Annotated in this window: 49 protein-coding genes and 3 pseudogenes; 23 read left to right on the top strand and 29 right to left on the bottom strand. The window is 59.6% G+C overall.

What is annotated here, in order from left to right:
• A partial coding sequence (locus tag L9Z73_RS01200; RefSeq protein ID WP_247395762.1) for an Ldh family oxidoreductase occupies window positions 1-296 on the bottom strand: 296 nt, incomplete at its 3' end.
• 265 nt (window positions 297-561) lie between these two features.
• Between L9Z73_RS01200 and L9Z73_RS01195 the strand changes: the two genes are divergently transcribed.
• From L9Z73_RS01195 to L9Z73_RS01165, 7 genes are all read left to right on the top strand, one after another.
• A complete protein-coding gene (locus tag L9Z73_RS01195) occupies window positions 562-1557 on the top strand; it encodes a FecR family protein (protein WP_247395761.1) in 996 nt (331 codons plus the stop codon).
• A 341-nt stretch (window positions 1558-1898) separates the two neighbouring features.
• A complete protein-coding gene (locus L9Z73_RS01190) occupies window positions 1899-2351 on the top strand; it encodes a hypothetical protein (protein ID WP_247395760.1) in 453 nt (150 codons plus the stop codon).
• Window positions 2351-2902, top strand: coding sequence for an adhesin (locus L9Z73_RS01185; RefSeq protein WP_247395759.1), 552 nt, complete (start codon window positions 2351-2353; stop codon window positions 2900-2902). Before L9Z73_RS01190 ends, L9Z73_RS01185 begins: the two co-directional genes overlap by 1 nt.
• 67 nt (window positions 2903-2969) lie before the next feature.
• Window positions 2970-3731, top strand: coding sequence for a hypothetical protein (locus L9Z73_RS01180; protein WP_247395758.1), 762 nt, complete (start codon window positions 2970-2972; stop codon window positions 3729-3731).
• A 61-nt stretch (window positions 3732-3792) separates the two neighbouring features.
• Entirely contained in the window at window positions 3793-4473 is a 681-nt protein-coding gene (locus tag L9Z73_RS01175) for a C39 family peptidase (protein WP_247395757.1), read from the top strand.
• A 38-nt stretch (window positions 4474-4511) separates the two neighbouring features.
• Window positions 4512-5255, top strand: a complete 744-nt coding sequence (locus L9Z73_RS01170) for a hypothetical protein (RefSeq protein ID WP_247395756.1) — start codon at window positions 4512-4514, stop codon at window positions 5253-5255.
• 50 nt (window positions 5256-5305) lie between these two features.
• Entirely contained in the window at window positions 5306-6607 is a 1302-nt protein-coding gene (locus tag L9Z73_RS01165; protein WP_247395755.1) for a hypothetical protein, read from the top strand.
• Window positions 6608-6671: 64 nt separating this feature from the next.
• On the opposite strand, the gene L9Z73_RS01160 is transcribed toward L9Z73_RS01165, so the two are convergent.
• On the bottom strand, window positions 6672-7997 hold the full coding sequence (locus tag L9Z73_RS01160; protein ID WP_247395753.1) for a sigma-54 dependent transcriptional regulator: 1326 nt from the start codon (window positions 7995-7997) through the stop codon (window positions 6672-6674).
• A 345-nt stretch (window positions 7998-8342) separates the two neighbouring features.
• On the opposite strand from L9Z73_RS01160, the gene L9Z73_RS01155 reads away from it, so the two are divergent.
• Entirely contained in the window at window positions 8343-8603 is a 261-nt protein-coding gene (locus tag L9Z73_RS01155; RefSeq protein WP_247395751.1) for a hypothetical protein, read from the top strand.
• A 74-nt stretch (window positions 8604-8677) separates the two neighbouring features.
• Here the strand turns inward: L9Z73_RS01155 and L9Z73_RS01150 are convergent, their stop codons facing one another.
• The 3 genes from L9Z73_RS01150 to gnd are packed head-to-tail and all read right to left on the bottom strand — an operon-like array spanning window position 8678 to window position 12026.
• The gene (locus L9Z73_RS01150) at window positions 8678-9526 is read right to left on the bottom strand and encodes an HAD family hydrolase (protein WP_247395750.1); all 849 of its coding nucleotides are present in this window, start codon (window positions 9524-9526) and stop codon (window positions 8678-8680) included.
• Entirely contained in the window at window positions 9523-11046 is a 1524-nt protein-coding gene (gene zwf, locus L9Z73_RS01145; RefSeq protein WP_247395748.1) for a glucose-6-phosphate dehydrogenase, read from the bottom strand. Before zwf ends, L9Z73_RS01150 begins: the two co-directional genes overlap by 4 nt.
• Window positions 11043-12026 carry a phosphogluconate dehydrogenase (NAD(+)-dependent, decarboxylating) gene (gnd, locus tag L9Z73_RS01140; RefSeq protein WP_247395746.1) on the bottom strand — a complete coding sequence of 328 codons (984 nt, stop codon included), beginning with the start codon at window positions 12024-12026 and terminating at the stop codon, window positions 11043-11045. Before gnd ends, zwf begins: the two co-directional genes overlap by 4 nt.
• Window positions 12027-12295: 269 nt before the next feature.
• Between gnd and L9Z73_RS01135 the strand changes: the two genes are divergently transcribed.
• The 4 genes from L9Z73_RS01135 to L9Z73_RS01120 all read left to right on the top strand — a co-directional run bounded on the left by L9Z73_RS01135 (window position 12296) and on the right by L9Z73_RS01120 (window position 17097).
• Window positions 12296-12472, top strand: coding sequence for a DUF6026 family protein (locus tag L9Z73_RS01135; RefSeq protein WP_282598482.1), 177 nt, complete (start codon window positions 12296-12298; stop codon window positions 12470-12472).
• A 152-nt stretch (window positions 12473-12624) separates the two neighbouring features.
• Window positions 12625-14367 (top strand): phosphoethanolamine transferase CptA, encoded by a 1743-nt coding sequence (locus tag L9Z73_RS01130; protein ID WP_247395744.1) that lies wholly within the window; start codon window positions 12625-12627, stop codon window positions 14365-14367.
• Between the two features lie 127 nt (window positions 14368-14494).
• Window positions 14495-16732 (top strand): TonB-dependent siderophore receptor, encoded by a 2238-nt coding sequence (locus tag L9Z73_RS01125; protein WP_247395742.1) that lies wholly within the window; start codon window positions 14495-14497, stop codon window positions 16730-16732.
• 143 nt (window positions 16733-16875) lie between these two features.
• Complete coding sequence (locus L9Z73_RS01120; RefSeq protein ID WP_247395740.1) at window positions 16876-17097, top strand: hypothetical protein; 222 nt, start codon at window positions 16876-16878, stop codon at window positions 17095-17097.
• Window positions 17098-17196: 99 nt separating this feature from the next.
• On the opposite strand, the gene L9Z73_RS01115 is transcribed toward L9Z73_RS01120, so the two are convergent.
• The 12 genes and pseudogenes from L9Z73_RS01115 to desA all read right to left on the bottom strand — a co-directional run bounded on the left by L9Z73_RS01115 (window position 17197) and on the right by desA (window position 29050).
• Window positions 17197-17688, bottom strand: coding sequence for a GNAT family N-acetyltransferase (locus L9Z73_RS01115; RefSeq protein WP_247395738.1), 492 nt, complete (start codon window positions 17686-17688; stop codon window positions 17197-17199).
• Window positions 17689-17853: 165 nt separating this feature from the next.
• On the bottom strand, window positions 17854-18960 hold the full coding sequence (gene zapE, locus L9Z73_RS01110; RefSeq protein ID WP_247395763.1) for a cell division protein ZapE: 1107 nt from the start codon (window positions 18958-18960) through the stop codon (window positions 17854-17856).
• A gap of 15 nt (window positions 18961-18975) precedes the next feature.
• Complete coding sequence (locus L9Z73_RS01105) at window positions 18976-19311, bottom strand: nuclear transport factor 2 family protein (RefSeq protein ID WP_247395736.1); 336 nt, start codon at window positions 19309-19311, stop codon at window positions 18976-18978.
• 51 nt (window positions 19312-19362) lie between these two features.
• Entirely contained in the window at window positions 19363-20079 is a 717-nt protein-coding gene (locus L9Z73_RS01100; protein ID WP_247395734.1) for a helix-turn-helix transcriptional regulator, read from the bottom strand.
• Between the two features lie 133 nt (window positions 20080-20212).
• Window positions 20213-22870: an aminopeptidase N gene (gene pepN / locus L9Z73_RS01095; RefSeq protein ID WP_247395732.1), complete on the bottom strand. Its 2658-nt coding sequence runs from the start codon at window positions 22868-22870 to the stop codon at window positions 20213-20215.
• Window positions 22871-22883: 13 nt separating this feature from the next.
• Window positions 22884-23714 carry a DUF2797 domain-containing protein gene (locus L9Z73_RS01090; RefSeq protein ID WP_247395731.1) on the bottom strand — a complete coding sequence of 277 codons (831 nt, stop codon included), beginning with the start codon at window positions 23712-23714 and terminating at the stop codon, window positions 22884-22886.
• The gene (locus L9Z73_RS01085) at window positions 23711-23971 is read right to left on the bottom strand and encodes a YeaC family protein (protein ID WP_247395729.1); all 261 of its coding nucleotides are present in this window, start codon (window positions 23969-23971) and stop codon (window positions 23711-23713) included. Before L9Z73_RS01085 ends, L9Z73_RS01090 begins: the two co-directional genes overlap by 4 nt.
• Before the next feature lie 12 nt (window positions 23972-23983).
• On the bottom strand, window positions 23984-24856 hold the full coding sequence (locus tag L9Z73_RS01080; RefSeq protein WP_247395728.1) for a rhomboid family intramembrane serine protease: 873 nt from the start codon (window positions 24854-24856) through the stop codon (window positions 23984-23986).
• Entirely contained in the window at window positions 24853-25824 is a 972-nt protein-coding gene (locus tag L9Z73_RS01075; protein WP_247395727.1) for a metallophosphoesterase, read from the bottom strand. The genes L9Z73_RS01080 and L9Z73_RS01075 overlap by 4 nt, the downstream gene beginning before the upstream one ends.
• Window positions 25824-26483 (bottom strand): annotated as a pseudogene (locus L9Z73_RS01070) (NAD(+) kinase); the annotation flags it as partial. The pseudogene L9Z73_RS01070 and the gene L9Z73_RS01075, both read right to left, overlap by 1 nt.
• 179 nt (window positions 26484-26662) lie before the next feature.
• Window positions 26663-27664 (bottom strand): GGDEF domain-containing protein, encoded by a 1002-nt coding sequence (locus L9Z73_RS01065; protein WP_247395726.1) that lies wholly within the window; start codon window positions 27662-27664, stop codon window positions 26663-26665.
• A gap of 201 nt (window positions 27665-27865) precedes the next feature.
• Entirely contained in the window at window positions 27866-29050 is a 1185-nt protein-coding gene (gene desA / locus L9Z73_RS01060; protein WP_247395725.1) for a delta-9 fatty acid desaturase DesA, read from the bottom strand.
• A gap of 166 nt (window positions 29051-29216) precedes the next feature.
• Between desA and dibA the strand changes: the two genes are divergently transcribed.
• The 6 genes from dibA to L9Z73_RS01030 all read left to right on the top strand — a co-directional run bounded on the left by dibA (window position 29217) and on the right by L9Z73_RS01030 (window position 35649).
• Window positions 29217-31148 (top strand): phosphodiesterase DibA, encoded by a 1932-nt coding sequence (dibA, locus tag L9Z73_RS01055; RefSeq protein ID WP_247395724.1) that lies wholly within the window; start codon window positions 29217-29219, stop codon window positions 31146-31148.
• Between the two features lie 301 nt (window positions 31149-31449).
• Window positions 31450-31632, top strand: a complete 183-nt coding sequence (oscA, locus tag L9Z73_RS01050; RefSeq protein ID WP_003170956.1) for a sulfur starvation response protein OscA — start codon at window positions 31450-31452, stop codon at window positions 31630-31632.
• Between the two features lie 75 nt (window positions 31633-31707).
• Window positions 31708-32718, top strand: a complete 1011-nt coding sequence (locus L9Z73_RS01045; protein WP_247395723.1) for a sulfate ABC transporter substrate-binding protein — start codon at window positions 31708-31710, stop codon at window positions 32716-32718.
• Between the two features lie 242 nt (window positions 32719-32960).
• On the top strand, window positions 32961-33779 hold the full coding sequence (gene cysT / locus L9Z73_RS01040) for a sulfate ABC transporter permease subunit CysT (RefSeq protein WP_247395722.1): 819 nt from the start codon (window positions 32961-32963) through the stop codon (window positions 33777-33779).
• Window positions 33780-33792: 13 nt separating this feature from the next.
• On the top strand, window positions 33793-34665 hold the full coding sequence (gene cysW / locus L9Z73_RS01035) for a sulfate ABC transporter permease subunit CysW (protein WP_247395721.1): 873 nt from the start codon (window positions 33793-33795) through the stop codon (window positions 34663-34665).
• Between the two features lie 3 nt (window positions 34666-34668).
• Entirely contained in the window at window positions 34669-35649 is a 981-nt protein-coding gene (locus L9Z73_RS01030) for a sulfate/molybdate ABC transporter ATP-binding protein (protein ID WP_247395719.1), read from the top strand.
• Window positions 35650-35696: 47 nt separating this feature from the next.
• Here the strand turns inward: L9Z73_RS01030 and L9Z73_RS01025 are convergent, their stop codons facing one another.
• Window positions 35697-36224: a DUF962 domain-containing protein gene (locus L9Z73_RS01025; protein ID WP_247395717.1), complete on the bottom strand. Its 528-nt coding sequence runs from the start codon at window positions 36222-36224 to the stop codon at window positions 35697-35699.
• Between the two features lie 83 nt (window positions 36225-36307).
• Between L9Z73_RS01025 and L9Z73_RS01020 the strand changes: the two genes are divergently transcribed.
• The 5 genes from L9Z73_RS01020 (at window position 36308) to L9Z73_RS01000 (ending at window position 40094) form a co-directional block, all read left to right on the top strand.
• A complete protein-coding gene (locus L9Z73_RS01020) occupies window positions 36308-36994 on the top strand; it encodes a Crp/Fnr family transcriptional regulator (protein ID WP_247395716.1) in 687 nt (228 codons plus the stop codon).
• Between the two features lie 38 nt (window positions 36995-37032).
• Window positions 37033-37398 carry a response regulator gene (locus L9Z73_RS01015; protein WP_247395715.1) on the top strand — a complete coding sequence of 122 codons (366 nt, stop codon included), beginning with the start codon at window positions 37033-37035 and terminating at the stop codon, window positions 37396-37398.
• A gap of 229 nt (window positions 37399-37627) precedes the next feature.
• Window positions 37628-38209 (top strand): alpha/beta hydrolase, encoded by a 582-nt coding sequence (locus L9Z73_RS01010; protein WP_247395714.1) that lies wholly within the window; start codon window positions 37628-37630, stop codon window positions 38207-38209.
• 49 nt (window positions 38210-38258) lie between these two features.
• Window positions 38259-39185 (top strand): sigma 54-interacting transcriptional regulator, encoded by a 927-nt coding sequence (locus tag L9Z73_RS01005; RefSeq protein ID WP_247395713.1) that lies wholly within the window; start codon window positions 38259-38261, stop codon window positions 39183-39185.
• A gap of 126 nt (window positions 39186-39311) precedes the next feature.
• Complete coding sequence (locus L9Z73_RS01000) at window positions 39312-40094, top strand: MetQ/NlpA family ABC transporter substrate-binding protein (RefSeq protein ID WP_247395712.1); 783 nt, start codon at window positions 39312-39314, stop codon at window positions 40092-40094.
• Between the two features lie 454 nt (window positions 40095-40548).
• Here the strand turns inward: L9Z73_RS01000 and L9Z73_RS00995 are convergent, their stop codons facing one another.
• From L9Z73_RS00995 to L9Z73_RS00945, 11 genes and pseudogenes are all read right to left on the bottom strand, one after another.
• The gene (locus L9Z73_RS00995; protein ID WP_247395711.1) at window positions 40549-40938 is read right to left on the bottom strand and encodes a hypothetical protein; all 390 of its coding nucleotides are present in this window, start codon (window positions 40936-40938) and stop codon (window positions 40549-40551) included.
• Window positions 40935-42350 (bottom strand): PAAR domain-containing protein, encoded by a 1416-nt coding sequence (locus L9Z73_RS00990; RefSeq protein ID WP_247395710.1) that lies wholly within the window; start codon window positions 42348-42350, stop codon window positions 40935-40937. Before L9Z73_RS00990 ends, L9Z73_RS00995 begins: the two co-directional genes overlap by 4 nt.
• A 126-nt stretch (window positions 42351-42476) precedes the next feature.
• Window positions 42477-42956: a hypothetical protein gene (locus tag L9Z73_RS00985; protein ID WP_247395709.1), complete on the bottom strand. Its 480-nt coding sequence runs from the start codon at window positions 42954-42956 to the stop codon at window positions 42477-42479.
• Window positions 42957-43344: 388 nt separating this feature from the next.
• Complete coding sequence (locus L9Z73_RS00980) at window positions 43345-43971, bottom strand: class I SAM-dependent methyltransferase (RefSeq protein ID WP_247395708.1); 627 nt, start codon at window positions 43969-43971, stop codon at window positions 43345-43347.
• 39 nt (window positions 43972-44010) lie between these two features.
• Window positions 44011-44655, bottom strand: a complete 645-nt coding sequence (locus L9Z73_RS00975; protein WP_247395707.1) for a methionine ABC transporter permease — start codon at window positions 44653-44655, stop codon at window positions 44011-44013.
• Entirely contained in the window at window positions 44645-45760 is a 1116-nt protein-coding gene (locus tag L9Z73_RS00970) for a methionine ABC transporter ATP-binding protein (protein WP_247395705.1), read from the bottom strand. The genes L9Z73_RS00975 and L9Z73_RS00970 overlap by 11 nt, the downstream gene beginning before the upstream one ends.
• Window positions 45761-45762: 2 nt before the next feature.
• The gene (locus tag L9Z73_RS00965; RefSeq protein WP_247395703.1) at window positions 45763-46572 is read right to left on the bottom strand and encodes a MetQ/NlpA family ABC transporter substrate-binding protein; all 810 of its coding nucleotides are present in this window, start codon (window positions 46570-46572) and stop codon (window positions 45763-45765) included.
• Window positions 46573-46732: 160 nt separating this feature from the next.
• Entirely contained in the window at window positions 46733-48085 is a 1353-nt protein-coding gene (locus L9Z73_RS00960; RefSeq protein WP_247395701.1) for an LLM class flavin-dependent oxidoreductase, read from the bottom strand.
• Window positions 48086-48889: pseudogene (locus L9Z73_RS00955) on the bottom strand (acyl-CoA dehydrogenase family protein); the annotation flags it as partial.
• Window positions 48871-49068, bottom strand: a pseudogene (locus tag L9Z73_RS00950) (flavin-nucleotide-binding protein); the annotation flags it as partial. The pseudogenes L9Z73_RS00955 and L9Z73_RS00950, both read right to left, overlap by 19 nt.
• A 79-nt stretch (window positions 49069-49147) precedes the next feature.
• Window positions 49148-49812, bottom strand: a 665-nt coding sequence (locus L9Z73_RS00945) for a LysR substrate-binding domain-containing protein (protein WP_247395700.1), incomplete at its 5' end; no start/stop codon positions are given.

Raw genomic sequence — 49812 nt, 5'->3', positions numbered from 1 at the left:
TGGGCGAAGCCGTTCGCGGCATCGACCCGCACAAAGCCGGAAGCGACATCCGTGACCACCGGCGTGGCCTTGCCGTCGACCCAGCCGCTGTCCAGCGTGCTGACATAACCGGGAATCCGAAAGATGCCATGGCTATGAGCGCCGTCGCGCTCGGCGCTGGCGCAATTGTGCGCGAGGATCTGCGCCACTTCCGGCGACGTGCCGTGTTTCACAAACACCGCGTGCAGCAACCCCACCAGCTCGTTAAAACCGATAAACGCTGAAGAACTATCCACTATCGGGGACTGGGCAGACATCTGTAGCTCCGATTTTGTAATTGGAAGAGACAACTAGAATCCAGACCAACGATTAAACAACGCCTCCCGTGCCTGCTGTCAACGGGCGCTTGAGCTATCTGCTGCCTGACGCGCTTCGCCGCCCATTACCGTGGGCCGCGACTCCGTCACCGAGCTGTTTAGGCGTGCCCAACGAGAATAACGCTCAATTGATGTGCAATCGCCATCATCGCTGTTCTCGCCATCTGCCTCGGGAGGTTAGAATGTGGGAAATCAGGATGAATTAATGACCGAAAAGTCTGTTTCAGAAGCCGAATATGACGCCATCACCGATGCCGCCGCGCATTGGTGCATGCGCCTGCATGCGAGTGATTGCACGGCGGACGAACGACAGGCCTTTCAACGGTGGCACGATGCTCATCCGCTGCATGCTTTCGAGTACGCAGCGATGCTGGAAATCTGGGACGTTGCCGGTCATTTGCCACGCCACGCCCCTGCCCCCGTTGTAGTGCCGCTCAAACCGCGCAGCCGGTTGCGTACTTATGCCGTGGCAGCCTCGGTGTGCCTGGCTGCCCTGCCCCTGGCGGCGTTCACCGGCTGGGAAGCGGGGTGGTTGCCAAGTGCCTATGAACGGTTCGAAACCCGCAATGGTTTGCGCCAAGTCACGCTGGACGACGGCAGCCAGCTAGAGCTCAACCTGGGCACCGAACTGGTCTACGCCAATTACAGGGACCAGCGCAGGGTCACGCTGAGCAAGGGCGAGGCGTTTTTCAAGATCAGTCATGACAGCACCCATCCATTTGTCGTCAGGGCCGGTGAGGGACAGGTACGAGTGACCGGCACCCAATTCAACGTGTGGAAATACGAAGACCAGGTACGGGTGATGTTGCTCGAAGGCTCGATGCAGATTTCCAGCGACCCGGCACACAGCAGCGTGCCACTGACCCAGGGCATGCAAGCCAGCTATCAACAGGGCGATACCACCCCGCGTGTGCGCTCGATCAACCTCGGCGACAGCGCCCTCGCCTGGCGCCAGGGTAAATTGGTCCTGGATAACCTGGCCCTGGCCGATGCGTTACCACTGATCAACCGCTACCTGAACAAGCCCGTGATGCTGGCCGATACCGACACCGGGACGATTCGTATCGACGGCACCTACAACATCAGCGAGGTCAACAACCTCGTCCCCTCCTTGCCCAAGGTTTTGCCGGTCTACCTGACCCAGAACCAGGATGGCAATCCCGTCCTCAACTCCATCCCACGTAGAGCGCCCAAGGGCTGAGCCTGTTGCCAGCATCCGTGGGTTTGCTTGCGTCTGCTGTGTCCATTTTTGAAACACCTCCCTGTCCTGAACGACCCGGCCTGCGCGGATTCATCGTTTTGTCACATACAGTGTTACATCACTGATACAGGCGCCCGAACTCACCGCCTGCGGGCCAGGTATATCGGGAATTGCCGGCTGGCGTCGGCAGGTTGTATCAACGCTGAAACAGCGTGGCCATCACTTAGCCTGCTAAGTTTCATAGCTATTTGATTAACAACAATAAATTTAAAGCGGCACGCCTCCTGCTCTATTCCTTACAGCGCTGTTTAGGGTCAGCGCGACGAATAAGGAATGCCGCCGTGATGACACTCACTCAAGGTTCAATGAATGCACTGCTGATCAGCTGTGTACTCAGCGTCGGCGTCAGCGCTCCGAGCTTTGCCGGTGACGGCGTTATCGTGACGGGGCGTGATGTGCAAGGTCACATGTACGGTCGCGCATCCTTCGGTCCTGACCCCTACCCCACCACTGCCAACGCCAATCCCAGCAGAGAAATCACGAGTGCCATCTCGGGTGAACTCAGTGATCTGGATATTGGCGGCATCAGCAGCGGCTCGAGCATCGCCCGCTCCATACAGACCGCTTCAGGCTTGTCTGGCCTGACCTCCACACAAAACAGCATGTCAACACTCGGTACCGGTACTGCGGCCGGCCACGGTGCGGGCAGCAGCATGGGTGGTCAGATCAGCGACTCGATCCAGCGCGGCATGGCGCCGTTGAACAACATCGGCAGCATGATAGGGGGCAAGTGATGAATCGCACACTGCTGATCCTCGCCCTGCTGGGCAGCGCCACTGCATGGGCGGATGACACCGCTGTGATCAACAACAGCGGCAAAGACTACAACGGCAACTTTTCGATCAACCAGTCGGCTGGCAACCAACAGCAAACGGCGAACAACCGTGCCATCGCGCTCGGCGGGCAAGCCACCACCGTCAATATCCAGAACATGAACGGCAAGGTCGATCCCTCGCTGAACGCCAAGGCCGCGATCATGGGCACCTCTTTTACCAATGGCAACGGCATGTTGGGCATCAACCAGACAGCCGGGGCCAATAACCAATCAATCAATGCCGTGCGGATCAGCATCAACCCTGGCCCGCAAAGCATCGACGACAGCGTCCTGTTGCAACAGAACACGACGACGCTGGCAACCGACTCAGGGCTCACCTCCACCACTGGCAGCCGCCAGGTCGTGACCAGCGACCAGGCCTTCACAGGCAGCCGAGGAGTGATTCAGGTGAACCAGAGTGCCGGGGTGGGGAACCGAGTGGCTAACACCCTAGGCATCACTATCAAGTAAACGCTTGGTAGCACTAGTTAGACCGTACCAACACTTAACCAACTAATTAGAAGCAAGGAGATACACCATGAAACCTCAAATGGCTCTGAAACCAATGGTTTTTGCTCTGGCTGCGCTCATGGCTGCTGCTGCACAGGCAAATGGCTGGCACCCTGCGCCTCAACCCACCGGTACTGTTGCCGCTGTCGTTACAGATGTACAAAATAGTGGCGGCAACAAGTTCGACGACACCAAAACCGAAAATAACGCTTCTTCCGATGGCTCGGTAAACAGCAACAGCGGTAACGTCGGGGTTAACGTTCAAGCGGGCAGTGGCAACCAAGCAGACAACTCTGCCGCCATCTCAAGCGCCAAAGGCGACTTTGCAACGGTATTTGGCGTGGTCGATGTGAATCAAAACAGCGCGCTGAACAACTTCGTCAACAAAGGCACGCAAAACAATGCCTCCCTGGACAACTCGCTCAACGGTAACTCCGGCAACTTGGGTTACAACGGCCAGGCCGGTCAAGGCAACCAGGGTAAAAACAACATGGCCATCACGACTGCTGACGGCAAAAACATCGCTGCAGCCGCCAACACCGAGCAAAACTCGCTCGCCAACAGCTACCTGAACGCTGCCGCTACCAGCAACGGGTATGGCGGCCATGGCGGCCATGGCGGCAGCGCTCAGTACGTGTCCAACAACTCGAGCCTCGACAACTCGATTAACCGTAACTCCGGCAACGTAGGCGTAAACCTGCAATCGGGTTCGGGCAACCAAGGCAGCAACAGCCTGTCGATCGGTCAGGGTTGCAGCGTCTGCAGCAGTGGCAGCGGCATGCGCTTCTGATCCAATGGGGCCTTGGCAACAAGGCCCTTTTTTATTCCAGTGTCCAACAGGTCATTCGATCATGCGCCTCGCGACCCTCAGCCTCCTGATGTTGCTCACCGGCCCAACGTGGGCAGGCACCATGGCGATCTCAGCCATGCCCGGCGGTGCAGTCATCTACAAGAAGGTCGAGAGTATCCGTGAACGCCGGTTCGCCAACCTGGTGGAACAAAAAACCGATTTCAGCTGCGGTGCTGCGGCACTCGCCACCATCCTGCGCCAAGCCTACTGGCTGGACGTCGACGAAGAACACATCATCAAAGGCATGCTGGTCAACGCCGACCAGGACCTGGTACGCACCCAGGGCTTTTCCATGCTGGACATGAAGCGCTACCTCGAAAGCATCGGCATGCGTGCCCGGGGCTACAAGATCGGACCAGACACCCTGGTGACCTTGAAAATCCCTGTGGTGGTATTGCTGGAAATTCGGGGCTACAAGCACTTCGTGGTGATGCAGCGCGCGGACAAGGACTGGGTCTATATAGGCGACCCGGTGCTCGGCCATAAACGCTACTCGCGCGACGATTTCGTCAAGGGTTGGAATGGCATCGTATTTGCGGTGCTGGGCGAAGGTTACGACAAGGCCAATGTCTTGCTCGACCCGCCTACCCCGCTCACCGCGAAGAACCAGTTGAATGAGTTCAGACCCGTGGGCGACGCCGAGTTGATGGACTTCGGTTTTATCCAGAGCGACTTCTTCTAAGAAGCGCAATAAGGGGCAGGACGCTCTAGGAGCAAAAGATGAACACTTCCCGTTGGCTGACGGTCTTGTGTCTGGCAGCCTCAATGCCCGCTTATGCTTCATCGGGGTTCAAGCCAATCGAACTGAAAGATTCGGAAATGGCCGAGCTTCGCGGCCGCTATGTGATGCCGGGGCGAATCATCAGCTTCGGCATCGTCATGAGCAGCACCTGGACCAACTCGGTGGGTGACACGATCACCGGCAAGGCCAGCATGCAGATCGACAAATCAACCATCACGCCGCAATTTTACGTGCAGACCACCGGCACCAAAGGTACGGGCACCAACCAGAATACCGGCACCGGCACCGTAGTTGGCGGCGCCGGCCTGGGCAGTGGCCAAGGCGTGACCCAAAGCGTGCGTGCGGCCGGCGATGGCAACACGGCTTACAACAATGTCGGCATCAGCGTCACCGAAAACGGCCTCGCACCGGCCAACAGAGTGGAATCAGGCCAAGTACTGGTTGCAGGGGGGGTGGTCAGGGGTAGCAGCGCGGCCGGCGATGTTGCCATTTCTGCAAAGAACGGTGGGCTGCAAATGGCCATTCAGGCCAGTAACAACCAGGGCAACAGTCTTCAACAGATCGGTGGAGGCAATGTGCTGCAAGGTACGGTACTCACCGGCAACACCAATTTCGTCAACAACATCACCCAACTCAACGTCGTAATGGGTAACAGCCTGAACAATGGCGCCCTGAACTGCAATCTCGACCAACTCAAAGGCCTACGCACTCTGGGTTATTGAACTACGCTGAGCCTCGACACTTTACGCATTAGAAAAGGACGGCTTATTTCATGCATCGATCGTTATCGCTACATGCAGTTGTCTGTTTAAGTACGCTGCTGCCGGCAACCATGCTGTATGCCGCGCCAGACACCGATATCGATACTCTCAAACAGGAGCTCCTGGAACTCAAACAGCGTTATGAAGTGCAGCAAAAAGCCTTGGCTGTGTTGGAACAACGTGTGCGCCAGGTAGAGGATCAGCCGGCGACTCCGGCGCCCAAACGCCTGGCCAAATCCCCGGCAGACTTCAAAAAAGGCGGTACCACTGTCGCCGGCACCGGCGCGGCGGCCGCATCCGGTGGCGCGGGTGGCGGCGGCAGTTCCTATGGACAATCGCTCAAGGATGATTCGGCGCCTGCGCAAAGTGTCAGCAACCTCTACAACGAAGCCAGTGGTTTCTTCGGCAACGGCAAATTCAGCTTTGAAACCGGCGTGACTTATGCGCGCTACGACGCCCGCCAGTTAACCCTCAACGGTTTCCTCGCGCTGGACTCGATCTTCCTTGGCAATATCAACCTTGACCGGATCAAGTCGGATAACTGGACGCTGGACCTGACCGGACGCTACAACGTCGATAACCGCTGGCAGTTCGACGTCAACGTCCCCGTGATTTACCGCGAATCGACCTACCAGTCTGGCGGCGCCGGCAACGATGCGACGGCCACTTCAGAAGGTTCAGTGACCCGCGACCCGACCATTGGTGATGTCAATTTCGGTGTGGCTTACAAGTTTCTCGACGAAACCCCCAACCTACCGGATGCGGTCGTGTCTGTACGGGTCAAGGCGCCTACGGGCAAAGAACCCTTTGGCATCAAACTGGTCCAGCAAACCACCAACGACAACCTCTACGTGCCGGAAAGCCTGCCCACCGGCAATGGCGTCTGGTCGATCACGCCAGGCATTTCCCTGGTCAAGACGTTCGACCCGGCGGTGTTGTTTGGATCGCTCTCCTATACCCATAACTTCGAAGAGTCGTTTGACGACATCAGCAGTGACGTCAATCAGAAGGTCGGCGGCAAAGTCAGCCTCGGCGACAGCTTCCAGCTCGGCGTCGGCGTAGCCTTCGCCCTCAACGAGAAGATGAGTATGTCGTTCTCGGTCTCCGACCTGGTGCAACGCAAGAGCAAGCTCAAGCCAAACGGCGGCGATTGGCAATCGGTGGTCTCCAGCGATGCCAACGCCGGCTATTTCAACGTGGGCATGACCATCGCGGCGTCGGATAACCTGACGATCGTGCCGAACCTGGCCATTGGCATGACGGATGATGCGCCGGACTTCACCTTCAGCCTGAAATTCCCGTACTACTTCTAAACCGCGTTCAAGGAAAAGCCCCGCAACGATAAGGGTCGTTGCGGGGCTTTTCGGTTTACCCGCCCTAGCGGATCTGGTGTTTGTGCAATAACCGGTAGAACGTCGGCCGGGAAATCCCCAGCACACGGGCCGCGACACTCAGGTTGTCGCTGTGCCGGTTGAGCACATCGCACAGCGCCTGGCGTTCGGCGCGGTGTTTGTAATCTTCCAGTGTAGCCATCGGCGACGAAATTGCCTGCTGACCTTGCAAACCCAGATCAACGGCTTCGATTTGCCGCCCCTCGGCCAGTACCAGGCCTCGGCGCACGCGGTTGGCCAGTTCACGCACATTGCCCGGCCAAGGGTGTTGCCCCATTGCCACCAGCGCGTCTTCGCTGAAACTGCGCGGACGGCGCCCGGTTTCCTGGCTGTAGAAACGCGCAAAGTGGTTGGCCAGCATGGCAACGTCGCCGTGGCGCTCGCGCAACGGCGCAGTGACCACTTGCAGTACATTCAAACGGTAATACAAGTCTTCACGAAACGTACCCTTTGCCACGGCGGCTTCCAGGTCGACGTGAGTCGCCGCCAGCACCCGCACATCCACCGGGATGGGCTGGCTGCCGCCGACGCGCTCGATCTGTTTTTCCTGCAGGAATCGCAGCAGGTTGGCCTGCAGCTCCATCGGCAAATCGCCGATCTCATCAAGAAACAGCGTGCCACCATTGGCCGCCTCGATCCGCCCGACCTTACGCTGATGGGCGCCAGTAAATGCGCCCTTTTCGTGACCAAACAGTTCGGATTGGATCAGGTGTTCGGGGATCGCACCGCAGTTGATCGCAACAAATGGCTTGGCATGGCGCTGGGATTGGCGGTGCAGGGTCTTGGCCACCAGCTCTTTGCCGGTGCCGCTGTCGCCGCGGATCAGCACCGTGGACTCGGTGGGCGCCAGCTTGGACAACAACTTGCGCAGCTCGCGGATCGGTCGGCTGTCGCCCAGCAGCTCATGTTCGGGCTCGTCCACTGCGGTGTAGCCCTTGCCCCGCAGCCTTGCCATGCCAAAGGCGCGGCCAAGGGTGACCTGCACCCGGGACACATCAAACGGCAAGGTATGAAAGTCAAAAAACCATTCGCAGACAAAATCCCCGACATTCTGCAGCCGCAACACGTCCTGGGTGAGCACCGCGATCCACTCAGTGCCGCTGCGGCTGATCAGCTCCTTGACGGCTTCGGGCCGCTCCAGGTGATACGGCTGCAAACGCAGCAAACCCACATCGCAGGATCGATCACCCACGGCCGCCAACGTACAGCTGTCCACTTCCCATCCCGCCGCACGCAAGCCTGGCAACAGCTCATGGCAGTCATCACAGGGGTCGACCACGAGCAAGCGGCGTTGCGCAGGTGTACCAATCATGACTATTCCTTGGCGCCAGAATTGCTAAAGTTATTTATAAACAAAGATTTGCGATGTTTGTAAGTTACAGTATCAAAATCTTGACAGTTGCCTTGTATCGTTTTGCTATATGTCTTGGCAAAAAGCCACTCCACCGTCACTTCCCACAAAAAAAGCCGTTCCCGCTGAGTACCGTATTCGGCTTTCAAAACAGCCGCTTACATGATGCTAATCACGGAAAGTTGAAATTTGTTGCTCTAACATGTGACCCGTACCCCGCCATCGCGCATCAGTACAAGTAACTCGCCGCACGGTCAGCCCAACCGACGGCACTCACTTGATTGGGCATTTAGAGAGAAGACCTACATGAACGCCCCGCTCCGCATCAACGAAGCTCTTTTGATCGCAGACCGTGCTTTCCGGCCCTTCCAGTGCGTGGCCTGGCATGATGGCAACGGTGCCCTCAGCCTGAGCGTCATCGACCGCACCAATACCCGTATCGGCACTAAACAGCTGTCATCGAGTACCTATACCGACCCGGCGCAACTAGAAAACTTGTTGTTGCAGGCGCGCGCCGAGCTCGATAAAGATGGCCACCAGTTGCAATCCTGGGCCATGCCGAAGTAATTCGAAGCTGCAACTGGCGAGCACTGCGCTGTAAACGGCAGGGCTCGCCAGTTCAGTATTAAAACGCCGATGCTCTAACTTGGCGTATCGAACACTGCGTGTGGCACTTTGAGAATAAACCGCTCGATCGCTTGCGCCGCACCGTCCTCGAGATTGCTGCCGGTGACGACATCGGCTTGGCGCTTGACGGCTTCTTCAGCCTGGCCCATGGCAATCGACAACCCGGCTACATGAAACATCGCCGGGTCGTTGCCACCATCGCCGATGACCGCCGTCTGTGCCAACGGCACACCGAGGTGCGCGGCCAAGGTTTTCAAGGCCTCGCCTTTGTTGGCCTTCATGGCGGTTACATCCAGGTAGATCGGTTGCGAACGCGACACTTGGGCCAAACCCTGCACCTTGGGCTGCAATTGCGCTTCCAGCTCCACCAGCAATTGCGTGTTGCGACTGGCGGCGACGATCTTGTCGACCCGATCCAGGTAAGGTTCGAAACTCTCCACCACCAACGGCCCATACCCCAGGCCAGCGGTTTCAACCGCGACCATCGGCCCAGGCGGATCGCGCCGCAGCCATTCGCCGTCGGCAAACAGCCAGACCTCCACGTCCGGCTCCCCGGAGAACAGCGCCAATGTCACCAGCGCCGCCTCCGCCGGCAGGCGGTGCGCCACCAGCACAGTTCCGTCAGGGTTGACCAGCGTGCCGCCATTGAAGCCCGCCACTGGCACGTCGATGCCAAACGCTTGGATCATCTGCAACATGGCCTTGGGCGGACGCCCGCTCGCAAGGCTGAACAACACGCCGGCTTCACGCAAAGCGCGAACCGTTGAAAGGGTGCGCTGGGTCGGGGTGTGATCCGGACGCAATAAAGTGCCGTCCATATCACTCAACACAAACCGGATGGGATGATTCGTTGGGTCACTCATCCGAGCGAGTGCCAGGCACGGCCATCGCGGGCCAGCAACGCATCGGCCGCTGCCGGGCCATCTTCACCGGCCTTGTAGGCCTGAATCCCGTCGTCTTCCTTCCACGCATCGAGAAACGGCTGCACCGCACGCCAGCCATTTTCGATGTTGTCGGCGCGCTGGAACAGGGTCTGATCGCCGGTCATGCAGTCGTAGATCAAGGTTTCGTAACCCGTCGACGGCTGCATTTCGAAGAAGTCTTCGTAGGCAAACCCCAACTCAATGTTAGCCATGTCCAAGGTCGGCCCTGGCCTTTTCGCCAGCAGGTCGAACCACATGCCTTCGTTGGGCTGGATCTGGATTTTGAGGAAAGTGGGCTTGAGTTCACTCACCTCAGTGTCGCGGAACTGCGCATAGGGTGCTGGCTTGAAGCAGATCACGATCTCGGTATCGCGAATGCTCATGCGCTTGCCGGTGCGCAGGTAGAACGGCACGCCTACCCAGCGCCAGTTGTCGATCATCACTTTCAGGGCGACGAACGTCTCGGTGCTGCTGTCAGGCGCGACATTGGCTTCTTCGCGGTAGCCGGGCACCTGCTTGCCGCCAATCTCACCGGCGGCGTACTGCCCACGCACCGAATTAGCCCGCGCATCCGCTGCGGACCAGGGGCGCACGGCACCGATCACCTTGGCCTTTTCACCCCGCACTGCGTCGGCGCCAAACGCCGCCGGCGGTTCCATTGCGACCATCGCCAACAGTTGGAACAGGTGGTTTGGCACCATGTCGCGCAGGGTCCCGGTTTTTTCGAAGAAATTGCCCCGGGTTTCCACGCCGACGGTTTCGGCGGCGGTGATTTGTACGTGATCGATGTAATGGTTGTTCCAGAACGCTTCGAACAACACGTTGGAGAAACGGCTGATCAGGATGTTCTGTACCGTTTCCTTGCCCAGATAGTGGTCGATGCGATAGATCTGCTTCTCGCTCATCACCTTGAGCAAACAGGCGTTCAAGGCTTCGGCGGTGGCCAGATCGGAACCGAACGGCTTTTCGATCACCACGCGGCGGAAATGATCATCGGTTTCCGTCAGCAGACCGGCACTGCCCAGGCGCTGCACCACTTCACCGAAGAAGCGCGGCGCGGTAGCCAGGTAGAACACCGCATTGCCGGTGCCGCTGTCGGTGATTTTCTTGGCGATGTCGGCGTAGGTGCCGTCGTCGAGGAAATCACCTTCGACGTAGCTGATACCGTTGGCCAACTGCGCCCACAGCTGTGGGTCCAGTGCGTTGTCGGCATTGCCCTTGACCTTGCTCGCGGCTTCGGTGCGAATGAAGTCCTCGAGTTTCTTGGCAAAGTCGGCATCGCTGATAGCGTTGTGATCAACGCCGACAATGCGCAGGCCATTGCCCAGCAGCCCGTCACGACTCAGGTTATACAGCGCTGGCATGAGCAGGCGCTTGACCAGGTCGCCATGGGCGCCAAACAGAAACAGCGTAGTGGGGGGCGCGGGTTCGGCCTTGGATTTCTTGCCGTTGGCGGTCATTTTTTGGAAGTCTCCACGTGACCGCCGAAGCCAAAGCGCATGGCAGACAACATCTTGTCACCGTAGGTGCTCTGCTGGCGCGAGCGGAAACGCGCAAACAACGACGTGGACAACACCGGCACCGGCACGGCTTGTTCCATGGCAGCTTCGATGGTCCAGCGGCCTTCACCGCTGTCGGCAACCGAGCCGGAGTAGCCGTCGAGTTTAGGGTCGGTGGCCAAGGCGTCGGCGGTCAGGTCCAGCAGCCAGGACGACACCACGCTGCCACGGCGCCAGACTTCGGCGATATCGGCAACATTCAGGTCAAAGCGCTGGTCTTCGGCCAGGTTTTCCGAGTTTTTGGTCTTGAGGATGTCAAAGCCTTCGGCAAACGCCTGCATCATCCCGTACTCGATGCCGTTGTGAATCATCTTTACGAAGTGCCCCGAACCCGCAGGGCCGGCATGAATGTAACCGTGCTCGGCGCGGGGGTCTGCGGCGGCGGAGCGGTCCTTGGTACGCGGGATGGAACCCAGGCCCGGCGCCAGGCTGGCGAAGATCGGGTCAAGGCGTTGCACGGTCTCGGTATCGCCACCGATCATCATGCAGTAGCCACGCTCCAGGCCCCATACGCCACCCGAGGTGCCGACGTCGACATAGTGCAGGCCTTTTTCCGACAGGGCCTTGGCGCGACGCACGTCGTCCTTGTAGTTGGTGTTGCCGCCGTCGATGATCACGTCACCGTCGTCCAACAGCTCGCTCAACTCATTGATAGTGTTTTCGGTGGGGTCGCCTGCCGGCAGCATCACCCACACGGCGCGAGGCTTTTGCAGCCCGGCAACCAGCGCCTTCAAATCGGCGACGCCGGTGGCGCCCTCTTCGCTCAGGCCTTTGACAAATGCTTCGTTACGGTCGTAAACAACGGTGGTATGCCCGTTGAGCATCAGGCGCCGCGCAATATTACCGCCCATGCGGCCTAGTCCAATAATCCCCAGTTGCATGTGCTGATGCTCCTAACTACTAAAAAATGTGTGGCATAGTTTATAGCGCAACGAGGCTAATGAGGGTTAGTCCAGAGCGGATCGGTGTAGTTTCATCACAAAAAAGTAGCCAGCATTTCACCATCACTCCCGCAAAAGTCACACGACCACTAAAAATAAAAAAGTTCCATTGATACTGAAAAGAATTCAGAATTGCTTCCGACTGATGCCGAGAATCTTGAATCATGCGTTCTGGCACCGCGATCTACCGGCTATTTGCGAGGTAAGCAATGAGCACAGCACAGATGACCCGCCCGCCACAGACCCTCTACGTCAGCATCCGTCGTGACGAGTTGCGCCAATTGAAGGCCGAACGCGACCAACTGCAACAGGAAGTCTTGCGCCTGCGCTCACACCTGCAAGGCCAGCTGGATCAGCCTTCCAGCCCACAGCCCGCCCTCTGCTGAGTGACGTTGTAAGGTAATCCTTACAAAAAACTCACGAATTTTTCACATTCCCGTCACGATACTCCCGCCCGAAGGGCCGCCTCACACAAGGGCGGCCTCTGTTGCGTGCTTCCCTGCGCATCAGCTGAAAAATTATCGGGTTGGAGCGCTGGATGGCGATGTTCAAACGCAGCACTACGTCTGCGAAAGGTTTTGATTGGGCCGGCTTGGGTTGGCTGTTCCTGTTTTTCTGGTACTTCTCGGGTATTACCCAACTGCTGATTCAACTGACCGGCACTTCCGGCTTCAGTGGCTTTCGCCAAGCCTTCTTCATGAGCGCGCTGTGGTTGGCGCCTATGTTGCTGTTCGCGCGCCATACACGCCTGCTCGCCGCAGTGATTGGTGTGGTGCTGTGGGCTTGCTCCATGGCCAGCCTGGGTTATTTCTTCATCTATCAGCAGGAATTCTCCCAGAGCGTCATCTTCATCATGTTCGAGTCGAACATTTCTGAAGCGGGCGAATACGCCACCCAATATTTCGCCTGGTGGATCGTGCTGGCTTTCATTGCGCACACCGCCTTCGCCATCTTCCTGTGGACGCGCTTGCGCCCGGTTTACCTGCCTCGCGGTCAGTCGATACTGGCCGCGACAGCCATTGTGCTGGCCGTCGTCGGCTACCCGCTGGTCAAGCAGATCGCCACGAGCGAAACCATGGAACTGGCCATCGACCGCTTCGAAACCCGCATCGAGCCAGCTGTACCGTGGCAGATGATCGTCGCCTACCGCCGCTACACCGAGCAACTGGACAACATGCAAGGCATGCTGACCAGCGCCAGCCAGATCCCGCCGTTGAAAAACCTCAAGGACAGCATGGCCGGCCAGCCTTCGACCCTGGTGCTGGTGATCGGCGAGTCCACCAACCGTCAGCGCATGAGCCTCTATGGCTATCCGCGCAGTACCACGCCGGAACTGGACAAATTGCGTGACCAGTTGGCGGTGTTCGACAACGTCATTACCCCTCGCCCCTACACGATTGAAGCGCTGCAACAGGTACTGACCTTCGCCGACGAAGAGAACCCTGACCTCTACCTCAAGACGCCGTCGATTGTCAGCGTGATGAAGCAGGCCGGTTACAAGACCTTCTGGATCACCAACCAGCAGACCATGACCAAGCGCAACACCATGCTCACGACCTTTTCCGAACAGGCCGACGAGCAGGTCTACCTGAACAACAACCGCAACCAGAACGCCCGCCAATACGACGGTGACGTGCTGGCGCCCTTCGCCAAGGCCCTGGCCGACACCGCCGAGCGCAAGCTCATCGTGGTCCACCTGCTGGGCACGCACATGAGCTACCAGTACCGCTATCCGCCAACCTTCGAGAAGTTCACCGATCGCCAGGGCGTTCCGGACGCTATCAGCGATGCGCAGTTGCCGATCTACAACAGCTATGACAACGCGGTGCTGTACAACGACTTCGTGGTATCAAGCCTGATCAAGGACTACGCCAAGACCGACCCCAACGGTTTCCTGCTGTACCTGTCGGACCATGGTGAAGACGTGTTCGACTCCGCAGGCCACAGCACCCTGGGCCGTAACGAAGGCAAGCCGACAGCGCCGATGTACACCATCCCATTCATGGCCTACGCCTCACCGAAATGGCGCGAAAGCCACGACTGGAAATTTGCCGGCGACCTGCAACGGCCCTACAGCAGCTCGCAGCTGATCCACACCTGGGCTGACTTGGCCGGTCTGAGTTTCGATGAGCTGGACCACAGCAAAAGCCTGGTCAGCGACAGCTTCAAACCGCGCCCGTTGTTGATCGGCAACCCCTACGAGCGCCAGCAGAAAGCCCTGATCGACTTCAGCCTGATCAAACCGAAGACGGCCGACACTGCCAACGTGGTGCTCAAGTAAACAGGCTTCGCAACAGAAAGATAACAATCGTTCTCGTTTAAACCTAAAGTTCCGCGCCTCCTTTCGTCTTTGAGCCAAGGCCTTCTCTTACTGAGAAGGCCGCAAAGACGACAAGGAGTCTTCCGCGATGTTCGCGCCCTTTACCCGCTCCATGACCTTTACCCTCAGCCTGTTCAGCCTGGCGCTGAGCCCGGGCCTGCTGGCTGAAACCGACCCCGAACAGATACCGACCCCCACGCTGGAGCTAGGCAGCACCAACATCACCGCCGAAGTCCTGGGTGCCAATACCGAGCACACCGGGGCCTACACGACCGGCTCGATGAGCACCGCTACCCGGCTGAACCTGTCGATCAAGGAAACCCCTCAATCCATTTCGGTGGTCACCCGCCAGCAGATGGACGATTTCAATCTCAATACCCTGACCGACGCCTTGCGCCAGACCACCGGCGTGACGGTTCAGCATCTGGATTCGGACCGGGCCAGTTATTCCTCCAGGGGTTATTCGATCAATAACTTCCAGGTGGATGGCATGCTCAATACGTTCGGGCGCATGAAGTCCGACTCGGACACCATCATCTACGACCGTATCGAAGTAGTACGCGGCGCCACCGGGCTAACGACCGGTGCCGGCGATCCCTCCGCCACCGTCAACATGATCCGCAAACGCCCGACCGCGCAGTGGCAAGCCAAGACCGGCGTCAGCGGCGCAAGCCATGACAACTACTACAGCTACCTGGATGTGGGCGGCCCACTGGCCTTTGACGGACGGCTGCGCGGGCGCACGGTGATGGCTTACCGTGACAGCCAATCCTTTCGCGACAACTACGCGCTGCAACGGGAAGTGGGCTACGGCATTCTGGAAGCCGACCTGACGGAAGACACCGTGGTAGCCGTAGGCTTCGACTACCAGAACAAACACGTACAAGGCACTTCCTGGGGCACCCTGCCCTACTGGAACAGCGACGGTAGCAAGGCCAATCTCTCGCGCTCGGCCAACCTCGCCGCCGACTGGAGTTCCTGGCCACTGAAGGACAAGACCACCTTCGCCTCCATCGACCACAACCTGTCGACGGACTGGCGCCTGAAAGCCGCATACACCCATCGGCAAAGCGATACCGACGGCAAGGTATATTACGGCGGCGCCGGTTTTCCGAATGCAGATGGCAGCGGCATGACGGCCTGGACCAACCAGATGGTTGGCACCTCGAAAATGGATGCGATGGACTTTAACCTGGCGGGTGCCTATTCGCTGTTGGGGCGCGAACATGAGTTGATGGTGGGTTATGGCGAATCCGAGCAGCGCGACACGTCCCCCTTCCAACGTTTTGTAACGCCCCAAGGCTACGAAACCATCGAAGACTGGAAGCACATGGGCGGCATCGGCAAATTCGCCGACCGCACCACCGGCCTCAAGGGTGAACACGGCAGCAAAAAACAGAAGGCCGGCTACCTCGCCACACGTTTGAGCCTGACCGAAAAGTGGCACGCAGTACTGGGCAGCCGATATGGCAGTTGGGAAACAGAAAGCGTCTCTCCCAAATACAACCTCGATAACCAATTGACCGCCTCAACCAAATCCAGCCAGACCCACACGGATATGTGGACACCTTACGCAGGCCTGCTCTACGACCTGACGCCCGAATACACGGTGTACGCCAGCTACACCGATATTTTCAACCCGCAGAACGAGCGAGATGCCAGCAAGAAATATCTCGAACCGGTGGTCGGCAGCAACTATGAAATCGGCCTCAAGGGCGGCCTGCTCAATGAGCGCTTGAACCTGTCCACAGCGTATTTCTGGAGCACCCAGGATAACGTCGCCGAACTCGACAATGCGGCCCCGCCGGACCCGGTCACCCGCGAGCAGTTCTACAAATCCGGCGGCAAAGGCAACAAGGTGCAAGGCTTTGAAGTGGAGGTATCGGGCGAAATCCTGCCGGACTGGAACCTCACGGCGGGCTACACCTACACCCATTCGCTCAACGGCGATAAGCAGCGCAACAACACCGACCAGCCGATGAACATGCTGAAGATGTCGACGGCCTATCGCCTGCCAGGTGCATGGCGCGGCTTGACGGTGGGCGGCGCGGTGAACTGGCAGAGCGACTTCTACGACTTCGCCGATCGGCCGATCGGCGGTCGGGACCAGGATGGCTACCTGCTCACCGAAGCCACCAAGATCAGCCAGCAGGCCTACACCGTGGTCAACCTGATGTCGCGCTACCAGTTCGACGAACATGTTTCGGCTTCGGTTAACGTCAACAACCTGTTCGATAAAAAATATTATGAACGCGTCGGCTTTTATAATGGCGTGTACTGGGGGGACCCTCGCTCGATAAACTTGGCACTGGACTGGAAACTCTAACCACCCTCACCCGAAGTTAACGATATTGTTAACTTTGGGTGTTCCCCACGTTAATGCCCGCTTAATAAGTTACCCGCACAATCGCCCCATGACTCTGATCAAGGACCGAACGGACACCGATCACACTGACTGGGAACACTTTGATGAAACTCTCGACTTTGATGCTTGCTGGCCTGATAACCCTGACCTCCGCGGCCGCTTTCGCAGAAGGCGGATCGGAGCGCTCGAAGGAGTTCTACAACAACTTCACCTTCATGCAGCAGAAAACTCATGGCACCAATGAACAAACAGCGTCCGCCGACGGCAAGACGTTAAAGCGCGATACTGTTGATCAATCAAGTGCAGAGCCACAACCCAAAAGTTAATTTAAGCGTTACTTAATTCGCATTACCCTGTGCCATTTCGCTCCGTTGGCAAAGGTTAACTTGGCGCCATTGAATGGCGCCTTTTTTGCCTGTGACTTATTACAACGGCTTATTCCAAAACAACATACGCCCATGGGCCGGATCAAATACCGAGTCGTCAAAACCGTACTTGCGGTACGCCGCTTGCGCCACAGCATTGCCCTCGAGCACTTCCAAAGTGATCTTGCAGCAGCCACGCTGACGGGCGATTTCCTCGACCTTCTGCAGCATTTTCTGGCTCAGCCCCAGGCCCCGAAACTGATTCATCACGGCCACATCATGGACATTGACCAGCGGGCGGCAGGCGAAGGTGGAAAACCCTTCAAAGCAATTGACCAACCCCGCAGGCTCGCCGCCCACGAATGCCAAGACACTGAACGCATGCGGGCGCTTGGCCAGTTCAGCCGGCAGTTGTTGCAGCAGGTCGGCTGGCAGGCTGTGGCCGCCACCCATAGGGTCTTCAGCGTAATGATTGAGCACCAGGGCGATGGCCTCGGCATGCACAGGATTGGTGTAGCTGGCTTGCAGCACCAGGATGTCAGGGGTGTCCATTTCCTTCCTCGATAACGACAAACAAGGGAATCAGCTCCCTCTGAGGAGGACGATTGTAAGCGTGGAGCAGGCGCTAGATGAAGGAGATTAGCTACAAAAAGCTGCCGGAAAGCGCGAAGGTTATCCGCATCGAAAGCCGCTATAGGCCTTGCACGAGGCTTTTTCCTACACCCCAAAGCGCTGCAATTGCATCTCCTGCAAGCGGCTCAAGGTTCGCCTGAAAGGGAATTCCAGATAGCCTTCGGTATAGAGGCTATCCAACGGCACTTTAGCCTCGATGAACAGTGGCACCTTGCGGTCGTAGCATTCATCCACCAGGGCGATAAAGCGCCGCACGCTGTCATCGTGTACTGACAACTCGGGCAGCTCGCGATCACCGGCCGCCACCCGCTGGACACCGTCCTCGGTGCCTCGGGCGATCCGCCCCGGACGCTTTTGCGCACTCAGGTTGGGGACCTCTCCCAGCAGGATCGCCTTGAAACGATCACACAGCAGCATGAAATCCATCGCCGCCAAAGGTTGCTCGCACAGGTCGGCATACCGGCACCACAGCACCGTGTCGCTGGCCTGCACCGCCACAATGCAGCGATGACCGACACTGACCATCCCATGGCGCACCGCTTGGCCCTCGCTCAATTGCTTGAACACCGCGGCCAGTGCATCCGGTTGATCGACCCAATAGCGCTGCACGCCGACACCCGGGTGCAAGCGATGGTCTTCGCCACCGTCTACCGCAACCACTTGCATGTGCTGCTTGATCGCCGCAATGCCCGGCAGGAAGCGCTCGCGATTGAAGCCGCCGGCATAGAGCTGCTCGGGCGGTTGATTGGACGTGCAAACCATCACCACGCCTTCTTCGAACATCACCTGGAACAAGCGGCCGAGGATGATTGCGTCACCGATGTCATTGACGAACAACTCGTCAAAGCACAGCACGCGCACCTCTTGGGCCAACTCACGGGCCAACGCTTGCAACGGGTCATGGGTGCCGGTGAGCTGGAACGAACGCTGGTGTACCCAGCCCATGAAGTGATGAAAATGTTGGCGCCGCGCCGGCACGCGCAGGCTAAGGTAGAACTGGTCCATCAACCAGGTTTTGCCCCGCCCCACCGGCCCCCAGAGGTAAACCCCGAGGATCGGCGAGCGCCCCTGATGCAAGGCCTGGTGGCAGGCCTGCAGGGCATCCACGGCGCGGCGCTGGGCATCGTCGGCGACGAAGCCCAACTGGGCAGTGGCGTATTGATAAGCAGCGAGAGGCGAGTCGAAAGTCATGCGCGCCATTATGACTTACAAGGAGATATCCAGCCGTGAAATCTTGCCCTGTTCATTCAAGCGAAAGGTATAGCGCAGCTCCAGCGGGCTACCGGGGAAGTTACCGGAAACCACATTGTTGACCAATACCTTGCCGGTACGATGCTGCACGTTAAGCACTTCGACCCTGGGCTGATAACGCTGCGCGGTGTCTTCCATCCAACGTGCGATGGCAGCGGTGCCGACCTGGTGCGTGCCTTCATCGAACACGTTGGCGTCGTCGGCAAAACAGTGGGCGACGGCCGAGGTGTCGCGGGCATTGGTTGCCGCAATATAGGCCGCGATGGCCGGGGCCAGTTCTGCGAGGGACATGTCACAGCTCCTTTGTGGTGATTTATGACGCGATGCTAAACCAAGGCTGTGTCAGTTTTTGTCAGGAGTAAACGGCGAGGATTGCTGCTGCTCCATCAACTTGCGCCAGGCCCGCAGCCAGTCACTGCGGCGTCCCGGATAACGCTCGCCGCGGGCCTCGGCGGCCGCCACGCGGTCGGTGCGAAAGGTACGATACGCGCCGCGCAGTTCGCACCAGGCCACAATCACCCGCACCTCATTGAGAAAGCCCAGCGCCAGGGGCCAGATCAGCCGTTGGCTCTGAGTCTGGCTCGCATCGGCGTAATCGACGTGCAATTTGGCCTGATTGCGAATGGCTTCGCGAAACACATTGAGCGGTACTCGGTTTTCCGGGTAGCCAAACCCTGGCGGGCCAGGTAGCAGCGTCGGGTTGCGCAACGCTTCCTGGGCGGCGGGGTCCAGCACGTCGGCAATTTTCGCCAAGGCATTGGCCGCAGCATGGCTCAAGACGTCGTCGCCACGCTGATCCACATAGCGCAGGCCGAGCACGATGGCTTCGGTTTCCTCGGCGTTGAGCATCAATGGCGGCAGAAACAGCCCGCTGCGCAGCACATACCCTACCCCGGCCTCGCCAAAAATCGGCGCCCCCAGCGCGGTCAATTCGGCGATGTCGCGATACAGCGTGCGCTCGGACACCTCCAACTGTGCCGCCAGCACGGCGGCGGTCACCGGACGTTTCTTGCCCCGCAGGGCCTGGAGCAAAGTCAGTAGACGAGTGGTACGCGACACATTGAGCCCACCGGAAAAGGAAAGTGGCGCAGCTTATCAGAGCACCCTGTCAGAAAATGTCAGCAGCAGCTCGGCCGCCAATTATCCGGGGCGAAAAAAAACGGCCTGCCGGCCGTTTTTTTTATTACGGGGTTTACGCAAGGCTCTTGCTGACCACCTCGAACACATCGCTCGACAGCTCACCGCAGCCACGAATACGCTCCAGCTCCGCCTTCATCAGCGCCTGCCGCGCGCTGTCGTATTTGCGCCAGCGGGTCAACGGCGCCAACTGGCGCGAGGCGATCTGCGGGTTGAAGCCGTTCAACTGAATCACCAGGTCCGCCAGGAAGCGATAGCCCGAACCGTCCGCAGCGTGGAAGTTGATCAGGTTCTGCCCGGCAAACGCGCCCACCAGCGCGCGCACTTTGTTCGGGTTCTTGATAGTGAACGCCGGATGCTCCATCAACGCCTTGACCCGTGCCAGCCCGCCCGGCAACACGCTGCCGGCCTGCACGCTGAACCACTGGTCCATGACCAGCGGGTTGTCCTTGAAGTTTTCGGCAAACGTCGCCAGGGCCTTGGCTTTTTCCGCCTCGAACGGCGAATTCACCAACACGGCCAATGCGGTCAGGCGTTCGGTCATGTTGTCGCTGGTGTCGAACTGGTCCAACGTTGCCGCCAGCACTTGCGGCTTGCCGCTGAGCATCAGGTACGACAGCGCAATGTTCTGCAAGGCACGCCGGGCAAAGTGTTCGGCAGCCGCCACATACGGGGTTTGCTTGGAGAGTTCGCGGTTGGCCCGGTAACGCAGCCACAAGCCTTCAAACAGGTGGTCGGCCAGTTGCTTGCGGGCAAACTCGCGAGCGGTGTGAATGGCGTCGACATCGGCCACTTCACTGATTTCCGTCAGGTAGGCTTCGCCTGGCAGCGAGAGCATTTCCGCGACCATCGCCTGGTCCAGGCTTTCATCGCTCAATACCGTGCGCAATGCGTCGATCAGGCGCTGATCCAGCTTCAGCGGCTGACCCGCTTGATACTGGCCAATCAGCTCCTGCAACACCTGCACCGACAGTTGCTGGCCGGCATCCCAGCGATTGAAGCCGTCGCTGTCGTGCTGCATCAGAAACATCAGCTGATCACGGGTGTATGGGAAGCTCAGTTTGACCGGCGCCGAGAAACCGCGCAGCAGCGAAGGCAGTGGTTGTTCGACGATATCGACGAAGGTGAAGGTCTGCTCGGCCTCGGTCACCGAAATCACCCGGGACGTGCCGACAGCGCTTGCCTCACCGACCAGGCGCAACGCGATAGCGGCGCCCTTGGCGTCCAGCAGGCCCAATGCCACTGGCATCACGAACGGCAGTTTTTCCACCTTGTCCGGTGTTTCCGGGCAGCTCTGGCGGAAAGTCAGGCTGTAGGTTTTGGCCGCCGCATCGTAGGACTCGCTCACCGCCAAGCGCGGCGTACCAGCCTGACTGTACCACCGCTTGAACTGGCTGAGGTCGGCGCCGTTGGCGTCTTCCATGGCCTTGATGAAGTCGTCGCAGGTCACGGCCTGACCGTCATGGCGTTCGAAATAAAGGTCGCTGCCTTTGCGGAAGCCTTCGGCGCCGAGCAAGGTGTGGATCATACCGACCACTTCCGAGCCCTTTTCGTACACGGTCAGGGTGTAGAAGTTGGAAATTTCGATAAAGCTATCCGGGCGCACGGCGTGGGCCATGGGGCCGGCGTCTTCGGCGAACTGGTGAGTGCGCAGGTATGCCACATCCTGGATGCGTTTGACCGTGGCCGAGTTCATGTCCGCAGAGAAGCACGAGTCGCGGAACACGGTGAAACCTTCCTTGAGCGACAGTTGGAACCAGTCGCGACAGGTCACGCGGTTGCCCGACCAGTTGTGGAAGTACTCATGGGCGACGATCGCCTCGACCCGCTGGTGTGCGGCGTCGGTGGCGGTTTCGGCGCGGGCCAGCACGGCGCTGGAGTTGAAGATATTGAGGCCTTTGTTCTCCATGGCGCCCATGTTGAAGTCGTTGACGGCGACGATCATGAAGATGTCGAGGTCGTACTCCCGGCCGTAGGTCTCTTCATCCCAGCGCATGGATTTTTTCAAGCTGATCATGGCGTGCGGGCACTTGTCGATATTTTCCGGCTCGACATAGATACGCAGTGCCACGGTACGGCTGGTCATGGTGGTGAAGCTGTCTTCGACACACCACAAATCACCGGCCACCAGCGCGAACAGGTACGCCGGCTTCTTGAACGGGTCTTCCCAAGTGGCCCAGTGACGGCCGTCTTCGCCAGGACCACTGGCAATCGGGTTGCCGTTGGACAGCAGCACCGGGTAGCTGTGTTGCTCGGCGATCACAGTGGTGGTGAAGGTACTCATCACGTCCGGACGGTCGAGGTAGTAAGTGATCTTGCGGAACCCTTCGGCCTCGCACTGCGTGCAGAACATGCCGCCGGACTTGTACAAGCCTTCGAGGGCGGTGTTGGTTTCCGGGTGGATCTTGACAGTAGTATCGAGGGTGAAGGCCTCACTCGTGGGCTGCACGGTCAGGTGGCTGTCGGTCAACTGATAGTCAGCGTCCGTCAATTCCTGGTCAGCCAGGTTCACGCTCAACAGCTCGAGCTGCTGGCCGTCCAGCACCAACGGCGGTAAGCCGGCGCCACGCTCGGGGTTGCGGCGCATCACCAACTGCGCGTGGACCAGGCTGTGGTCCTCGAACAACTCGAAGGTCAGGTGCGTCTCGTCGATCAGGTAGTCCGGCGCCTGATAGTCCTTCAGGTAAATCATCTTCGGTTGTTCGGTGCGCATGGGTGGCATCCTTTTACTGATGCACGGCAAGCTGGTAGGCCGTGTACTTACGAATATTGATGACGCCGGTGTCGAAGATCAGGTATTGGCCCTTGATCCCCAGCAACGTGCCTTCGGCAATCGGGTTCTTGTCCAGGTTGAAACTGACGATCTTGGTCGGATATTGCTCAATCGGGTAACGGATTTCGATCGGTTCAATGTCGGCAATCGTTTGGATGGCTTGCAGGCCAAAGCGTTCCTGCAAACTCACCAGGCCGTCGGCGCAAGACGCAAACAGCTCATCGCGCACCTGCTTGAGGTCGACCGATTGCGCATCGCCCTTGAGCAAGGCACGCCAGTTGGTCTTGTCGGCCACCTGGCTGCGGAACAGGTCTTCGACGAAACCGGACTGCTGGCGCGTGGACACACGCACGATCGGCAGCGCCTGGCTGGCGCCCTGATCCAGCCAACGCGTCGGCAATTGGGTGGCGCGGGTGATGCCGACCTTGATGCCCGACGAATTGGCCAGGTAAACCACATGGTCGGTCATGCAGAACTGCTCGCCCCACGCCGGATCACGGCAGGTGCCGGCGGCGTAATGACAACGCTCGGGGCTCATGATGCACAGGTCGCACTGGGCCAGTTTGGTCATGCACGGGTAGCAATAACCCTGGCTGAAGCTGGTCTTGGTCTTGCGGCCGCAATGGCTGCAATGGATCGCACCGAGGTATTCCAGGCGCACATGGGTGCCGATCAAGGGGTTGACCGGCACCTCGGTATCGCCCAGACGAAACGCGTATTGAACAGTCGGCTCACCGAGTTGCGCCGACATTTTGCTGACTGCACCGCGACCAATTTCAATCAATGGATCGCATCCGACTTAAACAGGATGTTCGGCACGGTGGTCGACTTAGACTGGCATTCCTGCGGGCCCATGTAACCGGTGCGCTGGTCTTCCGGCACGTTCTGGATTTCCCAGGCGATCATCGCTTGCAACGACAGCTCACGCTGTTCGGCGGTGAGCTTGCGGCCGTCGGACCATTTGCCGATTTCGACGGCGAGCTTGAGGCTCTCGTAGATGTCCGGGGTGATGTTTTCGATCATTTCAGCAAAAGAGGACATTCAGGCTCTTCCTTAACGAATAGTGGATTTGCGACGACTGTACAAACCGCCCAACAAGCCGGTCAGGCAACCGATGGCCAGGCCGCCGACATGGGCCGCGTTGGCGATTTCGCCGAAACCGATCATCGAGACCAGCCCCGACAGGCACAGCAACAACCACACCAGCATCATCACCAGTACCCCACGGGGCAGGCGATAGGCCGGGTTGGGCGAGAGGAGTTGATAGATCCAGCAGTGTCCCAGCAGCCCATACAACACGCCGGACAAGCCACCAAACAGGCCCGGGCCGCCATAGGTGTATTGAGCGAAGTTGGAGGCCAGGCTGAACAACAGCGTCAGGCCCAGCAGGTTGATACTGCCCTGGCGCGCTTCAATGCGTCGCCCCAGCTCCCAGTACCACATGCCATTCATGGCCAGGTGCAGGATGCCGAAGTGGATCAGCATCGGCGTGACCAGCCGCCACCACTGGCCCGAGGCCAATGTATCGGCCAGCGGCGTGAACTGGATGTACTCACCCATCACCCTGAACTGCAGGAAGGTCAGCCAGCTCATGGCTTGCAGGTTTTCACCGAGCAAGGTCACCGCGCCGACGATCAGGCTCGCCAGCAGCACCAGCGCCGTCACCGGGCTGTGGCGTACTTGCTGAACAAAACTTGGGCGCGTGACCGGCGCCTGCTCGGGAATATCCAGTTGCTGGTCCGGATCGCCGGCCGGAAAACGTTGATACAAGACGCGCACGTCGTCACTGATGGTCGCGGGCACCCACAACACCTGCTCGCCCGCTTCTTCACTGACGCGATGGGGCACCTGCATGCGTTGCAGCAGTTTGACGAAGCCACCCAGGTCGACGCTCAGCGGCAAGCGTAATACGGGCACGGCACTCATGTAATTACCTCGGGTCGCTCAACGTCGACCCATACGAATTTATGCGGATCGAGGCGGGTTTCCTGATCCAGTCGATACGCCACCAGCTTGCCGTACAGCACCGCGCTGTAGTCCAGGCAGGCCAGGTTCGGACGGATCGGCGCAGGTTTGCCGCTGCGCCAGTAATGCCCGACGAACAGCACAGGCTCGTCGACGCCGTAGCGCAGCAGGGAGTTCTTTTCAGAAGACGACAACGGTGTCCGCGCCACGGGCTCCGGCAACGCGTCGGGCTGGAACACGATGTCGCCGTAGGTTTTTGGGTCTTCTTCCCAGAACTTGGTGCGAAAGAACGAACGCGTCAGGCCATCGCCGCCGGTCAAGGTCAAACCGTCCGGCAGACGCATGTCGGTGCCGCGCAGCAGGCGATCAAAGGCATTGCAGGCGAAACTGCCCGGTACGGCGGCGGCCTGCAGGAAATGCTGATCGATGCAGCCGTCGGGAAAAGTCGCGCGCAGCGGCTGGATAAACCCGTCATCCCAGCACGCATGCACCACGCGGAAACGTCCGGCGTCGACAAACAGCGGCATGTCATAGAACCAGCCAAGGAAGTCGTGCCAGTCGCCCGGGTGATGCTCGAATTGGGTCAAGGTCTCGTGGATCAACCGCTCGTGCCGTGGCGTGTGTTCGCGCACGAACTGCTTGCCGCTGCCCGGCGGCGCGGGCGTGGCCCAGCCCAGGGCATTGAACTCGTGGTTGCCCATGATGCATAACGCCTGCCCGGCCTCGGCCATGTCATGGACGATGTGCAGCGCCTCGCGAATCCGCGGGCCACGGTCGATGATGTCGCCGAGGAACACCGCCATGCGCGACGGATGACACCAGGTGCCAGCGTGCTTGTGGTAGCCCAACTGGTCGAGCAAGTGCTCAAGCGTATGGGCGCAACCGTGCACATCGCCAATCAGGTCGTAGCTACGCGCGGGATCGAGCATCAGTCGCCTCCACCCCCCAAGCGGCTGCCCCAGCCCAACTTGGTGCGGCACACTTCGTAGTAGTTGTGGTCCAGCGGATGGATCAGCCGCAGCTTCTGCGCCTTTTTACTCACGGTGATGGTGTCGCCGGGGGCGCAGGTGAAGTGGTTCTGCCCGTCACAGGAGACTTGCGGGTAAATCTGCATGTCTTTGGAAACCACGATTTTCAGCTCACTGTTGCCGTCGACCACGATAGGCCTGCTGGACAACATATGGGGGTACATCGGCACAATCACAATGGCATCAAGCTTGGGGTGCATGATCGGTCCACCCGCCGACAGCGCATAGGCGGTAGAGCCGGTGGGCGTGGCGACGATCAGGCCATCGGCCTTTTGGCTGCACACGAACTGGCCGTCGATATACAACTCGAATTCGATCATCCGCGTGGATTTGCCGGGGTGCAGCACCACATCGTTGAGGGCATCGCCCTGGCCAATGGCTTCGCCGTGGCGACGCACTTCGGCCTGCAGCAGGAAACGGTTCTCCACCAGGTAATGGCCGTCGAGCACCTTGGCCACTTCAACTTCCAGCTCATCGGGACGAATATCGGTCAGGAACCCCAGGCTGCCACGGTTAATCCCCAACACCGGCACGTTATGCCGCGCCAGCGCCCGGGCGGCGCAGATGGCGCGGTTGACCGAGCATGAAGTGCTGGAAGCACTGGCCAGGAGCAAAACCGCGCGCTTGCTCAAGGTGGGGTTGTCGGAGCTGATGAGGTTGCGCAAGGCCTAGAGGGCGATGCAATTCAAATGTGGGAGGGGGCAAGCCCACTCGCACATTTGATCTGTGTTGATCCTCTCTAGCCAGCAACCACGCGGTTTTTGCCCAGGCGCTTGGCCTCGTACATGGCGGCGTCCGCGCGGCCGAACAGGCTGTTCAAGGTCGAGTCTTGCTCGTTGAGGCTGGCCAGCCCCTGGCTGACCGTCACGGTAAACGCATGGCCGTCATAGCTGAAGCTCAACGCCTGGATTTCCTTGCCAAGCCGTTCTGCGACTTGCAGGGCCGTATCCGGCGCGCAACCGGGGAGTACGGCGGCGAACTCTTCGCCGCCAATGCGCCCGAACAAGTCGCCACGGCGTAATACGCTACGACCGCTCTCGGCGATGCGCCGCAACACCTGATCGCCCTCCAGGTGGCCGTAGGTGTCGTTGACGTCCTTGAAGTCATCGATGTCCAGCAGCAGGAACGCCAGCGGCGAAGCCTGGGCGCAGGCACTGTCGAAGGCCTGGTTGGCGCATTCGAAAAAGTGCCGGCGGTTGCTGCTCTGGGTCAGCGCATCGGTGGTGGCCAGACGGTGCAGCTCCAGCTCCATTTGTTTCTTGTCGGTGATGTCCTCGGCCATGCCGACCACAATCAACGGTTCACCCGGCTCGACCTGCTGGTTGATATAGCACTTGTCGCTGAGCCAGCGAATCTGCCCGTCGGCCGTGATGATGCGGTACTCGCGGTCTTCCACGGCGCCTTGCTCCAGCACGCGGGCCAGGCTGTGTTCGGCGTAGTCGAGGTCTTCGGGATGAATGCTGTTGCGCCATTCCCGGTGGTCGGCCAGCAGCAGGCCGGCTGAACGGCCGAACACCCGCTCATACGCCGGGCTCACATACAGCACGCGCCGCGACTCCCAGTCGATGGCCCATAGCACCGCACTCACGCTGACCAGCAGTGAACTCAGTAATTGTTCACGCTCACTCAGCCGCTCGACCTCGCCCTGGGCGTGCATCAACGCCAGCAAGTTCGCTGCGGTAGGGGGGCGTGGGGTTTCAGCGGTCGGGGGATCGAGTAGGTGAGTCTTTTTTTGGACCATCGGCACAACTCTCTCTGGGCGCGCCGCAGGGTTCAGCAGCGGTCACAACAAGGGGCCGCCATGATGGCGAAGTGTTGTTTGAGAGGGGTGAATTGCGTCTAAGTTCCGTCATCGGGGGCGATTTTGACGGATTAAGGGGTGTCTGGAGAATGGCGTCAAAAAAGTGATCGCGGGGGGAAGGCAAGCCTTCCCCCGGCGTGTTCACACCGCTGCTGGGCGCAACGAATAAGTCTTCAGTTGGTGGGCAAAATCGCGCAGGGACTGGATGCCGCTGGCCTCGGCCTCATGCACCCACTCCTTGATCGCGGCCAGCATATCGTGGCCGTTGGAGCTGGTTTTGAGCCAGATCTGCTGCAGGGCCAGACGCTTTTCGTAGATCACTTTCAGGGCCTGACTGTGTTCCAGCATGCTCTGGATACGCAGGTGGTGACGGTCATCCAGCAGGCTGGTTTCCCGCGACAGCAGACGCTTGGCACGGTGGAACTGGTGGCGCACCGAGTGATCGACCTTCTCCAGTTCCTGCTTGACCAGCGGGCCGATCACCAGCTTGCGGTACTGGGCCATGATCTGGAAACGGTTGTTGAGGATCGCCATGGCGGTGTCCATGTCCAGGTGGCCCTTGCCTTCCACGCGGTGGGCGATCGGCGCGACACGCTGCACCTTGGCCAGGCGCAGGAAGCTGAACAGTTTGATCCACGCCCAGCCGAGGTCGAACTCCCATTTCTTCACCGACAGCTTGGCGGAGTTGGGGTAGGTGTGGTGGTTGTTGTGCAGCTCTTCACCGCCCACAATGATGCCCCACGGCACCAGGTTGGTCGCCGCGTCCCGGCATTCGAAGTTGCGATAGCCCACGGCATGGCCCAGGCCGTTGATCACACCGGCGGCCCAGAATGGAATCCACATCATCTGGATCGCCCAGACAGTGATACCGATGGTGCCGAACAGCAGAAGATCGATCACACCCATGATTGCCACACCCAGCAGCGGGTAAGGCGTGTAGAGTCTGCGTTCGATCCAGTCGTCCGGGCAGTTCTTGCCGTAGATGCGCAGGGTCTCGGGGTTCTCCGCTTCGGCGCGATAGAGCTCGGCGCCTTTGCGCAATACGGTAGACAGGCCTTTAATGACGGGACTGTGTGGATCGTCGACGGTTTCGCATTTGGCGTGGTGCTTGCGGTGGATGGCGGTCCACTCGCGGGTGTTCTGCGCCGTGGTCAGCCACAGCCAGAAGCGGAAGAAGTGTTTCAGGCCAGCATTGAGCTCCAGGGAGCGATGGGCTGAATAGCGGTGCAGATAGACGGTGACCCCAATGATGGTCACGTGGGTCATCAACAGGGTGACTGCCACCAGTTGCCAGGCTGACAGGTCAAGAAAACCGTTGTACCACATAGGCTGTATGGCCCTCAGATAAAGAAAAAAACAGCTTACGCATTATCACTAAGCCTACAGAGAAAACCAGCCGACCTTTCAGATAGAAGTGAGCGGATGTTTCTTATTCTATAATCCCTAACCTTTGTAGGGCGAATCTAGCTTTTTAGTAAGGATTATTGGCCATATGTTGTTTTCATACCGAGGGGCCCGGCGCGCAGGGTTGGTATATCTGCTGGTTTCGCTGCTGTGGGTCGTGCTTACTCACCGGGTATTGATCGAGTTTCTCGATAACCCGGACGAGTTAAACCGGTGGCTGCAGCTGCGCGGCTACGTGTGGGTGGCCATCAGCGCCCTGGTGATTTACCTGATTTGTGCGCGCTTTGCACACGTCAACCAACGGCTGCAACCGCTGAAAGAGAGCCGCGAACGCCTGCGCCAGGCCGCTGCCGTGTTCGATTGCACCCGCGAAGGGGTGCTGGTCACCGATGCCCAGGGGCAGATCGTCCATGTAAACCGGGCCTTTATGGCGATCACCGGCTACCGGCGCGAAGATGTCATGGGTGAGCAGCCCAGCCTGTTCAAGTCCGGCCGCCATTCGTCGAGTTTTTATCAACAGATGTTCCAGGCTCTGGAGCAGACCGGCGAGTGGAGCGGCGAAATCTGGAACCGGCGCAAAAGCGGCGAAATTTATCCACAATGGCAAACCATCCGGGTGATTCACGATGACCTGGGCCAGGTCAGCCATTACGTCGCGGTGTTTTCCGATATCAGTGCGATCAAGGATTCCGAGCACGAACTGGCGCACCTCGCTCACCACGATCCGCTGACCGACCTGCCCAACCGCCTGCTGTTCACCGACCGCGCCGAGCAGGCGCTGGCTTCGGCGCAAGTGCATAAACGCGGCTGTGCGTTGCTGCTGCTCGACCTGGACCACTTCAAGATCATCAACGACAGCCTTGGCCATAACGTCGGCGACCAATTGCTCAAATTGGTCGGTGAACGCCTGAAAAGCCTGTTCGGCCCCGGCGTGACGCTGGCGCGGCTGGGAGGGGACGAATTCGCGGTGTTGGCGGAAAATTGTCCACAGGTGGTGCAAGCCGCCGCGTTCGCGCAACGCATGCTCGATGCGATGAAACTCCCGTTTGTTTTTGATGGACATCAATTGTTTATCAGCGCGAGCATTGGCATCAGCCTTTTTCCCAGCGACGCGCTGAGCGCCGAACAGTTGTTGCGTAACGCTGATTCCGCGTTGTTCAAGGCCAAGAGCGTCGGCCGTGAAGGCTACGCGTTGTACACCGAAGAGTTGACCGCCCACGCCCAGAACCGCGTGGAGATTGCCAGCGAGCTGCGCCGCGCCCTCGACCAGCAGGAGCTGCGTGTCTACTACCAGCCGGTTCACGACCTGCAAACCAGCCGCCTGATCGGCGTCGAAGCCCTGGTGCGCTGGCAGCACCCGGAGCGTGGCCTGGTGCCGCCGGTCGAGTTCATCCCCATCGCCGAACGCACCGGCCTGATTGCCGATATCGACGCCTGGGTCATGCACCAGGCGTGCGCCCAGATGTGCCAGTGGCTGGCTGACGGCGCGCCGCTGAGCTTTATGGCGATCAACGTGTCCAGCCGCATGTTTGCGCGACGTGAGCTGTATGACCAAGTCGCCCAGGTGCTGCATGACACCGGCCTGGACCCGGCTTACCTTGAGCTGGAAGTCACCGAAAGCGCAGTGATGGAAGACCCCGAAGTGGCCCTGGAGCAACTGCACCGCCTGCGCGAGCTTGGCCTGCGCCTGGCCATTGACGATTTTGGCACCGGCTATTCCTCGCTGCTGCGCCTCAAGCGCCTGCCGGTGCAGAAGCTCAAGATCGACCAGGGCTTTGTTGCCGGGTTGCCGTGGGATGAAGACGACGCCGCCATCGTGCGCGTGGTAATTGCCCTGGCGAAAAGCATGGGCATGCAGGTCCAGGCGGAAGGGATTGAACAGGTGGAACAGGCGCGGTTCCTGTTGGATCACGAATGCGGCATGGGGCAGGGGTATTGGTTTGGGCGACCGATGCCGGCGAGTGAGATCGATTGGGCGCTGGCGCCCGTCATTCGACAACCCTCCACGAACGAGACTTGAAACGCCACCAAAATGTGAGCGCGGGCTTGTCCTCTATGAGGGACTTTCAGACGAAATATTCGCAGCCTGTCGACACCCTCATCGCGAGTAAGCGCGGCTCCCCCGGGGGTTAGCAGCGTCTGCGCGTCAGTATTTTCACCCGCAAAACCTTCGCAACCCCGCGTCCTGCCAGAAAATTCTTTTTGGTTATATAAACATTCTTAAATAGTATTTTTAAGAATATCCGCGCTTATCTACTATCGCCCTCACGCCGCAAGCAGTGCCGCTACTGCGCGGCACTCTTCATTTCAGGAGCGAGACCATGAGCGCATCTCTACGTAGCGTCGACGGCCAGGACGAAGCAGCCATTTTGCGTGAGATCCAGAGCGCGTTGCGCGATCTGCGCTTTGGCGCGGTGGAAATCACTGTGCACAACGCTCAAGTGGTACAGATCGAACGCAAAGAAAAATTCCGCCTGCAGAACCCGGGTAACAAACCGAGCTAAGCAACCACGGCGATTCGCACGCTAGACCCGCAACTATAAGAAAAAGCCAACACCCCAGAATTTCAGGAGCTTTCTATGTCGTCGATTCGCCGTTACGCCCTGGCTGCGTTGGCCAGCGCCGTGTTTGCTGGCTCTGCCGTGGCCAAGGACTACGAGTTGCTCAACGTCTCGTATGACCCGACCCGTGAGCTGTACCAGGACTACAACGCTGAGTTCACCCATTTCTGGAAACAGTCCCACCCCGGCGACACCGTCAAGATCCAGCAATCCCACGGTGGCTCGGGCAAGCAAGGCCGTGCGGTGATCGACGGCCTGCGCGCCGATGTGGTGACCCTGGCGCTGGCCGGTGACATCGACGAAATCGCCAAGTTGGGCAAGACCCTGCCGCAAAACTGGCAGACCCGTCTGCCGGACGCGAGCACCCCGTACACCTCGACCATCGTGTTCCTGGTGCGCAAGGGCAACCCAAAAGGCATCAAGGACTGGGGCGACCTGATCAAGAAAGACGTGTCGGTCATCACCCCGAACCCGAAAACCTCCGGCGGTGCGCGCTGGAACTTCCTCGCCGCCTGGGCCTACGGCCTCAAAGCCGGGGGCAGTGAAGCCAAGGCCCAGGAATACGTGCAAGCGCTGTTCAAGCAAGTACCGGTCCTCGACACGGGCGCGCGCGGTTCGACCATCACCTTCGTCAACAACGGTCAGGGTGACGTGCTGCTGGCCTGGGAAAACGAGGCGTTTCTGGCATTGAAAGAAGACGGCGGCGCCGACAAGTTCGACATCGTCGTGCCGTCCCTGTCGATCCTCGCCGAACCGCCGGTGGCCGTGGTCGACAAAAACGCCGAGAAAAAGGGCAACACCGAGATCGCCACCGAATACCTCAAGCACCTGTACAGCCCGGCGGGCCAGGAGATTGCGGCGAAGAACTTCTACCGCCCACGCGATGAGAAAATCGCCGCCAAGTACGCCCAGCAGTTCCCGAAACTGGACCTGGTGACTATCGACAAAGACTTCGGCGGCTGGAAAACTGCGCAGCCGAAATTCTTCAATGATGGTGGGGTGTTCGACCAGATCTACACGGCGCAGTAAGCCACACTGTCTGTAGGGCCAGTCTTCATTGGAGAGGCTCTTACTGTGGCGAGGGAGCTTGCTCCCGTTGGAGTGCGAGGCGCTCCCAAGCCGGTATCCGCGTAGCATCTGATGCATCTCGGTCGCCGGGTTTGGGGGCTGCTCCGCAGCCCAACGGGAGCAAGCGCCCTCGCCACAGTCAGTCACCTCTCCACTCATGGCGCATTCCTGCAGTGGTATCTACCCGCTAACCAAGGACTCTTATGTCGCGTCGTATTTCCCCCGTCATACCCGGCTTCGGGCTGACGCTGGGCTACACCGTGGTGTACCTCAGCCTGATCGTACTCATCCCCCTCGCGGCGATGTTCGTACACGCCGCTCAACTTACCTGGGATCAGTTCTGGAACATCATCACCGCACCGCGTGTGCTGGCGGCATTGAAATTGAGCTTCAGCACCGCGCTGTACGCCGCGCTGATCAATGGTGTGATCGGTACGCTGCTGGCCTGGGTGCTGGTGCGCTACACCTTCCCCGGGCGCAAGATCATCGATGCGATGATCGACCTGCCGTTCGCCCTGCCCACCGCCGTCGCCGGTATCGCGCTGACCGCGCTGTACACGCCGACCGGCCTGGTCGGCCAGTTCGCCGCCGACCTGGGTTTCAAGATCGCCTACAGCCCCTTGGGCATCACCCTGGCGCTGACCTTCGTCACGTTGCCGTTCGTGGTGCGCACGGTGCAGCCGGTCCTCGCCGATATCCCCCGGGAAATCGAAGAAGCCGCCGCCTGCCTGGGCGCTAAGCCGTTGCAGGTGTTCCGCTACATCCTCGTGCCTGCGTTGCTGCCGGCCTGGCTGACCGGCTTCGCCCTGGCGTTTGCGCGTGGCGTCGGTGAGTACGGCTCGGTGATTTTCATCGCCGGCAACATGCCGATGAAGACCGAGATCCTACCGCTGCTGATCATGGTCAAGCTCGACCAGTACGACTACCACGGCGCCACCTCCATCGGTGTGCTGATGCTGGTGGTTTCCTTCGTGTTGCTGCTGCTGATCAATTTGCTGCAGCGGCGCATCGAACACCCATAAGGAGGCGCGGAACATGTCCCAATCGTCTATCTCCGCCGCGTCCTCGGCTAACGCTGCCCGGCGTGGCAGTGCGCTGTCGCGGCGCATCCTGATCAGCCTGGGCTGGCTGGTGTTCTTCCTGTTCCTGCTGCTGCCGCTGTTTATCGTGGTGTCCCAGGGCTTGAAGAATGGCCTCGGTGCGTTCTTCACCGCGATCCTTGAGCCTGACGCGCTGTCGGCGCTCAAGCTCACGGTGGTCGCCGTGGTGATCTCGGTGCCGCTCAACGTGGTGTTCGGCGTCAGCGCCGCGTGGTGCGTGAGCAAGTACTCGTTCCGTGGCAAGAGCATCCTGGTGACGTTGATCGACCTGCCGTTCTCGGTGTCGCCGGTGATCGCAGGTCTGGTCTATGTACTGATGTTCGGCGCCCAGGGCTTCTTTGGCCCGTGGCTGCAGGAACATGACATCCAGATCGTGTTTGCCTTGCCCGGCATCGTGCTGGCGACCATCTTCGTCACCGTGCCGTTCGTGGCCCGGGAGCTGATCCCGCTGATGCAGGAACAGGGCACCCAGGAAGAAGAAGCCGCGCGGCTGCTCGGCGCCAATGGCTGGCAGATGTTCTGGCACGTCACCGTGCCGAATATCAAATGGGGCCTGATCTACGGCGTGGTGCTGTGTACCGCGCGGGCGATGGGTGAGTTCGGCGCGGTGTCGGTGGTGTCCGGGCACATTCGCGGCGTGACCAACACGTTGCCGCTGCACGTCGAGATTCTCTACAACGAATACAACCACGTTGCCGCGTTTGCGGTAGCGAGCCTGTTGCTGATCCTGGCGCTCTTCATCCTGCTGCTCAAGCAGTGGAGCGAGAACCGTATCAACCGCCTGCGCGCAGCAAGCGGTGAGGAATAATCCATGTCCATTGAAGTCCGTAATGTCAGCAAGAATTTCAACGCCTTCAAGGCCCTGAACAGCATCAATCTGGACATCCAGAGTGGCGAGCTGGTGGCGTTGCTCGGCCCGTCCGGCTGCGGCAAGACCACCTTGCTGCGCATCATTGCCGGCCTGGAAACCCCGGACGAGGGCAGCATCGTGTTCCACGGTGAAGACGTCTCCGGCCACGATGTGCGTGATCGCAACGTCGGGTTTGTGTTCCAGCATTACGCGCTGTTTCGCCACATGACCGTGTTCGACAACGTCGCCTTCGGCCTGCGCATGAAGCCGAAAAACCAGCGCCCGAACGAAAGCCAGATCGCGGTCAAAGTCCACGAACTGTTGAACATGGTGCAGTTGGACTGGCTGTCCGACCGCTACCCGGAACAACTCTCCGGCGGCCAACGCCAGCGTATCGCCCTGGCTCGCGCCCTGGCGGTGGAGCCCAAAGTACTGCTGCTCGACGAACCGTTCGGCGCCCTCGACGCCAAGGTGCGCAAAGAGCTGCGCCGCTGGCTGGCGCGCCTGCACGAAGACATCAACCTGACCTCGGTGTTCGTGACCCACGACCAGGAAGAGGCGATGGAAGTTGCCGACCGTATCGTGGTGATGAACAAGGGCGTGATCGAGCAGATCGGCTCACCGGGCGACGTCTACGAAAACCCGGCCAGCGATTTCGTCTACCACTTCCTCGGCGACTCCAACCGCCTGCACCTGGGTGAAGACCAGCACGTGCTGTTCCGCCCCCATGAAGTGTCGCTGTCACGTCATGAACTGGAAGACCACCATGCGGCCGAAGTGCGCGATATCCGGCCGCTGGGGGCGACCACGCGGGTGACCTTGAAAGTCGAAGGCCAGAGCGAGCTGATCGAGGCCGAAGTGGTGAAAGACCACGACAGCCTGACTGGCCTGACCCGTGGTGAAACCCTGTTCTTCAAGCCCAAGGTCTGGCAAAAAGCCTGAACCCCGCCACAAACCTAATGTGGGAGGGGGCAAGCCCCCTCCCACATTTAGACTTCTCTCGGCTTTAGATCGCGGCGAGTGACTGGCCCTGAACGCTGTTCGATCTGGTGCTTCAAGTCATGCCGCAACCCCAGCAAAAACGCCAACTCCGCCACCACGAACAACGGCCCGACGATCAGCCCCGACACGTCATCCACAAACGCTGGCTTCTTGCCTTCGTAGTAATGCCCGACAAACTGAATCACCCAACCCACCACGAACATACCGACACCGCCGCTGAGCCAGACCGTCGTGCTTTGCGCCGCCAGCACGTGCCCGGCCCACACCGACAAGCCCATCAGCACGCTCATCAGCACGCCCAGCGCGAGTTCCAGGCGCAGGTAGAACCACGCGGCAAGCAGCGCTACGATCAGCGCCGGCGACAGCCAGAACCCTGCCAGCGGCCACTCCGGGCGTGAAAGCAATGCTGCGACGGCGACCACGATCAGTGGGATACCGATAAAGTGGCTGGCGATATTGCGCGGGTCGCGGTGGTAGGCGGCGTATTGACCGAGGTGGTCGACGAGGCTTTTCATTGTTATTCCTCCTGTAGGATGTTTGATCATGCCTTGTCAGCCTTCGCCTAACTGTCAACTGGGCGACAATCTTCGGAGTTCTCATGAACGCAGAGCAATGGCGACCCCGGCTGGCTACCGGGCACTGGTTCCGTCACCTGCCCGCCGCTTTTCAGCAGAGTTTGCTGGCCCACGCCCGGCTGCGGCAGCTGACGGCGGGGCAATACCTGTTCAAGCGTGGTGACCCGCCCTGCGGCTTGTATGCGGTGCTCGACGGCACCCTGCGTATCAGCGCGGTAAGCGAGCAGGGCAAGGAGGCGGTGCTGAGCCTCGTGGAGTTGCCCTATTGGTTCGGCGAAATCTGCCTGTTCGATGGCCTGCCGCGCACCCACGACGCCTGCGCGGTCGGACCCTGTACGGTGTTGCAGGTGCCTCAGCAGGCATTGCTGAAGATTCTCGATGAAACCCCGCAGTACTGGCGCGACTTGGCCTTGTTGATGAGCCAAAAGTTGCGCCTGAGTTTTATCGGTCTAGAACAGCTCAGCCTGATGCCGGCGTCGGTGCGGCTGGCCCATCGCTTATTGATGATCATTGAGGGGTACGGCGACATCGAACACTCAAAACGCCGGCTGCAGTTGCCCCAGGAGGACCTGGCGGCGATGTTGAGCCTGTCGCGCCAGACCACCAACGCCTTGCTCAAGGACCTGCAAGCCCAGGGCATCGTGCGCCTGGGTTATGGCGAGATCGAAATCCTCGATGCACAGCGCCTGCGTGAGGCGGCGCATGCCTGAGGGTGTTAGCCTGCAAGCCTGACCAATCGAGGTGTGTTATGCACGTGCTGTTAGTGGAACATGAATCCGAAGAGGCACAGCGGATGGCCCAGGGCTTGAACGAAGCCGGTTATTCCGTGGAAGTCGCGGCCAACGGGATGGTGGCGCAGCGGCTTGTCGAAGGCACCGAGTACGACCTGGTGATTCTGGATGTGATGCTGCCCGGGCAGAATGCCTGGAAGTTGCAGCAGGCGATTCGGCACAAGGGCGAGACGCCGGTATTGTTTCTGACCAGTCCGGGTGGGATCGAAGACCGTCTGCGCGACTTGGAATTGCATGAGGATGATTATTTGCTCAAGCCGTTTGAAGACAAGGCGCTGGTCATGCGGGTGAAAAAGCTACTGCGTCGTGATCGCGGGCGCTGACAGATGTGTGGCCTGGGCTCTCGCGATCGCGAGCAAGCCCGGCTGTTAAATGTGGGAGGGGGCTTGCTCCCGATGACGGTGGATCAATTGATGAATGCGCTAGCTGATACACCGCCCCTCCCATAGTTTGATTTTTTAGTTATTAATAAATAGCTTCTTATTCCTTAACGAATATAAACCCCGTCCCTATACTGTTCAGCAACGTTAAACGCTGCAGGAGGGCACACCCATGCACAGCGAATCGATTCGTTACCTGATCGTGCCGGGCTGGCAAGGATCGCCAGAAGATCATTGGCAAACTCATTGGCAGAACAGCCTGCCCAACAGTGCGCGGGTGGAACAGGCCGATTGGCTGACGCCGCGTCGCGAAGACTGGGTGGCCGCGCTGGCCGAGGCGATTGCCGCCGACAGCACCCCGGTGATTCTGATCGCCCATAGCCTGGGCTGCATCACCGTGGCCCACTGGGCCGCCACTGCACCGCTGCAGTTTTTGCGGCAGGTACGTGGGGCGTTGCTGGTGGCGCCGGCGGATGTCGAACGCCCGGCCTGTGCCCCCGCCCTGCGCAACTTTGCGCCGATTCCGCGCGACCTGCTGCCGTTTCCCAGCCAGGTGGTCAGCTCCGACAACGACAGTGCCGTCAGCGCCCCCAGGGCCCTGGAGCTGGCGCGCAATTGGGGAGCCGAAGCCGGCATTTTATCCGGCGCCGGGCATATCAATGTGAAGTCCGGCCACCAGCGCTGGGAGCAGGGTTTCGCGTATCTCTATCGCCTGCAAAGCCGCCTGGAGCATCACGCCCGGCGCACGGCCTGAACATTTTTCAACGCCCCGTCCCTGAGTGGATTGGGGGCGGGAGCCTGCCATGAGTCTGCATGAAACTTTCGGTCAGCCGCTGTTGACCTTCCCGGACGCCGAAAAGAGCCCGCTGAGCATCCGCGCCAAGGCGCTGGTGTTCGTCGACCCACGTTCGCGGCAACTGCGCGAAGCGCTGGAAAACCTCGCGCCTCGCGCCTTGCCGGTGTTGATTCGCGGCGAGACCGGCAGCGGTAAAGAGTTGCTCGCGCGGCATATTCACCGGGGCAGTGATCGCCCCGGGCTGTTTGTCTCGGTCAATTGCGGCGCGATCAGCCCGACCTATGCCGATGCCGAGCTGTTCGGCTACGCCGCCGGTGCTCACAGTGGCGCGGCGAGCAGTCGGGCCGGCTGGTTCGGCTCGGCCAATGGCGGCACCTTGTACCTGGATGAAATCGGCGACTTGCCGCTGCCGATCCAGGTCAAATTGCTCGCCGCCCTGGAAAACCACGAAGTCACCCGCGTCGGCGCCCATCAGCCGAGCCCGGTAGACGTGCGCCTGGTGGCGGCGACCAGCATCGACCTGGCCCAGGCCGTGGCCGTAGGCAAGTTCCATGAGCGGCTGTTCCATTACCTCAGCGAAGGCCGACTGGACCTGCCGGCCTTGCGCGAGCGGGTCGGCGACATCCTGTCCCTGGCCGAATACTTCCTTGGCATCTACAGCCAGCGCCTGGACCTGCCAGTGCCGTTGATCAGCGACGCGGCCCAGCGTGTGCTGGAACACCACAGCTGGCCGGGCAATACCCGCGAGCTGGAGAACGTCATCCACTTTGCCTTGCTGGTCAGCAGCGGCGACGAGATTTTGCCGGAGCATTTGAACCTGCCGACCGCCGGCTCGCCGCTGGAGCAGGTACAGCGGATATTCGAAAGCGCCAGTGCAGCCGAGCAGGCAACCTTGCGCAAATTCCTATATGAACAAAATGGAATATCAACGTGAATAAAAGATATTGTTCGGGAATAAAAAATATAGGTATTGTCGCTCTCACGCCGCGATAGCACTTCGCTGGCACTCCACACCAACACGGTCGTCAGAGACGCCCCTGAATGTCGATAAGGACACTGCATGAAAAAGGTTCTGTTGTTTACCGCATTGGCGGCTGCCCTGACTGCAGGCTTCGCCCAGGCCAACGAAAAACTGGTGGTGGCCGCCACCCCGATCCCGCACGCCGAGATCCTCGAACTGGTCAAGCCGACCCTCGCCAAAGAAGGCGTGGATCTGGAAATCAAAGTCTTCACCGACTACGTACAGCCCAACGTGCAGGTGGCCGAGAAGCGCCTGGACGCTAACTACTTCCAGACCCTGCCGTACCTGGAAAACTTCAACAAGGGCAAGGGCACCAACCTGGTCACCGTGGTGGGTGTACACGTAGAGCCTCTGGGCGGTTACTCGAAAAAAGTCAAAACCGTGGCTGAATTGAAAGACGGCGCCACCGTGGCGATCCCCAACGAAGGCAGTAACAGCGGCCGTGCGCTGCTGCTGCTGCAGCGGGCCGGGCTGATCGAGTTGAAAGACCCGAAAAATGCGCTGGCGACTCCCAAGGACATCGCCAAAAACCCGCACAACTTCAAGTTCAAGGAATTGGAATCGGCATTGCTGCCACGCGTGCTCGACCAGGTTGATCTGGCGCTGATCAACACCAACTACGCCCTGGAAGCCGGCCTCAACCCGGCCAAGGACGCGTTGATCATCGAAGACGCCAAGTCGCCGTATGTGAACTTCCTGGTGGCCCGCCCGGACAACAAGGACAGCGTTGCTATCCAGAAACTGGCCAAGGCGCTGACCAGCCCGGAAGTCAAAGCCTTCATCGAGAAGAAATACAACGGCGCGGTCGTGCCGGCGTTCTGATCGAGCAGTAAAACCTTTCAAGGTTTAAACGCCGACGGCTTGCATAGCGTCGGCGTTTTTTTATGGTTGGAGTTTGGAATACGCTCAAAACTGTGGGAGGGGGCTTGCCCCCGATAGCGGTGGTTCAGTCAATGCATCGGTGACTGTCATACCGCTATCGGGGGCAAGCCCCCTCCCACATTTGATTTTCATCTCACAGTGGATTTTTCAGGGTTTCATAGCGCTCGGGTGTTGATCGCCCTTCGCAACGCCACCAGCCACTTCACCAGCTTCTGCGGATCAATCGGTTTTGCTTTGTTCATTGTTCACTCCCTCGAATCACAGACCCCACAACCATAGCTGCCACTCGCCGAACCCGCGAATCCGGCGGTCATCTTTTACTGTGCCTGTTCTACCGCTATCGGGAGTCAGTCGAGTCGTCCTGATGGCGGGCCTCGGGTGAGGCCCGCTTTAGCTATCTAAACTCCAGCAAAATGGCTACTACTATCATCCAGGTAAAACCAGTGGCCATTACCATCAAATTGATGACTAAATGCCGTTTTAGGTGAGGTGGGAAGTGTTCAAGGTCAGCAGGGTTTACCTCTCCAATAGTGATGGACGCCCTTGACCACACGACCATTCCGGCAATCTTTGATATTTCCAAGAGAGACCAGATCAATCCCCGTCTCCCCAGGCTTGGCCCCCAAAGATAAATGTAACGGCTGTTCTTCAAGGCTTCCTTTATATCATCAAGGTGGCAGCGGCTTAGGTACAGACTGTGTGCAATACCGGCAATTGCGAGCAGACCGGGCACTCCTATAAAAATGATCGCAACCCAGGGATTCCAATTATCGATACTGGTCAAGGTTGTGTGGCCTCGTAGATTTTCCCACCTATATATTCTCCACCCATACCACCGACAGTCGTACCTACCCATGCGCCAGTTCCCACTATGGCAGCGACGCAGACGACGCCTCCGATACCTCCTGTAGCTACACCGATTGCTAAGCAGATCGAACCGCTTGCAGAACTAGCCAAAGCGCCACCTGCAACACCGAGGGCAGTAGAAAATCCGAACTTTCCTCCTTCAGTAAACTTGATCTTCTCGCAAGCCGCGTCAGAACCGCCTTTACACACCTGCTGAATAGCCAGCAACGAGGACACGCCACCAATACCAATGGCGATATAGCCCCCCGTCTTCATATATTTGGCTGCACGACTGACCGCCTCTACATGGGCGGAATACCCCGGAATCTTCCCCGCCGCACCGGCCTTGTCCCAATGATGTACCAGGCTCCGACTGGATATTCCGAGTGCCGTCTTCAACTTGGGATGATCGCCCAAGGTTGTCTGGCCGCGCAGACGAGTGGAGTTCAGAAGGTGAGCATCCAACTGCGCGAGCAGGCGCTGGCGTTCGGCGAAGAACTGTGGCGATTTGAGGTGGCCGTGCTGGCGATAGGTTTCCTGGTGCAAACGTTCGATGGCTTGGAGGGTGTCGCGCAGATTGGCCAGGTGCTTTTCCATCACCACCGCGCTGACGCCTAGCCAGGTTGAGGTATGGCCGATAAAACCGGCGATTTCTGCGCCGTGTCGATATAGAAAGTCGGCCTCGTCTGGCGTCAAGGGATCGAGGGAGGCGTCGACCTGTTGAGCGGCCTGCATCAGATGCGCTTCCTGGTAGGTACAAGAGGTGTTGTTCGGATCGCTCAGCACGATCATGGAACCGGCTTTAACTTCGCTCAGATTAGGGTTGAGCGCCTGAAACTTACGCATCACGGCCGTGTTGCGGGTGGAGAAAAGCGTGGCCTCCAGTGCTTCGCGAGTCATGCTTTTTGGCACCACATAGAAGCCCGGTTCCTGGGCCTCTACGCTGTTGAATGCCACGGGTGCCGGATGGCTTGAAGGCGTGAAACTTGATGGGGGCGGCGTTTGCGGGCGGCTGGTGACGGGGGGTGGGGCCGGTTCAGCGGCTTGCCTGGCCGCTTGTGGTGCGACGCCTTCATTGCCGTAGGTTGCCGTGAACACGGAGGGGAGCAACTGCGCTTGGCATGGGCAACTGCTGAAACTATCCAGCGTGCCGGCCACACGCTTGCCATGACTTACTATGTGCGATACGCCACCGACTATCGTATAAGTTTGCCCATTTTTTCCACACGTGACGTCGCCGCCTTCACGAGCATGAAGCAGGCCGAATATGTTAACTCTCGGATCACCATCCAGAACTATCCCGCCGCAGGTCGTTTTATCACCCCGGCCAATGAAATAACCTTCAGTCATTGTTCTTCTCCATTAGAGACGGCCGCGTAAAAAGGTGTGGCCGTTAGTTAGCTGTCCGTTTAAAAATTATCCAATGGCGGTACGCTAAGTAATCATCAGGTGGTGTTACGTCTTCTGGTTAAACACTCAAACAGAGGGCAAAAAATCTTCAGCCATCGGCACACCCTCACGCGCTATGAGTAACGTATGGTTTTGGGGTGTATTGATGATTTGGTCACCATTACTGAGCAGGCTACCCACCAGCGCAATATGGCTATTACCTTCTCCGGCGGCCGTTACAATTTGTGCCTGAGTGCCATCGGCGTACACGACGTAATCGCCTTTCTGCGCGGCACGTACTTGTTGACCGTTATCCAACTTGAATTGCATCGGGGAAGTTGCGTGTTGAATGACTCCGCCGTTACCGGTTTGGCTGCCTTGCGCTGCAATGCGGTAAATAGCGATAGGCGGATGAGCTTTGATGTGTTCCTGCCGCTGCTTGACTATCGCCAACACGTGTTCGTTGCAGGTATCCGGTGTTCTCTCTGCCAATCTCGATTTGTCTAAATTGCTTAGGAACTCTGATGAAACTTCATTGGTGTACAACGGCGACGATACTACATTCATTTTTATTATCCTGATCCGTGGGTTTAGTGCGCTGCTTTCCTTTGTCACTGCAGTTGGAATGATGTGTCTGGTGTCTATCAGATGGTGACAGTGGTCAGCGTGTGTTTATTGCTCCGCTACCGTGATGATGTGGAAGTTGAAAGTAAAGTCAGACGTTTCCGAAAACAGAGTCGTAAGAGTCTGAGTAGGCAGTGGTATTTTTATAAGGAGGGAGAGTAATTTCGCGTATAGGCGGCAATTACGTTGGAGCTGCATGGTTAGTGTCTATTCTCTGCGCAATCTGCGAAGTTCACGGCGCCGATGGTTTTGGCTGAGAGTGCTCCAACTGATCCATCGCCATCGGGGGCAAGCCCCCTCCCACATTTGGAATGTATTGTCAGGCGGCTATTCAGGTTTTGCGCCAGACGCTGGCCAACCAGGGCTGTTGCTCGCGGGGTAGCCCGGCTGGGCGATAGTAGTGCTCCAGTTCCACAAAACCGGCGGTGGTCAGCAGCGCTTGCCAGGCCGTGAGGTCGTGATAGGAACCGTAGCGCGGCCCATTCCAGCCTTCCCGGTTGTCACCGCGTGGATTGGAGCTGAACAACACCCCGCCCGGTTTCAACGCGCCATGCAACTGCGTGAGCACGCGTGGCAGTTCCTGCTTGGGGATATGAAACAGCACCGCATTGGCAAAGATCCCATCGAAGCGTTCGCTGGGCAGCTCCAGCTTCAAGAAATCCTGCCGCAGCACTTCGCAGCCGCTGTCTTCGCGCGCCATCTGCGCAAAGCGCTCGGAGCCGTCGAGCCCCACGGCGATATGGCCCATGCGCGTAAAGGCCTGCAAATCCCGCCCCGGCCCGCAGCCGAAGTCCAGCACGGTAAACGGTGGCGTGCCCTGGATATGCCGCAGCAGCGCGTCGATGTTCTGGCTCACATCGTGATCGCGGGTGCCTTCACGGAAGTCCTCAGCCACGCTGTTGTAGTGGCCGAGGGTGGTGGAAGTGATCTGGTTGAGGTCGTCGGGCTTGAGGGTCATGACGGGGAATACCGGGCGCTGAGATGGCCCGACTATACCTCACCGCTTGTTCAGCCCCCGCGCCAACCGATCCCCACCCAACTGAATCACCGCCACCAGCACCACCAACAGCACAATCACCGTCAGCATGATCTGCGTATCAAAGCGCTGATAGCCGTAGCGGTAGGCAATGTCCCCCAACCCGCCCGCGCCAATCGCCCCGGCCATCGCCGACGAGTTGATCATGGTCACCAGGGTGATGGTGAACCCGCCGACAATCCCCGGCAGCGCTTCGGGCAGCAGCACATGCCAGATGATGTGCCAGCGCCGACAGCCCATGGCTTGCGCGGCTTCGATCAAGCCGTGGTCGACTTCGCGCAGGCTCACTTCGGCGATGCGCGCAAAGAACGGCGTGGCGGCGATGGTCAGCGGCACCACCGCCGCCCACACGCCGTAGGTGGTGCCGACGATCAGCCGGGTGAACGGGATGAGCGCCACCATCAGGATCAGAAACGGAATCGAGCGGAACAGATTGACGAACGCTCCCAGCGCCCGGTTCAGCGCCGGAGCCTGATAGATGCCGCCCTTGTCGCTGGTGACCAGGAACACCGCCAGCGGAATCCCCACCAGCAACGCGATCAGCGACGACACACCGACCATCAACAGCGTGTCGATGGCGCCCTGCACTAAACGATCAAACCACATAACCCAGCACCTCCACGTGTTGTGCCCAATTCCCGGCGCGGCTGCGCAGTGTGTCGGCCTCATGCGGCGAGCCGTTCACCGCCAGCAGCAATTGCCCCAGGGCATGCCCCTGAATCCGTTCCACGCCGCCTTGCAGCAAGCGCACGCGCCCGCCGAGCGCGCCGAACAGCGCGGCCAGATCGGGCTCATCGGTGGCGCTGCCGGTGAACTGCAAACGCAGGACCAGCGCTGCGTCAGCCGAGGCCGGCGTGGCTTGCAAACGGCTTTGCAATTCTTCCGGCAGGCCGTGTTGCAGCGGCGCCAGCAGGGTTTTGCTGACCGCGTGCTGCGGGTCGCCAAACACCTGCCACACCGGGCCTTGCTCGACGATGCGCCCGTGTTCGAGTACCACCACGCGGTCGCAGATCTCGCGAATCACCGCCATTTCATGGGTGATCAACACGATGGTCAGGCCCAGGCGTTGGTTGATCTCGCGCAGCAGGCCGAGGATCGATTGGGTGGTCTCCGGGTCGAGGGCCGAGGTGGCCTCGTCGCACAGCAGAATCTCTGGGTCATGGACCAACGAACGGGCAATGCCCACGCGCTGTTTCTGCCCGCCGGAGAGTTGCGCCGGGTAGGCCTTGTGCTTGTCCTTGAGGCCCACCAGTTCCAGCAGTTCACGCACCTTCTGCTCGCGCTGCAGCTTGGGGATGCCGGCGACTTTGAGCGGCAATTCGACGTTCTGCCACACGGTCTTGGCCGACATCAGGTTGAAGTGCTGGAAGATCATGCCGATGCGCCGCCGCAGCGCCACCAGGCGGTCTTCGTCGAACTCGCCGATGTCGACCTGATCGATCAGCACGCGCCCGCTGCTGGGCTGCTCCAGGCGGTTGATGGTGCGGATCAGCGACGACTTGCCGGCGCCGCTGCGGCCGATGATGCCGAACACTTCGCCGCGCTGGATCGCCAGGTCGATGCCTTGCAGGGCGTGCACGCTACCGTCGTAGGTCTTGCCCAGGTTGATAAAGCGCACGTGGGCGCGGTTGAGGTGCGGATGCAGTTCAGTCTGCTCGGCGGTCCTGGGCGGGGTGCCCTGGTCGCGCAGTTGGGCGTTGGCGGCCGTCATGTTCAGCCTTCCCAGCCGACTTGGTAGAGCTTGCCGAGGGACTTATCCAGCGCGGCGCGCACCACCGGCGAGTGCTGGTAGATGTCGACGAACTTGATCACCCGTGGGTCGGTTTTGGCTTTCGGCTGGATCACGAACTGGATCACGTATTCCGGGTGGTCGAGGCCGTCGAACAGCAGCGCCGACTCGGCATCGAAGGTCTTGGACAGGCGGATATACGCCGGATAACCCTGCACCAGGTCCGCATCGTCATACGCGCGCACCAACTGCACGGCCTCGACTTGCAGGATCTTGAGCTTCTTCGGGTTGGCGATGATGTCTTCTTCGGTGGCCTTGTAACCCACGCCCGGCTTGAGCGTGATCAGCCCCGCCTTGGCCAGCAGTTGCAGGCCGCGCCCGCTGTTGATCGGGTCGTTGGCAATCGCCACGCTGGCGCCTTGGGGCAGGTCGTTGAAGGTTTTGAATTTCTTCGAATACAGCCCGACGTTGTTGATGATGCCCGGCGCATACGGCACCAGATCAAACCCGGCGGCGGCCTTGGCGTTTTCCAGGAACGGGATGTGCTGGAAGTAGTTCACGTCGATATCGCCAGCCGCCAGGCTGACGTTGGGCGCGATCCAGTCGGTGAACTCCACCAGCTCGACTTTCAAACCTTGTTTGCCAGCCTCGGCCACAGCGGCTTCCAGGGGAATCGCGAAGGCGGCGGTGGTGCCGACTTTCAGCGGCGCATCGGCGGCGAATACCGCCGAGCTGAACAACCCGAAGGCCAGGGCCAGTGCTTTGACTGGGTTGTTGAGGAATGTCTTTTTCATATTGGATTTCCAGTCATAAGGTATTAGGACCAACAATGCATATCCAATGTGGGAGGGGGCTTGCCCCCGATAGCGGTGTGTCAGCAAACCAATCCGGTGACTGATTCACCGCTATCGGGGGCAAGTCGAATCGTCGCACCGCCCCTCCCACATTTTTCGATCAGTGTCGGTAGGTGGAACCGGTGTGTTGTTCGGGTAAGCGGGCGCCGGTGTGAAAGACTTTTTCCCGCAGCGTCCCCGGCTCATATTCGGTTTTGTACGACCCACGCCGCTGCAACTCCGGCACCACCAAGTCGATGAAGTCCACATAGCTTTCCGGCGTGACGATGCGCGTGAGGTTAAAACCATCCAGCCCGGTTTCACCGACCCAGGATTCCAGCTCGTCCGCCACCTGCTCGGGCGAACCGACCAGGGTGATGTAGCGCCCGCCGAGGGCGTGCTGCTCGAGCAATTTGCGCCGGGTCCAATCGTTGTTCTGCAGGTGCTGGGTGGCCGACTGGATCGCATTGCTCTTTACGTACTGGATCGGTTCGTCGAGTTCGTACTGGGAAAAATCGATCGCCGTGGACGCCGAGAAATGCGCGACGCCGGCTTCCGCGCTGGCGTAGCTCAGGTACTCGGCGTGCTTGGCCCAGGCCAGTTCCTCGGTGGCGCCAACGATGACGTTGAGGCCCATGAACACCTTGATGTCGTCCGGGTTGCGCCCGGCCGCCACGGCGCTGGCGCGCACCTTGTCGACCTGCACCTGGGTGCTGGCCTTGTCCCGGCCGCTGATGAAGACGCACTCGGCATGCTGCCCGGCGAACACCAAGCCACGCTCCGAAGTGCCGGCCTGGAACAGCAGCGGTGTGCGTTGCGGCGACGGCTCGCACAGGTGATAACCCTCCACCTGGTAGAACTCACCGTGGTGCTCGACTTTGTGGACCTTGCCCGGCTGCGCATACACCCGCGCCTGCGGATCGTTGAGCACGGCGTCATCTTCCCAGCTGCCTTCCCAGAGTTTGTAGAGCACCTCCAGGTATTCGTCGGCCTGGTCGTAGCGCCGGTCATGTTCGACCTGTTCGGTCAGGCCCATGGCCTTGGCGGCGCTGTCGAGGTAGCCGGTGACGATGTTCCAGCCGACCCGGCCACGGCTCAGGTGGTCGAGCGTCGACATGCGCCGGGCGAACAGATACGGCGGCTCGTAGGTCAGGTTGGCGGTCAGGCCGAAGCCGAGGTTCTTGGTCACGGCGGCCATGGCCGAGAGCAGCAGCAACGGGTCGTTGACCGGCAGTTGGATCGACTCTTTGAGCGGCACGTCGACCGATTGCTGGTACACGTCATAGACGCCGACGATATCGGCGATGAACAACCCGTCGAACAGCCCGCGCTCCAGGGTTTGCGCCAGGTCGGTCCAATACTCGAGGGTTTTGTACTGGGTGGACGTGTCCCGTGGGTGCGTCCACAAGCCGTGATTGATATGCCCGATGCAGTTCATGTTGAAGGCATTGAGCAGGATTTTTTTCTTCGCCATTCAGAGGGTCCCCCGCAGTGGCGGTTTCTCATCGTTGAGGTAGTAATTGCCTACGGCGTGGTACTTCCAGCGCACCGGGTCGTGCAGGGTGTGGACCCGTGCATTGCGCCAGTGGCGGTCGAGGTTGAATTCGGCGAGGGTGGCGCGGCTGCCGGCCAGTTCGAAGAGTTTTTCGCTGACCAGCAGCGAGACTTCGGTGCTCAACACCTTGGCCTCGGCCACGGCAATCGAAGCGCGTGCGGCGGATTGCGCGGTGATCGGCGCGGCGCTGACCTGGTCCAGTACCTGGCCGGCCTTGCGCAGCAGCGCTTCGGCGGCGTGCAGTTCGATCTTCAGCTTGCCGATGTCGGCGATCACATACAGGTCATCGCTGGCGCGTTCGACCTTGGCGTCGATCCACGGGCGTGAGCGCTCACGGACGAACGCAATGGCGTCATCCAGCGCACCACGGGCGATGCCGGCGTCGATGGCGGCCTGGATCAATTGCGATACCGCACCCTGGATATTCGGGCTTTCGCCGAGGCGCCAGTTTTCGACCACCAACTCTGCATCGACCGGCACCCGGTCGAGCAGCACGGTGCCGCTGGCGGTGGTGCGTTGGCCGAAGCCGGACCAGTCATCGACGATGCGCAGCCCTTGCGTGCCACGGCGTACAAACGCCATGACCTGCTTGCCGTCATCGTTCAGCGCCTTCACCGCGACCCAATGCGCAAACAGTGCGCCGGTGGAGTAGAACTTCTGGCCGCTGACCACGTAGCCGTCGCCTTCGGCGGTGATCCGCGCCTTGAGCTCCAGGGCATGCCGTGCGCGTCCACCACGCCGAGCATCAGGTACGGCAACAGCGGATAAAACCCTCGGTGCTGCTCGGGCAGATGATCGCGGATCACCTTGGCGCCAATCATGTCCATGCGCTCGGCAGCACCGGCGCTGGCCTGCATCTGCCGTTCACCGGCATGCCAGGGGGAGTGTTCGATCGGGTTCATGGCGATCACCTCAAGTTAGATAACCCAATGCTGCGCCCCGCCAGGCAGCGAGAGAATACCCACGTTCAGCAATCGAGCATTACGCCAACTGAAATGCCGGATGCTCGCGCAACTCGGCCACGCAGTGATCGACAAAACTGCGCACGCGCATCGGTGCATGGCGGCCTTCGCGGTAGACCACGTTGACCGGCAACGGCGCCAACTCGTGGGCGGGTAAAACGCGGCAGAGTTGACCGCTGATCAGGTGCTCGTGAACCGGGTAGCTCAGGCAACGGATGATCCCCGCGCCATGCACGGCCGCATTGATCGCACCTTGCACCGTGGCGCAGCGCAGGCGTGTAGGGGCCTTGAGGTGAGCGTGGGGGAAATCCCAGTGGACCTGATCGGCGCTGGCGATCAGGCGATGCTGCTTGAGGTCGTCCGGGTGCGCGGGTTCGCCGTGGGCCGCGAGGTAATCGGGACTGGCGCAAAGGATCTGCCGCACCTGGCCGACCGGCCGTGCGATCAGCGACGAGTTCGGCAACGCGCCGACCAGGATCGCCACGTCCAGCCCCTCTTCGTGCAGGTTGGGATAATAGTCGTGGTAGCGGGCCGTCAGGTACACATCGGGGTGGCGGTCCATATAACCGGCCAGGATCGGCGCCATCACGTACCGGCTGAACAGCAACGGCAAGAACACCCGCAGATTGCCCTGGGCCTGCACATGCGCGCCTTTGGCCTTGGTGTCGGCAGCGTCTTTGAGCT

This window comes from Pseudomonas emilianonis (assembly GCF_023072625.1).
GTDB lineage: Bacteria > Pseudomonadota > Gammaproteobacteria > Pseudomonadales > Pseudomonadaceae > Aquipseudomonas > Aquipseudomonas paraveronii.
The sequence above is the reverse complement of the archived record's forward strand: the minus strand, read 5'-3'. Positions and strand labels throughout refer to the sequence as shown.

Coding starts and splice junctions, on each gene's coding strand:
- L9Z73_RS01195 (WP_247395761.1), top strand. CDS start 562: ATGACCGAAAAGTCTGTTTCAGAAGCCGAATATGACGCCATCACCGAT.
- L9Z73_RS01185 (WP_247395759.1), top strand. CDS start 2,351: ATGAATCGCACACTGCTGATCCTCGCCCTGCTGGGCAGCGCCACTGCA.
- L9Z73_RS01180 (WP_247395758.1), top strand. CDS start 2,970: ATGAAACCTCAAATGGCTCTGAAACCAATGGTTTTTGCTCTGGCTGCG.
- L9Z73_RS01175 (WP_247395757.1), top strand. CDS start 3,793: ATGCGCCTCGCGACCCTCAGCCTCCTGATGTTGCTCACCGGCCCAACG.
- L9Z73_RS01170 (WP_247395756.1), top strand. CDS start 4,512: ATGAACACTTCCCGTTGGCTGACGGTCTTGTGTCTGGCAGCCTCAATG.
- L9Z73_RS01165 (WP_247395755.1), top strand. CDS start 5,306: ATGCATCGATCGTTATCGCTACATGCAGTTGTCTGTTTAAGTACGCTG.
- L9Z73_RS01160 (WP_247395753.1), bottom strand. CDS start 7,997: ATGATTGGTACACCTGCGCAACGCCGCTTGCTCGTGGTCGACCCCTGT.
- L9Z73_RS01155 (WP_247395751.1), top strand. CDS start 8,343: ATGAACGCCCCGCTCCGCATCAACGAAGCTCTTTTGATCGCAGACCGT.
- L9Z73_RS01150 (WP_247395750.1), bottom strand. CDS start 9,526: ATGAGTGACCCAACGAATCATCCCATCCGGTTTGTGTTGAGTGATATG.
- zwf (WP_247395748.1), bottom strand. CDS start 11,046: ATGACCGCCAACGGCAAGAAATCCAAGGCCGAACCCGCGCCCCCCACT.
- gnd (WP_247395746.1), bottom strand. CDS start 12,026: ATGCAACTGGGGATTATTGGACTAGGCCGCATGGGCGGTAATATTGCG.
- L9Z73_RS01135 (WP_282598482.1), top strand. CDS start 12,296: ATGAGCACAGCACAGATGACCCGCCCGCCACAGACCCTCTACGTCAGC.
- L9Z73_RS01130 (WP_247395744.1), top strand. CDS start 12,625: ATGGCGATGTTCAAACGCAGCACTACGTCTGCGAAAGGTTTTGATTGG.
- L9Z73_RS01125 (WP_247395742.1), top strand. CDS start 14,495: ATGTTCGCGCCCTTTACCCGCTCCATGACCTTTACCCTCAGCCTGTTC.
- L9Z73_RS01120 (WP_247395740.1), top strand. CDS start 16,876: ATGAAACTCTCGACTTTGATGCTTGCTGGCCTGATAACCCTGACCTCC.
- L9Z73_RS01115 (WP_247395738.1), bottom strand. CDS start 17,688: ATGGACACCCCTGACATCCTGGTGCTGCAAGCCAGCTACACCAATCCT.
- zapE (WP_247395763.1), bottom strand. CDS start 18,960: ATGACTTTCGACTCGCCTCTCGCTGCTTATCAATACGCCACTGCCCAG.
- L9Z73_RS01105 (WP_247395736.1), bottom strand. CDS start 19,311: ATGTCCCTCGCAGAACTGGCCCCGGCCATCGCGGCCTATATTGCGGCA.
- pepN (WP_247395732.1), bottom strand. CDS start 22,870: ATGCGCACCGAACAACCGAAGATGATTTACCTGAAGGACTATCAGGCG.
- L9Z73_RS01085 (WP_247395729.1), bottom strand. CDS start 23,971: ATGTCCTCTTTTGCTGAAATGATCGAAAACATCACCCCGGACATCTAC.
- L9Z73_RS01080 (WP_247395728.1), bottom strand. CDS start 24,856: ATGAGTGCCGTGCCCGTATTACGCTTGCCGCTGAGCGTCGACCTGGGT.
- L9Z73_RS01075 (WP_247395727.1), bottom strand. CDS start 25,824: ATGCTCGATCCCGCGCGTAGCTACGACCTGATTGGCGATGTGCACGGT.
- L9Z73_RS01065 (WP_247395726.1), bottom strand. CDS start 27,664: ATGGTCCAAAAAAAGACTCACCTACTCGATCCCCCGACCGCTGAAACC.
- desA (WP_247395725.1), bottom strand. CDS start 29,050: ATGTGGTACAACGGTTTTCTTGACCTGTCAGCCTGGCAACTGGTGGCA.
- dibA (WP_247395724.1), top strand. CDS start 29,217: ATGTTGTTTTCATACCGAGGGGCCCGGCGCGCAGGGTTGGTATATCTG.
- oscA (WP_003170956.1), top strand. CDS start 31,450: ATGAGCGCATCTCTACGTAGCGTCGACGGCCAGGACGAAGCAGCCATT.
- L9Z73_RS01045 (WP_247395723.1), top strand. CDS start 31,708: ATGTCGTCGATTCGCCGTTACGCCCTGGCTGCGTTGGCCAGCGCCGTG.
- cysT (WP_247395722.1), top strand. CDS start 32,961: ATGTCGCGTCGTATTTCCCCCGTCATACCCGGCTTCGGGCTGACGCTG.
- cysW (WP_247395721.1), top strand. CDS start 33,793: ATGTCCCAATCGTCTATCTCCGCCGCGTCCTCGGCTAACGCTGCCCGG.
- L9Z73_RS01030 (WP_247395719.1), top strand. CDS start 34,669: ATGTCCATTGAAGTCCGTAATGTCAGCAAGAATTTCAACGCCTTCAAG.
- L9Z73_RS01025 (WP_247395717.1), bottom strand. CDS start 36,224: ATGAAAAGCCTCGTCGACCACCTCGGTCAATACGCCGCCTACCACCGC.
- L9Z73_RS01020 (WP_247395716.1), top strand. CDS start 36,308: ATGAACGCAGAGCAATGGCGACCCCGGCTGGCTACCGGGCACTGGTTC.
- L9Z73_RS01015 (WP_247395715.1), top strand. CDS start 37,033: ATGCACGTGCTGTTAGTGGAACATGAATCCGAAGAGGCACAGCGGATG.
- L9Z73_RS01010 (WP_247395714.1), top strand. CDS start 37,628: ATGCACAGCGAATCGATTCGTTACCTGATCGTGCCGGGCTGGCAAGGA.
- L9Z73_RS01005 (WP_247395713.1), top strand. CDS start 38,259: ATGAGTCTGCATGAAACTTTCGGTCAGCCGCTGTTGACCTTCCCGGAC.
- L9Z73_RS01000 (WP_247395712.1), top strand. CDS start 39,312: ATGAAAAAGGTTCTGTTGTTTACCGCATTGGCGGCTGCCCTGACTGCA.
- L9Z73_RS00990 (WP_247395710.1), bottom strand. CDS start 42,350: ATGACTGAAGGTTATTTCATTGGCCGGGGTGATAAAACGACCTGCGGC.
- L9Z73_RS00985 (WP_247395709.1), bottom strand. CDS start 42,956: ATGAATGTAGTATCGTCGCCGTTGTACACCAATGAAGTTTCATCAGAG.
- L9Z73_RS00980 (WP_247395708.1), bottom strand. CDS start 43,971: ATGACCCTCAAGCCCGACGACCTCAACCAGATCACTTCCACCACCCTC.
- L9Z73_RS00975 (WP_247395707.1), bottom strand. CDS start 44,655: ATGTGGTTTGATCGTTTAGTGCAGGGCGCCATCGACACGCTGTTGATG.
- L9Z73_RS00970 (WP_247395705.1), bottom strand. CDS start 45,760: ATGACGGCCGCCAACGCCCAACTGCGCGACCAGGGCACCCCGCCCAGG.
- L9Z73_RS00965 (WP_247395703.1), bottom strand. CDS start 46,572: ATGAAAAAGACATTCCTCAACAACCCAGTCAAAGCACTGGCCCTGGCC.
- L9Z73_RS00960 (WP_247395701.1), bottom strand. CDS start 48,085: ATGGCGAAGAAAAAAATCCTGCTCAATGCCTTCAACATGAACTGCATC.